This window comes from Lacimicrobium alkaliphilum (genome assembly GCF_002591895.1).
GTDB classification, from domain to species: domain Bacteria; phylum Pseudomonadota; class Gammaproteobacteria; order Enterobacterales; family Alteromonadaceae; genus Lacimicrobium; species Lacimicrobium alkaliphilum.
The window spans coordinates 115,343-173,013 of sequence record NZ_NISX01000006.1; the positions used below are offsets into that span (position 1 = coordinate 115,343).

The following is a 57,671-nucleotide window of genomic DNA, read 5'->3' on the forward strand; positions in this document are numbered from 1 at the left end:
CCTTAACGGCGGGTTTTGAGCATACCAGTGTCGGGGTATTGAATAGCCCCTATGATATCGGCTGGCTTATGGAGTACCAGTACGATGAACGCGGTGAACAAGCCACCAGTCTGGGTCAGAATGACGTGATGCTCGGTAGCCGTATTGTATTTAACGACATTGACGGCACAGAAGTGTTGATCGCCTATGTGCAGGATCTGGATGAAACCAGCAGTCGATCCGGTTTTATTGAAGCCTCCAGCCGGATCAGTAACAACTGGAAATGGCGGGTCGATGGCTGGTTCTTCAGCTCAGATACACAAGATGAGCCCACCTACCTGCTGCGCAGGGATGACTATATCCAGTTTAGTCTGGAGTATTATTTCTAGTAGAGGAAGCCGTCTGCATAAAACTCACCGCAGAGACGCCGAGTACGCGGAAATTTAACATGACGGTTCTCTGCGCCCTCTGCGCCTCAGCGGTGAATATCGCTTTTCCTGTGTTTAGTTACCCGCAAAAGAATTACCACCACAGAGGCACAGAGAACACAGAGATTATAAGGGCTGTTATTCTCCGCGTCTTAGCGCCTCTGCGAGATCAAATAAAGAAAAGCAGGGTGATCTCGCAAAGGCGCAGAGGTGTTAAAGGTCACCCATTTTTTAAACCTCTGTGCCCTCCGTGTCTCTGTGGTGAAAAAGCTTTTGTGCTCTTAGTGGTTAAATCTCAGAATTCAGCCCTATGCGAAAAAGCGCGTATTCAGATACAGATGTACCACTACCCCTGCCGCGTAACCAAGCAGGATCACCGGTGCCCATTTCAGGTGGCTGGCAAAAGTATAGTAGCCTCTTGCCTGACCCATCAAAGCGACGCCGGCAGCAGAACCGATAGACAGTAAGCTGCCTCCTATACCGGCGGTCAGGGTGATCAGTAACCACTGGCCGTGAGACATCTCGGGCATCATGGTCAGTACCGCATACATTACCGGAATATTATCCACCACAGCTGACATGAGCCCCAGTACGACGTTGGCGATGGTCGGATTCCAGCCGTGATAGAGAAAGTCTGACATAATCGACAAATAGCCGATAAAGCCGAGACCGCCCACACACATCACCACACCGTAGAAAAACAATAAGGTGTCCCACTCGGCCCGGGCGACCCGGCCAAACACATCAAAAGGCACCACAGAGCCTAAACGGGCAAGTTTTTCCTGATCCCCTTCCCGTTCTGCCATAGCCCTTTTACGGGCCAGCGAGCCGGGCAGGGTCACGCGCAGGAAATAACCGAAGAATTGCAGATAGCCCAGCCCCATCATCATCCCCAGCACCGGTGGCAGATGCAGGGTGGTTTTTAATACCACGGCGGTGGCGATAGTGAGTAGAAACAGCCCCAGAATACGCAGTGCCCCACGTTTCAGTTCCACTTCTTCGCTGAAATTGGCGGGTTTTCTGTCTTCAATAAACAAAGACATGGCCAGCGCCGGTATCAGGTAGCTGATTAGCGCAGGCAGAAACAGAGCAAAGAACTCGGTAAATTCCACCACATTGGCCTGCCATACCATCAGCGTAGTGATATCGCCAAAGGGACTGAAAGCGCCGCCGGCATTGGCCGCCACCACGATATTTACACAGCTCATGGCGATAAATTTCTTATCACCGTCCGCCACTTTCATCACCACGGCACAGAGTAGCAGGGCGGTGGTGAGGTTATCGGCGATGGGAGAGATACAAAAGGCCAGAATACCGCTGATCCAGAACAGCTGTTTATAACTGAAGCCCTTTTCCACCATCCAGGCCCGCAGGCCGTCAAACAGGCGCCGCTCTTCCAGGGCATTGATATAGGTCATAGCCACCAGCAAAAACAGCATCAGTTCGGCAAATTCCAGCAGGGCGTGACGAAAAGCGTCGGTACTCTGTTCGGGCATACCGGCGGCGGTATATTGCCAGGCGACCAGGGTCCAGATAAGTCCGGCGGCCACCAACACAGGCTTGGATTTGCGCAGATGGATTTTCTCTTCCAGCATCACCAGCACATAGGCCAGTACAAAAATCACGATGCAGGCGAGGCTGGCGGTGGTCAGGGTAATATCCAGTGTGCCGGTAGCGGCAAAAGCGGCAGGGCTGACCAGGATAAGAAACATCGTGGCCAGGAGTATAAGGCTCCTTTGACAGTTCATGAGGTTGTGTCCCGAGTAGTTAAAAAAACTGGTGCGGCGAGCAGGCGCTGCGCCGGTTCGCTGAATTCTTAATATCGACTGTCGTTATATCTGTTACTTTTGCAGGTGGCTGGCTTGTAGCTTGTTATTGATTCTGGTTGGATTTTAAGCTCTGGAATCACCTGTCTGACGGGCGCGGAGTATACAGAATCAAGGGGCTTGGTTCAATCGTGACTTTAGTCTGAAGGGCATTTTACCTACAGATGGGAGGCATTACAGGGTAGGGTTCAGATTGAACCTCGCCTTATATTTACCGCACCGGCTGAGTGGTTGGTCAGCATAGTGATCAGCGTTTGTACTTCACTGGCCGCCACAGCCAGTTGCATGCTTACCTGTTGCTGGTAATCAGGTTCATTGGCCTGAACATCGTATTGACTGAGAATATGGCGTACCTGTGATTCCAGCGCATAATCAAATTGCAGTTGCAGCAGCTCGCGAGACACAAATGGGTGAGACGGTATGTGTTCCAATACGCCCGATACAGCATCGGAATAGGCCCGTTGTAATCCGCCGGTACCAAGTTTAGTGCCACCAAAATAACGCACCACAGCCACCACTACCTCACCCATACCGGAATATTGCAGCACCTTAAGCATCGGCATGCCGGCGGTGCCACTGGGCTCACCATCATCGCTCATCGACATCACAGTGGTATCCGGCGCGCCGGCGATATAAGCCCAGCACACATGACGGGCTTGTGGATGGCGCTCGCGGACAGCACGGATAAAGTGCTCTGCCGCATCCCGGTTGTCAGCATGTCCGGCGTAACAGATAAAGCGGCTGCGTTTAATCTCTGACTCAAATTCAGCCGCTGCGGATGGGATCAGATACTGCGTAGCGGCCAAGATCAGGCCTTCAGATACGTAGCGTGAAAGCGCAGATGTTGTTCGATAAAGCTGGCGATAAAATAGTAGCTGTGATCATAACCGGGGTGATAGCCAAACTCTGCCTTGACGCCGGTTTTCTCGCATATTTCCTCCAGCGGTCTGGTAAGGCGTTGACTCTCCAGAAAGTTATCCGCCAAGCCCTGGTCGACTTTAATCGGTAACTGCCAGTCTCCTCGCTTGTTTGCCAGCAAGTGGCAGGCATCATATTGTTGCCACTGTTGTTTATTCTCACCCAGATAGGCACTGAAGGCTTTTTGACCCCAGGGGCAATTAACCGGGTTAACAATAGGCGCAAAAGCCGACACCGAAGTGAAACGGTCCGGATTGCGCAGCGCCAGCACCAAAGCACCATGCCCGCCCATCGAATGGCCACTGATGGCAGACTTTGAAATGTTAAACTGCTGTTCAATCAAAGCAGGCAGCTCTTCGGCAATATAGTCATACATCTGATAGTGGCGCTGCCAGGGGGATTCTGTGGCATTGACATAAAAACCGGCGCCCAGGCCCAGATCATAAGCGCCGTCTTCGGCATCGGGCACACCTTCTCCCCGTGGACTGGTATCGGGGATCACCAGCATAATTCCCAGTTCGGCGGCAACACGCTGTGCCCCGGCTTTAGCCGAAAAATTCTCATCGGAGCAGGTCAGCCCCGAAAGCCAGTACAGCACCGGCAGGGGCTGATCTTTCTCTGCCTGTGGCGGTAAATACACCGAGAACTGCATTTTGCAGTGCAGCACCTGTGAGTCATGCTGAAAACGCTTTTGCCAACCATCAAAAGATTTAACGGCTGAAATTTCAGTAAGTTGTGTCATAAAATCACCTTATTTACCACAGAGGCACGGAGAACACGGAAATTATAAGGGCTTTTATTCTCCGCGTCTTAGCGCCTCTGCGAGATCAAACAAAGAAAAACAGGGTGATCTCGCAAAGGCGCAGTGGCGCAGAGGTGTTAAAGATCCCCATTTTTAAACCCTCTGTACCTTCTGTGTCTCCGTGGTTAGTTCGTTATGTCTGCCCAATGCTGGATTCCGCTTCGATGCAGCCAGGCTACAGACTTATTCACCACAGAGTCACAGAGAGCACGGAAATTATAAGGGCTTTTATTCTCCGCGTCTTAGCGCCTCTGCGAGATCAAACAAAGAAAAGCAGGGTGATCTCGCAAAGGCGCAGTGGCGCAGAGGTGTTAAAGATCCCCATTTTTAAACCCTCTGTACCTTCTGTGTCTCCGTGGTTAGTTCGTTATGTCTGCCCAATGCTGGATTCCGCTTCGATGCAGCCAGGCTACAGACTTATTCACCACAGAGTCACAGAGAGCACGGAAATTATAAGGGCTTTTATTCTCCGCGTCTTAGCGCCTCTGCGAGATCAAACAAAGAAAAGCAGGGTGATCTCGCAAAGGCGCAGTGGCGCAGAGGTGTTAAAGATCACCCATTTTTAAACCTCTGTGCCCTCCGTGTCTCTGTGGTGAATTATTTTCAATAATGAATCACGCTGCGAATAGATTTACCTTCGTGCATTAAATCAAAGGCCTTGTTGATATCCTCAAGGCCCATGGTGTGGGTAATAAAGGTATCCAGTTCGAATTCGCCGTCCATATAACGCTGCACATAATCGGGCAACTGGCTGCGGCCTTTAACGCCACCAAAAGCGGTACCGCGCCATACCCGGCCGGTGACCAGCTGAAAAGGGCGGGTGGAGATTTCCTGGCCGGCGCCGGCAACGCCGATAATCACCGATTCGCCCCAGCCTTTATGGCAGCACTCCAGTGCCGAGCGCATCACATTAACGTTACCGATACACTCGAAGGAAAAGTCCACGCCGCCGTCGGTTAGCTCAACGATGACTTCCTGAATCGGCTTGTCATAATCTTTGGGATTAACGGTATCGGTGGCGCCGAGCTGGCGGGCAATATCGAATTTATCTTCGTTGATATCGATGGCGATAATCCGCCCCGCTTCAGCCATGCGTGCACCGATCAGCACCGACAGGCCGATACCACCGAGGCCAAATACAGCAACGGTGTCGCCTTTTTGTACGTTGGCGGCATTGGTAACGGCTCCCATGCCGGTGGTCACACCACAGCCGAGCAGACAGACTTTTTCCAGCGGCGCGTCTTTAGGAATTTTCGCCAGTGCAATTTCCGGCACTACCGTATGCTCGGCAAAAGTCGAGGTGCCCATGTAGTGGTAAATGGGCTTACCGTCTTTGCTGAACCGGGTAGTGCCGTCGGGCATCAGACCTTTGCCCTGAGTCGCACGGATTGCCTGGCAAAGATTGGTTTTGCCGGATTTACAGAAAGTACATTCGCCGCATTCAGGGGTGTACAGAGGAATCACATGATCACCCACCTGAAGGTCCTTGACCCCTTCGCCTATGGCTTCTACAACGCCGGCACCCTCATGGCCTAAAATGGCAGGAAAAAGACCTTCAGGATCCTCTCCGCTTAAGGTAAAGGCATCGGTATGACAAACGCCGGTGGCGACAATACGCACCAGTACCTCGCCTTTTTGTGGCGGCATCAGATCCACTTCTTCGATGGTCAGGGGTTTGCCGGCTTCCCGGGCAACGGCAGCACGGGTTTTAATGGTTTGCATAATCAACTCCTGAATAAATAGAGTAGCAGTGCAATCAGTCTAACAACTTCAGGGAGGTTTGGATCATCAGTCAGCCCGAATCCCTGCATTTTGTCTGACGACTGTCTATGAAGTAAACTGTTAGGCTACCTGTGTAACCATTTCTGGTGTAACGATGTCTGAATCTATGACTGGGCAACAACTTGAGCAATGCAAACAAAAGTTATTGCAAATGCGTGCAGAACTGGCCGCGCGTCAGGCGGCCAGTAGCGAGGTGGGTGATACCGGCACTGTAGTACTGGATCAGCAGAGTGTAGGGCGGTTGTCACGCATAGATGCCATGCAGTCCCAGCAGATGGCGCTGGAGAGTCAGCGTCGCCGTGAACTGGTGGCTAAGCAGGTGGAAGCGGCCCTTAAGCGTATTGAAGAGGATGACTACGGCTATTGTCTGGAATGTGACGAAGAAATCGATCCCCGCCGACTATTATTTAATCCGGTCGTCACCTGTTGTATTGATTGTGCGGATAAATAACCTTTTACAGGTTCAGACGGCTTTTTAAACATCCTGCAGATAGATTTGGGCGGCCCCGATCCCCTGCAGATACCCCTGCTCCAGCAGGGCGGTATCTTTGGTGAAGCGCCCGACTTTAAAATCCGCTGGGGGTGAGATAACCCGGATGCGGCAATCCAGCGGCGGTACGGTAATAAACTGTAGCGCCCGGTTATAACGCTGGGCCCGCCTGAGCACTGCCGCATACAGTTTCGGGTAGCCTCTGAAAAAAGGCCGGGTCAATACCGGTAAAGCGCTTTTGCGTTTCTGATAACCCAGGGGTTTGGACAGGATCACGGTAATATCCCGCGCCCCTTGTCGATAGGCAAATTCCACCGGAATCGAGTCTGTCAGCCCACCGTCCGTCATCGGTTCACCGTCGATAACAGGATAATTCCGATAGGCCAGAGGCACGGCGCAGGAGGCAGGAAACACCTGATGCAGGTTGTCTGGTGAGATTTTAAAATAATGCGACTTACCCGAGTGCACGCCCGTAGTCACCACCCACAAAGGGCGTTTTTGCCGCTGATAATATTGCAAATCCAGGGGAATATCAGCAAATGACGCGTGCCATAGCCAGCTGACATCACAAAAATGACCACCGCGCAGATAGCGACGCCAGCTAATGAAATCGTCCCGGGTGGCGTGATCACAGATAATCTGTTTGCTTCTGCCCGGAGCCTGACAAAGGTATCCAATCAGGTTGGTGGAACCCGCCGAAACACCCACGGCAAAATCAAAGGGGCAATGCTTCGCCTGCATCAGAGCATCCAGCACCCCGGCGGTAAAAATGCCGCGCATGGCACCGCCTTCTGCAACGATTGCCGAGGTGAGGGCCGAGACCTGATTCAAGCTATTCTCCTTATTAATTGCAAGCGCAATAAGCGCTACTGCATTTGCCGGGCGAAACTGACAATCGGAATATGGGCAAAGACATTACGGGCCAGGCGGCTGCTCGCGCGATTTACCGGCAACTGGATATTAAAGCCAAAGCTTTGCAGGTATTTCAGCAGCACCCCTTCTGCCATATCCTGGTCAGCGGGCAGGTAGTAAGTCAGGTAGGTATCCTGGCACAGGTTGCCCTGTTCGAATTTGCAGATTTGTGAGTTGGCCATGCCAACAAATCCCATTTTCAGTACCTGCTGGCTTTGCGTGTCATCAAAATGCAGATCATCACCGTGATCCGGTTGCACGGCGTAGCCGAGTTTCTGCATGCTGGTAAAAAATAACGCCAGGCGCTCGGCATCGGTCATCTGTTTCAGCGCACTGAGGCTTTTCTGGATCTCTGCATAGCGATTCAGACGTTGCAGCCAGCGCCTGGCAAATCCGCTTTTTTGCGGCTCCAGTACCTTATTAAAATACTTTACCGTTCCCGCAGAGACGGTTTTGCGTTTTTGTAATCGCTTGAGCTGGGCTTTGACGAACGCGGCAAATTCACTGTCATGGCGAAAATGCCGTTTTTTCTCCACCATTAACTGCACCAGACTGATGTTTTGCATGGCGCTGTACAGGCTGATGTCATTCGGGCTCATAAAACGGTTCTTCTGTGTTGTTCAGATCAGAGTCGTTCCAGCACTGCCTGAGTAAAATCAGTGGTGCTGCCGTTGCCGCCGAGATCCCGGGTAACCCTGTCACCGCTGGCAATCACATCGGTCAACGCATGCAGAATCCGGGCCGCTTGCTCAGGTTTGTTGAGATAATTGAGCATTTGTATCGCCGCCAGGATCACCGACGTGGGGTTGGCAATATTCTGGCCAGCAATATCCGGTGCACTGCCGTGTACTGCTTCGAAGATGGCGCAGTCTTTACCAATATTGGCGCCAGGCGCCATCCCCAGCCCGCCAACCAGCCCGGCACAGAGGTCGGAGATAATATCGCCAAACAGGTTAGTGGTGACAATCACGTCAAACTGATGAGGGTTCATCACCAGTTGCATGCAGGTGTTATCCACAATCATCTCGTTGAATTCGATATCCGGGTAGGCTTTGGCGATCTCACGGGCAGTTTTGAGAAACAAACCTGAGGTGCTTTTAAGGATGTTAGCCTTGTGCACTGCGGTGACTTTTTTACGCCCTTCGCGGCGGGCCGTCTCAAAGGCGAATTCAAGGATATTGCGGGCCCCGGTACGGGTAATGATACTTGTGGCTTTGGCGGTTTCGCCATCATCCGATAACTCCTGCCCTAAACCACTGTACATCCCCTCGGTATTTTCCCTGACGGTGAGGATATCAATATCTTCATATCTGGCCTGAGTGCCGGCGAAGGACTTCACCGGGCGCAGATTAGCGTACAGGGAAAACTTTTTACGCAGGGCTACATTAATTGAGGTAAAACCCTCACCCACAGGGGTAGTAAGAGGGCCTTTAAGGGTTACACCATGTTGAGCGATAGCATCCACTGTGGTGGCCGGTAACAGCTCGCCGTGGCGTTCCATGGCAACCAGTCCGGCGTCCACAAAGCGGTATTCTAATCCTGCATTCACTTTATCCAGTATCTTAAGGGTTGCATCGACAATGCTGGGGCCGATGCCATCGCCGCGGATGACAGTAATCGTTTGCTTCATTGAAGTTCCTTAGTGTTAAAAATTAACAGATGCGGTGGTAGCCACCCTCGACGCCTTGCTTTGATAATACCCATTGCCACAGCTGAATGTCCCGGGCCCGGAAGGCACCAGCACAGGAGAGCAGGTAGTAGCGCCACATGCGGTAGAATTTTTCGCCCAGCTGGTCGGCAAAAGCTGGCCAGGCCTGCTCAAAGTTTTCATGCCAGGCCATCAGGGTCTTGTCGTAATCCGCACCGAAGTTGTGTAAATCTTCGATCACGAAAAGTTTGTCGGCAGCATCGCCAATCTGACCAATGGCGGGTAGCTCACCATTGGGGAAAATATATTTGTCTATCCAGGGGTCTGGGTAGCTGTCCCGCTGATTCTTGCCGATGGTATGCAGCAGGAACAGGCCGTTGTCTTTCAGGCAGCGGTGTGCGACCTGCATGTAGTCGCGATAGTTTTTTCGCCCCACATGCTCAAACATGCCCACACTGACGATGCGGTCAAATTGCTCGCTGATCTGACGGTAGTCCTGTAATCTGAATTCCAGGTCAAGATGCGAATACCGCTTCTTCGCCCATTCAGTCTGTTCTTTGGAGATGGTTACGCCAACACATTTAACCCCGTAGTGCTCAGCGGCATAACTCATAAAACTGCCCCAGCCACAACCGATGTCCAGTACCCGCATGCCGGGTTGCAACTGGAGTTTCTGGCAGATGAGTTCGAGTTTTGCCTCCTGCGCCTGTTCCAGCGTCATGGCATTTTTCCAGTAGCCACAGGTATAGGTCATTCTCGAGTCGAGCATGGTCTGATAAAAATCATTGCCGAGATCGTAATGATGTTCGCCCACCTGCCAGGCCTTTTTATAGGTCTGGCGGTTAAACAGTCTGGTTTTGAGGACGTGAGTCCAGAGTTTGGAGGGTTTGACTTTATCCGGCAGGCGATGGCGTAACATGCGGTAGAAGAATTGATCCAGATGTTCGGCATCCCACTCGCCCTCCATATAACTTTCACCCAGCGCCAGATTGCCATTGGCAAAGATGCGCTCGGGTAATTTAGGCGCTTTTAATTGCATGTCCCAGGGCCGCTTGCCGTTGACCTGTATATCGACTTCACTCAGTAATGACTGAAAATACTGATGAATACGGGACTGATTAAGATAGGAATGTTTTTTGTCTTTTTTACTAATGGGTGATGCCACTGGAATACCTCCACAACCTTGGGTTTAGCTTGGATGGCAGTTAATCATTGCCATCTATAGGGAAAACGTTAGGGTTGAGAGTCGATTTACACTGGCACGGGCCTCTGAATACTTGAATTTATAAAAAATTTAATAGCTTTTAGCGATTAATAATCGCGGCTGGTAGTGGATTATATATAAATGCTTGCTGTATTGCGAGCCAATATCGGGCTATCGGAAAAATTTATGCCAATTTTAAAAGTCGATAACCAGGCTGTAACTTTCTCGCAACAATGGGTTAACACTCCCTGTTGCGTCCGTAGGCCAGAAAAACCCCCAACCCGGCGATAACAACAAATACCGTACACCCGGCAAACAGTTGGCTGCCCTTGATACCAGCATCGATCAGCAGGCCAAACAGCCATGGTGAACTGGCGGTGGAGAGGATCATCAGCGATGTGGCCAAAGCGCGGATAGCGCCGAGGTTGGTGGTGCCGTATATCTCTGCCCACAGAGCATTAAACACCGGCCCGGTAATGCCGATGGATAGCCCCAGTACTGCCATAAACGCCGGTGCCAGCCAGGGGCCGTAGCCTATGGTCAACAGCAGCATGGCCAATAACAACGGCAGGGAGATAAAAGGCACCAGTTTTCTGGCCCGGAATCGGTCTACCAGCACGCCGGACCAGATTGAACCCGCCCAGTGCAGAATGCCATAAATGATAAAGCTGCTGGCCAGCAATGCCGTAGTCCAGCCTTTTTGTTCCAGTACATAGTTTTGCTGAATAAAAATGGCCGTCACCAGAAAAGGCCCGGCCAGCATCGCCGGTAATACCAGCCAGAAGCGCAGATCTTTAAGCACATGGCGGCGACTGTATTGTGGCCCTCTGGCATTGGCTGCTGAGATTTCAGGCGGAGCCAGCGCGGCTTTATTCAGCAGCTTGCGGCTTAAGGGAATATAAATAAGCGGAATGCTTAATCCCAGCCACAGCCAGCTTTGCTGCCAGCCAAGCCAGGCAATGAGGGCCACCACAATCAAAGGCAGTATGGCTTCACCCAGCGGCACACCGCAGGCCGATAAACTGATGGCTTTGCCCCTGTCTTTATCAAAACTGCGCGCCATGGTGGTCTGGCCAACATGAGGCATCAGCCCCTGGCCACACAGGCGCAGCAGGAAGAAACCCAGACCCAGCCACCAGGGCCCGCTGGTCAGCCACATGATGATACAGGCTGCCATCAGGCCAAGGGCCACCAGGGAGCTGAAATTTTTCAGCGGGTACTTATCCACTTTGCCGCCCAGCGCCATCAGCATCAGCCCGGAGCTGAGGGTGGCCAGCGCGTAAATCAGCCCATAATCCCCGGCGCTGATAGCCAGGCTTTGCTGGATGCTGGCACCATAGAAGCTGATAAAAAACGACTGTCCCAGATTGCCCCAGAAAATGGTAATAAAACCAAAGGTCAGCAAAGGCCAGTGTCGTTGTATAAAGCGCCAGTAGGCAGTCATAGTGCTCCTGAATGGAAAAGTATTAAGACTGACAATGTCGTGGTGCAACAGAGTCAGCAAATACTGCTGTCAGCAATTTTATCCCGCAAAGCTTCTTTTTTTGGGCTTTCGTAGCTGACTATTACTAAGCATGGATAATTTTACCTTATTGTCCCAAACTCGTTCTGTTAAATTTTTGTAAAATAAAGATTAATTTATTCTGGTACAGCCTTTGCTTGTTGAAATATCCGTCAGCCTTGCGTATGATGCCGCGCTTTAAAATAAAGACTACAGAACATCAACGTGCTGATTACGCCACCTTAGAACCTATACCCCCTACAATGTTACTGCCCGCTGTCAGCGGCAGATGCACCAGCATTGTCTGATATTCAGGCTATGCTTTAGACGGTCAGAAAATGGTCAGCATGACCAAAAACTCGTTATTAAATATCAGGATTGACTATGTTACTGCACTCAACCAAACAGGATTGGCTGGGCAACATCCGCGGTGATCTGCTTGCCGGCATCGTTGTTGCTCTGGCTTTGATCCCCGAAGCTATTGCCTTTTCTATTATCGCTGGCGTGGATCCCAAGGTGGGATTGTACGCGTCATTTTCCATCGCTGTCATCATCGCAATTGTTGGTGGGCGCCCGGGGATGATATCCGGTGCTACAGGGGCCATGGCATTACTGATGGTGACCCTGGTCAAAGAGCACGGTCTGGAATATCTGTTGGCGGCTACGTTACTGACCGGGTTGCTACAGATTATCGCCGGTTACTTAAAGCTCGGCAGTCTGATGTCATTTGTGTCCCGCTCTGTGGTCACCGGCTTTGTGAATGCCCTGGCCATTCTGATTTTTATGGCTCAGTTGCCTGAGCTGACTAATGTGACCTGGCATGTTTATGCCATGACCGCAGCCGGGCTGGGTATTATCTATCTGTTCCCTTATATACCTGTTATCGGCAAACTGTTGCCTTCACCGCTGATCTGCATTCTGGTGCTGACGGTGGTGGCTGTCATTCTGGGGCTGGATATCCGCACGGTTGGTGATATGGGCGAACTGCCCGATACGCTGCCGGTATTCTTATGGCCCGATGTACCGCTGAATTTTGAGACCCTGGCGATTATCTTCCCTTATGCTGCGGCACTGACCGTGGTCGGCCTGCTGGAATCGCTGATGACGGCCACCATAGTGGACGACCTTACCGATACCGACAGCGATAAGAATCGTGAGTGTAAAGGCCAGGGTATTGCCAATATCGGCACAGGGCTGATTGGTGGTATGGCCGGTTGTGCCATGATTGGTCAATCAATTATCAATGTGAAATCCGGCGGCCGCGGGCGTTTATCTTCGCTGGCTGCCGGCGTATTTTTGCTGTTAATGGTGGTGTTTTTGTCGGACTGGCTGAAGATTATTCCGATGGCGGCGCTGGTGGCGGTAATGATCATGGTGTCTATCGGTACTTTTAGCTGGGACTCCATCCGTAACCTTAAATCCCACCCAATGTCCTATAACATAGGTATGCTGGCCACAGTAGCGGTTACTGTGTATACCCATAACCTCGCCTACGGTGTATTTGTCGGGGTGTTATTTGCTGCGGTATTCTTTGCCAACAAGGTCAGCCACTTTATGTATGTGAGCTCCGAATTGGATGAAGAAACCAATACCCGCACTTACAAGGTGATGGGGCAGGTATTTTTCAATTCGGCGGACAAATTTGCCGAAAGCTTTGATTTTAAGGAAGTGGTTGATAAGGTAGTCATCGATTTGGACAGGGCTCATTTCTGGGACGTATCTGCGGTGGCCGCACTGGATAGGGCGGTAATCAAATTCCGTCGCGAAGGGGCTGAAGTAGAGCTTATCGGCAAGAATGAGGCGACTGAAACCATAGTGGATCGCTTTGGTGTGCATGATAAGCCAGAAGAATTAGAAAAAGTCCTGGGAGGACACTGATGAGTCAATCTGATAAAAATCTGGTGCTGGCGGGTATTGATGGCTCCGCCATCAGCGCCGCGGTGGCCGACTACGCCGCCTGGATCGCCAATACTGTGGGCGTGCCATTAAAACTGCTGCACAACCTTGAACACCGGGAGCCGCCGGCAGCCGCAGACCTGAGTGGCAATATCGGCCTTGGCAGTCGTGAACATTTGCTTGAGGAACTCACGGAACTGGAAGCCAAGCGCAGTAAGATCTTGCTGGAGCAGGGCAAGCATATGCTCGAAGCCGCCAATGAGCGAGCCAAAGCGGCTGGTGTCGAAGAGGCAATTTTATGTCAGCGCAATGGCAGCCTGACCGAAACCCTGGTGGAGATGGAAGAGCATATTCGTGTGCTGGTACTGGGAGTGCGCGGTGAGGATCATCAATCCGATGATGGCCTGGGACACCATATTGAGAGTATTATCCGCGCACTGCACAAACCGATCTTAATCGTCAATCAGGATTTCGCTGAACCACAGCGTATTATGCTGGCTTATGATGGCAGTGAAGCAGCTGAAAAAGCGCTGGATTATCTGCTCACCAGCCCATTATATGAGGGCATGGACTGTCATCTGGTGCATGTCACCAAAGACGATGCCAAGGCTGATGAATTACTTGAGAATGCCAGCGAACGCCTGCAAAAAGCAGGCCTGAACGTGGTGACCGCCAAGCTTCACGGTGATGCCGAGCAGCAATTACTGAGTTATCAGCAGGAGCAGGATATTCAGATGATTGTGATGGGGTCATTCGGCCATGGCCGTTTGCGGGAGATGCTACTGGGCAGCTTTACCCTGAAAATGCTGAATCGCGCCAGTATTCCGTTGCTGCTATTACGATAACGCCGACGATGATGTATTAAACCAAAATACCGGACTTGTTCCGGTATTTTTTGCAGTGTATTCAGCCCGAAGCGGGAAAAACAAAGGCGGCTAATTGGCCGCCTTGCTGTTTCTCAGATGAGTGTCAAAACACTCAGAAGCTGTATTCAACCCCCACAGAAGCGGTCTGTGGTTTATTGGGGCGCGCACCATCGGGCGTGCGGGCAACAATACTTTGCTTGTCGAGCAGGTTTTCTACCTTAACGTACAGCGTAGTCTGGTTGTTCAGCTGATAGCGGCTGACAATATCCATTACAAACAACGACTCGGTTTTACCAAATGCATTACTGGTGTTGTTGCAACCCAGTGCCACACAGGTTTCATCGATGTACTTAGCCACGACATAGTGATACCACTTGTCACCACTGTCCAGTGCAACTCTTAAACTGGCCATATTGGTGGGTACTGCAGCCAACTCGTCTCCGTCGAATACGCCAATTACGACATTGTCTTTAGTGATCTCGGCGTTACTGTAGGTGTAGCTGAAATCAATTGGCATCGTATAGCTGCCCAGATCCAGGGTCTGACTCAGCTGTATTTCGAGGCCCGATACCACTGCATCGCCGGTTGAGAACGTGCCGCTTTCGGCACCATTACTGCATGGGGTTGCCAAAGAGCAGAGTTCAGACTTGTTGGAGAAGTCGCTGTAAAAGGCAATGGCTTCCAGAAACAGATTATTGCGGGAGAAGCGGATACCGGCTTCGTAGTTGACACTGGTTTCCGGCTCTTCTTCTTCTTTTGCACCGCCACCCAGTGGTGAGAAGCCTTTGTGAACGCCGGCCAAAACCTGCCATTCATTGTTCAGATCATAGGTGAAGGACGCACCAGGTAACCATTCACTGCTGTCGTTGCTGCGATAGCTGCCTAAATCGTTACGAGCCACATCATCAAACTGGCGGCGTGCCGATTCAACGTCTTCATAACGCAGTGCCAGATTAACGGTTAATGCATTTGTTACCTGCCACTTATCGGTCATCCAGAATGCCAGGGCGTCTGCCTCTTCCAGGCGATTGTTGCTGCCTGAGGGATCGATAATGGACTGGAATACCAGACTGCCGTTAATCTGATCGTACACATCCTGCGGTTGAAATCTGTCCATGGTGTCCCGGTGGTCACGGGCGCCAATCTGAATGCTGTGATCGTTAAGATCGATGCCGAGGTTGGCTTCCAGGCCATAAGACTCATAGCTACGATTGTTGTTCTTATACTTGATACCGGCCAGATCTACCTCACCATCGAGAATCGCCTGCGCTTCAGTGTCGCCATTATTGGCACTTTCGATCAGGCCGCCGGCCACACCGGCTTTAAACCAGTTACGGGAAAATTCGTTGAAATAGCCCACCAGGTTAAGGGATACAGTATCATTAATATCCAGGTTGTAGTTAAGGCTGTACCCCTTATGGCTGTTATCCATCTGGTCGATATCAGACAGGCCATAACGGCGGTTGGCATCGCGTCTGAAATCCGCATCGGTCAGCCCGGCATAAGTCTCATTGGAGATCTCTTCAGAATACTGCATTTTGGCCAGCAGGCTTTGGTTGTCACCGGTCCATTTCAGCTTGACCACATAATCTTCGATATCAAAGCCGGTATCACGGTTACTGCGATCAATATCTTTAAACCCCGCGCTACTGCGCTGCACGGTCTCAAACAAGTAGCCGAAATTACCCTCAGTACCACCAATATAAGCGTGGATGTCACGACTGCTGTTTTCGCCAAACTGAGTCACTACCTGACCGCTTTGCTGATCAGGTATGGCAGTGGTCACCATATTCACCACACCGCCTGTAGTCTGCGGTCCGAAGCGCAGCAGGGGCGCACCTTTAAGTACTTCAACAGAAGACATACGTAAGGTAGTCGGGAAATAATAAGCTGCCGGGTTGGAGTAGGGCGCCGGAGAGACCATCACCCCGTCTTCGAGCAAGGCAATTTTACTTGAGCGGCCAGAATTGGCGGCGCGAATACCGATATTGGGCCGTAGTCCCTGTCCATCTTCTTCCTGTATATATACGCCGGGTACGGTTTTTAGTACCTGATGAATATCTGTTACAACTTCTACCTGCATTTGCTGCTCATCAATGACCGCGCTTGAACCTGCCAGGCCACGGGCATCAGATTTACTACCGATTATTTTAATCGTTTCCACGCCAGCCAGAGTAACGCCGGACGGCGTTAAGGTGTCCTCGGCCAATGGAGCTGTGCTAAGCAGTACAGAAGTAATGGCGGTCGCCAGTACAGTAGGTTTCATCAGAAATCGTCCTTCATCGAGAGTGTGTTTGAATCTGGAACGAATCTTAATTCAAATGAGAACTACTATCAATTCTAATCAGTGAATTCAGGGGGAGATTATTGATCGTGCTCAAAACAGTCGTAAATAGTGTGATCTATATAAATACAAAAAATGTAGTAATAAACCAGAGCTATATTATGCTTAATCGTGATTGCTGTTTCCTGTGACAAGAGAAAAAATCATGCTAAATCTGGTAACTGTGCGCGTAAGGCTGGCGGTTCTGGCCGCCCTTCCTATTGTATTTCTGATTATTGCGGCTTTGATTGCATTATCAGTTCTGAATAATCTTAATCAGGGTATTGGCAGTCTGTATAACGACCGCGTCGTGCCTTTAAAACAAATTAAAGTGGTTTCGGATAACTACGCCGTTGAAATTGTCGATATTCTGCACAAATTTCGCGCCGGTGTACTTACCCGTTCTGAATTACAGCGGCGCATGCAGGCTGCCGAGCAGACCGCAGATAAGGAGTGGCAGGCTTATCTGGGCACCAAATTAACCGCTGAAGAGCAAAGGCTGGTTAATGAAGCCGAACGTAATCTGAAACCGGTTAAAGCTCAGATTCAGAATTATCGTCAGATGCTCAACAGCGGCAGTCTGATGAGTCAGGAACACCAACAGTTTGTTCAGCAGCTGTACCAGGTATTTGATCCCTTAAGTACCAGTTATCAGAAGCTGATCGAACTGCAGCAATCTGAAGCGGCCAAATTCCGGCAACAGTCGCAGCAGGATTATGAGTCAACCAGAACCCTGTTTATTGTTATGATCGTGATCGTACTAGTGCTAATGACAGCGGTAGCTGTGTGGATCTATCGTTCTATTCAGGGGCCCCTCGGTAGCCTGAGGGATACCATAACCGACATAGGTGAAACGGCCAATCTGACAAAGCGGGCCGAGGTAACGGGGAATGATGAAATTGCCGAAACCGCAGAGGGCTTCAACAAGATGCTCGGACGCATTCATAGCCTGGTAACAGATGTGACCCAGGCGTCGTCGACCTTAGCCTCAGCCGCGGAGGAAATGCACAATATCAGCAGTCAGGTTGCCACAACGGCCACCGAGCAGGAGCATCAGACCACGCAGATTGCTACCGCTGTTACCGAAATGAGTGCAGCGATTCAGGAAGTGGCTCAGAATGCACTGACCACTTCGCAAAAGGCCAACAGTGCCGATGAGCAGGCGCAGGTGGGGCAAAATAAAGTTAAGCAAAATATCCAGTCAATCAATGCGTTGTCTGAAGTGGTTAACAACAGCAGCGGAGTGATTCAGCAACTGCATAGCCAGGCCAATGAAATAAACCAGGTGGTGCAAATGATTCAGAATGTTGCTGAGCAGACTAACCTGTTAGCCCTTAACGCGGCCATTGAGGCCGCCAGAGCCGGTGATTCCGGACGGGGGTTTGCCGTCGTGGCCGATGAAGTCCGTCAGCTGGCTCATAATACACAAAAAGCTACCGAGTCCATTAGTGGCATGATTGGTAAGCTTCAGGTCGCGGCCAAAGAGGCGGTCGAGAGTATGGGGCTAGCGCAGCAAAGGGCCGAGGATAGTGTTGGCCACGCTTCTGAGTCTTCGACTGTGCTGGAGGACATTATGCGTGCGATCTCAGAAATCTCTGACATGAATGTGCAGGTGTCTACCGCTACTGAAGAACAAACCACCGTAGCCGATGAAATCAGTGCCAATATTAATGAATTCAGCAGTAGTATCAGTATGGTGACGGAGAGTTCTCAGCAAAATGCCCAGGCCAGCAGCGAGCTGGCTGAGCTGGCGGAAAAATTACAGCGTCAGGTCTCTGCTTTCAGGGTCTGATAGCAGGGCCAGCGGCGTTATCTGTAAGGTATTCAACTATCACCACATCGAGCCAGCGGCCATTAAGTTGGCCGTGTTTTTCATAAGTGCCCACTTCACGAAAGCCGAGCTTTTTACACAGGGCACGGCTGGCTGTATTGAAGGTAAAGATGCGAGAAATGAGTTTATGAAAGCCCCATACCCTGGCTACTGCCAGCAGTTCGCTCAGTAACTGCGTACCCACACCCCGGCCGCGGGCGTCGTCGGCCAGATAGATGGAGAACTCGGCGATACCGGCATAGCACTCCCGCGGCCGGTATTCATACAATCGCGCAAAGCCCAGTACCTGGTCTTCTGATTCTGCTACCAGCAGTGGGTAGAGATTATCCACTTTCAGCCATCCGGCGATGTCCTTATTGCGCCTTATTCGGGTTTCAAAAGTTCCGGTACCGGATTTAATCCCATCATTATAAATCGCACGGATAGCCGGAATATCATCCTTGTTGGCGTAGCGTATTTTCATCCCTTATGTTTACCTTTATTCAGCATTATGTGGCTCAAACCAATGGCGGGTGCGATTCGCAAACCACACCAACGACAACATTACCGGTACTTCTACCAGCACACCTACTACGGTAGCCAGAGCGGCGCCTGAATGCAGCCCAAATAAGGAAATGGCTACCGCCACCGCCAGCTCAAAAAAGTTGGAGGTACCGATCATGCAGGCCGGTGCGGCCACATTGTGAGGAAGTTTCAGTTGTTTGGCCGCAAAGTAAGCGATGGCGAAGATACCATAAGTCTGGATCAGCAGCGGTATAGCAATCAGCAGTATAATCATGGGTTTGGTGATGATGGTCTCGGCCTGGAAGCCAAACAGCAGAATCACTGTTGCCAGCAAACCTATGATCGACCAGGGTTTAAGGCGATTAACGAAGGCCTCAATTCGGCTGTGATCATTACCTTTGTCGAGACGCTTACGGGTGAGAGCACCGGCCACCAGCGGCAATACCACATACAGGACGACGGATATCAACAGGGTCTCCCAGGGCACATGGATATCACTGATGCCGAGCAAGAAAGCGGTAATCGGCGCAAAGGCGAAGATCATAATCACATCATTCACTGAAACCTGTACCAGGGTGTAATTGGCATCCCCCTTGGTAAGCTGACTCCAGATAAACACCATGGCGGTGCAGGGGGCCACCCCCAGTAGAATCATGCCGGCGATATATTCCCCGGCCGACTGTGGATCGACAAAATCGGCGAACAGACCTTTAAAGAACAGCCAGCCGAGCAGGGCCATAGTAAAAGGCTTGATCAGCCAGTTGATTACCAGCGTCAGTATCAGGCCTTTGGGTTTTTTACCCACATCTTTGATAGAGGAGAAATCTACCTGCACCATAATCGGATAGATCATCAGCCAGATCAGCACCGCCACAACCAGATTCACATGGGCATACTCCAGTGCAGCAATCTGAGCAAATACACCGGGGATAAGGTTCCCCAGTATCACGCCGGCGGCAATACACAGCGCCACCCAAAGAGATAAATAACGTTCAAACAATCCCATTTTGATTTACCTTGTTGATTGTTATAAGTTTTCAGCTATCAGCTATCAGCTATCAGTTTTCAGCAGCTTAGCCAAATCCGGGGATCTCTGCGTTCTCTGCGCCTTTGCGAGATGATTAGCTTTCTTCTTTTTATCTCGCAGAGGCGCAAAGGCGCAGAAGACTATAATTTAAAATTCAGTCAAATCGGCCAGCTTTTGTCATCCTACCCCTTCACCTAATCACAACGATCGCTGATTCACTCTGTTCATCAGCTGTTCTGCACTTTCCACCCGCTCGGAATAACGGTCGGTAAGGTAGGCCGAATTGTCCCTGCTGAGCAGAGTAAACTTCATTAGTTCTTCCATCACATCCACAATGCGGTTGTAGTATCCCGATGGCTTCATGCGTCCGTCTTGTTCAAATTCCAGAAAAGCTTTGGCCACCGAAGACTGGTTTGGAATCGTCAGCATCCGCATCCAGCGGCCCAGTACTCTGAGCTGATTCACTGCATTAAAAGACTGTGAGCCACCACACACCTGCATTACTGCCAGGGTTTTGCCCTGAGTGGGGCGCACAGCACCGGCAGATAAGGGAATCCAGTCAATTTGTGCTTTCATAATGCCGGTCATCGAACCGTGGCGCTCCGGTGAGCACCAGACCTGGCCTTCCGACCAGATGGCCAGTTCACGTAATTCCTGCACTTTAGCATGGGTATCTGGTGCATCGTCGGGCAGCGGCAGGCCGGACGGATCGAATATACGGGTTTCGGCACCCATCACATCCAGTAAGCGAGCACACTCTTCAATCACCAGACGGCTGAAGGAGCGTTCTCTGAGTGATCCATACAACAATAGTATCTTTGGTTTATGGGTCGACAGTCGTTGGGTAAAGTCTTCAGGGGCAGGGCGTTTAAACTGCTCCTGCTCGATATTGGGTAAACTGGTATCCAGTACGGTCATCATTGTGCTCCCAACTCCTTAAGGGCGTTTTGTAGCTGGTTCGGGCTGATATTTTCCAGATCCAGTTTCAGCAACTGCTGCACACGCTGTGCTATTTCTTTAATGGTGCTTCTGAATGCATCCGCTTTGTCTTCTTCGCTGCCAGTGAGTTTTGACGGGTCTGTCAGCCCCCAGTGCATTTTCAGGGATTTTCCAAACCACAGCGGGCAACTTTCTCCAGCGGCAGAGTCACAAACAGTGATCACCAGATCAGCGCCAAAGTCTTCAAATTCATCCCATGACTGAGACTCAAGAGCGTCAGTGGCGATGCCCTGCTCCTCAAGATAAAAAGTTGACAGAGGATGCACTTCACCTGAAGGTTGGCTGCCCGCGCTTTTTGCCACAATGCGGCCATTACCCAGGTGGTTGGTTATGGCCTCAGATAAAATACTGCGGCAGCGATTGTGGGTGCAGATATACAGGATTTTTAATGGTTTCATGCCGGCTCCTTGTGTTCTTCGTTACAGTAATTGTCCGCATCAGAGCACCGGGACTGCGGCCGGTTTTGCATATGTTCAAGACGTTGAAGGAGTTTTTGCATAAATTGTGGGTTTTCAGCAACAGTGAGTGCCAGCACCTGAGAGGCCCAGGAGGGAAGCGCGTTGTTGACCCGGTAGTAAACCCACTTTCCGCGACGTTGGTCAGATAGCAACCCACACTTTCGTAATTCGGCAAGGTGTCGGGATACCTTAGGCTGACTCAACTCCAGAGCATAGGTGAGTTCACAGACACAGAGTTCGTTTTTCTCGGAAATTAATAACAGACTTTTCAGTCTGGTCTCTTCTGCCAGGCATTTGAAAAATGCCAGAGGTTCAATCATCTGTCAGCGCCTTGCTCATACAACACATGCGAATAATCATATATATGAAAAATCATATGTCAATGCAATCTGACTAAATTTAATAGTTGGTATTTGGCAACATATTAACTGTTTGATTTATATGGTTTTTTGCTATTCATCTTAAATACCGTTGTTATGTGGCGACAGTATCCCCCTGGTGGATAGCGCCTCTGCATCTGAATTATCCTCTAATATATTGATAAATAAGGAATTTAAAATTCTGGCATCGTTATTGATATAGCTTCAGTACGCAAGCAGAAAATGACTGACTGCGTAAAATTGAATATCAAAAGGAGAGTATGATGAAAAAGTTAGCCCTAATTGCATTTTTGCTGCCATCTTCACTGGCTTTGGCCAATGCAGGCCAAATCTTCGACACTCTGGACCAGGACGGCAATGGCGCTCTGAGCAAGTCAGAAGCTGCCTCAGAAGCACCGCTCTCAGCGTCTTTCGACAAGTACGATACGAATGGCGATGGTCAGATCTCTAAATCAGAGTTCGAAGCCTATCTGAATCAATAATGACGATGTTGCAACGGGACTATGCCTCAGGTCCTGGCGCTGATAGTGTCTCAAACCGACAAAATATCAGCATTCAAAGGCGGGAACTGACGGAGCTAACCCTCCACTTCCCGCCTTATTCCAGCAGAATCACGTTCCGGGAATTGCGTAAGCTTATTCAGCAGGCCAAGCTGATTAAAAGTCCGCAGACGTTACTTGTTCTGCTATACAGTCAGGGTGGTAAACTGGCCCGTGAATCAGAACTGCTGCTGGCAGAAAGGGCTGAGGCCGTAAAGCGTCAACTGGTAGCACTGGGTGTGCGACCCTCTGTTGTTCAACAGGTTAACGACGGACACCATCAATCTCCGGCAACGGATTGTCGCATTGCCCATGTAACAACAGTTGTGCTGGTGCAGGATTTAAACTGATTGGTGTGATTGATTTACAGATATGCTGACGGTTGTCGGCATATCTGCATCGGGAATCAGGCGGGTAATTAGTCCAGCATCTTATAAAGCTGATCTTTGAGTTGAAGGCGCTTAAGCTTTAATTGTTCCAGGTGATCCTCATCATTGATCAGGTTATGTTGTTCAATTTCAAAAATCTCTCTGTCCAACTGATGGTATTTGTCTGACAAACGTGCAAAATTGTTGTCGCTTGCATGAAGCTGCTGGATACGGTTCTGATGTTGTGGGAATTCGTTTTGCAGGGGGTGTTTTTCTAGTGGCATAGTTATTCCTCCATAGTGATCAATGCACATTAAGCGTAGCCTTCGGGCAGAGAACTTTCCTCTCTCTGACTGCAAATTTTTGACAATCGCAGTTTCCAGAGGTTCACAACGAGGACGGCTTAGTCTGTCAACGATTCACCCGGTACACGAACCAGTAAGGAGTTGGGCTGGATCTGAATATCCAGAGATGTGTCGTGATAGATTTCACCGTCAATCACATACTTTTCGAGCTGCTCACCGGAAATCCTGATTCTCTCAACCTGTCTATGTTTGACCTGACCTTCGGACTTATCCTGAGTGAGCCCGGAGAAGGCCAGTTCAGCCAGACTGACCAAATGAGTGTCGGAGGCATTTGTGCCGGTAAGCCAGGTAACATCCAGCTTACCGTCGTCTACATCAGGTTGCCCTTTGCCCTGGGCTAACAATGTGGTGAAAGGGGCCGCATTGGCTACCACTAAGGACTGAGTGTCAATTTCCTCCGGGGGATGATTGTCGAACTGCACCGTCAAAGTGTAAATACTATTTTGTTCAATGGCTTGCCAGAGCCCATGCAGATAAGCCATTTGCCCAGAGTTGTTTTTTGTATCACGATCCGCTGAGGAAACCATCTTTTCTTCAAAGCCCACACCCGCCAATAACAGCATCAGTTTGCCATTGCAGGTGGCGCTATCCATACTGATGGTGTTGCCTTCGGTAATCGCCCGGCACGCCGTCTCCAATGGTATGATTTTACTGATACCTCCACACAACGCCTGAGACAAAGCATTCGCCGTGCCCATAGGAATAATGCCAAGCGCAATGTCAGTATTGATCAACGCGGATGCCACCTCGGTAACGGTGCCGTCACCGCCGCATGCTACTACCAGATCGGCTTTTTCCTTTACTGCCTGTTTGGTCAGTGTTTCACCATCAATGTCTTTGGTGGTGGTCCTGATAGTTAATTGATAGTGCTGACTGAGTCTGTTGACCAGCTCTTGTTTATAGACATCCCATTTACCCCCACCCGCTACCGGATTAGCAATTATCCAGGCTCTGAGCTGCTGGTGTAGCTTGCCCGCTTTATGCAGCTTCATCAGTTTATTAAACTGATAGTGATTCAGATTAGCAGTCTGACGAATAGACTTGATTTGTTTAAGCACCTCTTTTACCGAACCGGTTTTATTTTGAGATAACAGGTGGGCAGCTACCACCAACACCGAGCGGCCGCGGCCAAGCGCACAGTGAACCAATACCTTGCGACCATTGCGCTGTTGGTTGTCTATCCAGTTCAGTGCCTGTTGCAGTCTCGCCAGAGTGGGGGAGCGATGATCCAGAACAGGAATATTCAGGTAGCGAATTTCCTCCCCGAGCAGCGACCAGTCAAGCCCGTCGAATTCAGCGGTAACATCCAGTACGGCACCGATCTGTTGCTTTTTCAGGTATTCCACATCGGAAGGAAACAGACGACAAGCCAGATACAGTTTTTCTTCTATTTGCTGAATGGCCGGTACTTTGTCTCTTTTCCGGGCCCAGGCGTTGTAAACCTGCGCACCCAGCAAAAAGGGCACAAAGATCCAGCGAATATATGTGGGAATACGACCATCTTCGCGTTTGCGAAAAATGGCCGCAATATCAAAAAAATAGGCAATGCTGACGGTAAACACGGAAAGACTGCCCCAGGCCAGGGGCACTTTAAAATAGATGGACGGTGTAACCACTGCTGCTGTTATCAGCAACAATGCAGCGATCATATAATACCAAGCGAAGTACATAATTCGGAACGCCTCAGTAAAAAGGATAAGCCCTGGGGACGCCTTTATCTATGTTGTGTTGTCACGCCCGGGGGCCTTTTCCTCTGAGCGCACCTGCAATAAGTGAAATAACCCAAAGCACGATAAAAATGAAAAATATAATTTTTGCGATTTCAGCTGCAGCCCCCGCGATACCGGTAAAGCCCAGTACCGCTGCAATAATGGCAACAACCAGAAACATCAGTGTCCAACCTAACATAACCCTCTCCTTGTTTAATCACTTTTTACCAATCTGTAGTGTGAATCTGTTATTTACAGGTCATCGTTACAGCAGTTAGTTTAGCTATAAATATTTGATTGTAAAAGAATATCTTCTGTAATCTGCAGCAATGAGTCATTCAGGCCAGCGCCAGTTTTAATATATATGATAATTCTGCTTGGAACACAGCTTGTCGCTTTTAGCTTCTGTCTGTTAAGCTGCTGCGGTTGTCGCTGTTTAGGGTAATTGTTCAGTTGTCGAAGTTTTCCTGGTCACTAATTCTCGTTATGCTGTTGCACGGGGTATTCACCTGTGCGCTTGCTGCCGGGCATATTCAGGATGGTGAACATACTTTTGACTATACACACCACGACAGCCACACTCATGATAATGCCTCACACACAGAGCCCGAGGTTGATTCTGATGCTGAACATCAGTTTCATGCCCATATAAGCTGTATTACCGGCTACATTGGGTATACGCCGAATGACTGCAGCCCTGATCTGGCGATAGCCTTCAGGTACCTGTTTTTTCGCAATAACCATACTCAACCCCCGGTTCCCCCACCTGATTTTTAATCTTCACCCTTAAAGAAATTGTGCTTATGCACAACCGTTTTAATGTGGAGATAAATCATGAAATCAATCAGTTTCGTGATTGTCGTTCTGTGGTTGGCGTTATGTCATCCCCTTTCGGCAATCGCCAATGAGTTGACCTTGCGCAGTGCGTTGCAAAAAACTCTGCAAGGCAACCCGGAATTACAGCAGTACCCCTATAAACAGAGAATGGCCGAGGCTGAAAAGCTGCAGGCATCGCTCAGGCCCAATCCGGAAATCGGCATTGAACTGGAGAATGTGATCGGCAGCGGGCGCAACGCCGGCGTGGACAATCTTGAGGCGACGCTGTCCTTCAGCCAGCTCATTGAGCTGGGGGGCAAACGCCAACAGCGTATTGAGTTTGCTTCTGCCAAACAGCGGAGGCTGGAGGCCGAATTTACATACGCCAAAGTAGAGGTACTGGCAAAAACGGCCAGCCGTTTTTATCAGGTCTTGCTATTGCAGGAAGTGGCCAGCTGGAATCAGCGACAGCTGCAGCGCCTTAACAACGCGCTGAATGTAGCCAGGAAACGCGTCGACTCTGGCGCTGTTGCCGCCTCTGAGCTTATCCGTATCCGCCTGCAGCAAAGAAAGACAGAAGCAGATATTGAAGAAATTACCGGCAAGCTGGATGAGGCCCGTACACAGTTAAGTGGTATGTGGGCAGCGGAAGCGGATTTTTCTTCGGTTCAGGGGGCCTTTGCTGATCAGCTGAATCTGCCTTCGTCTGCAAAGCTTAACACTGCGGTAAACCAGGCTCCGGAGTTTCTCCGTTTAGCCGATTCTGAACGGTTGCTGGCTGCTAAAGCGCAGGCACTGAGCAGTGCGGCAACGGCAGACGTAACGCTGGGAGTGGGAGTTCGTTATAACAATGAGTTTGACGATGCGGGTCTGGTACTTAAGGCATCAATGCCGATACTGCGCTCTAATCCCAATGCCGGTTTAATGCAATCGAATCGGGCCGAGCACGATATGCTGCTGGCATTGCAGCAGGTTGTTCGGGAGCGATTGCGTGTCCGAGCCCGCGCTGTTCTGGTGCGCCTGAAAACTCATCAAACGTATTTGCACCGCATTCAGCGTTCATTGCTACCCCTGGCCCGGCAACTGGAAGCAGAAACTGAGGCCGGTTATGCCAGGGGAGGATACAGCCTGTTGCAGCTACTGGATGCACAAAATGAACTGGCACAGCTGGAATATGAACAAATCAATCGTCGCTACGCTATTTATCAGGGGATCCTTGAGCTGGAGCACCTGACCGGACAGTCTTTTTTGGAAGCAACACAATGAAGTATTTACCCCTTTTAATTTTCATCATGACAATGTGTTTTGGATTATCTGAACTGCCCCGGGCTTTTGCTTCAGGAGGAGATCAGCATGACCATACAGAACAGCAACAGGGACCAGAGGGAGGCAAGTTACTCACTGCAGGGGATTTCGCCGTTGAGATCAGTATCTTTGAGTCAGGCATCGCACCGGAGATGAGGGTGTACACCTACCAGAATAACAGGATTGTTCAGCCCGATAAGGTGCGCCTGCAGGTTACGTTGCATCGCCTTGGGAATGTCACCGATACACTGACCTTTTCACCGGAAGGAAACTATCTGGTCAGTAATGAAACCGTGGCTGAGCCACATTCATATAAAGTCTCTGTAAAAGCGCAAACCGGCAAGCAGCAGGGGGCCTGGGACTATGAGAGCGTTGAAGGCCGCACCACCCTCACAGACAGGGTGATTAGAAAAGCTGGCATTACTGTCGACAAGGCGGGGCCGCAGACACTTAACTTTACCGAGCGCTTGTTTGGTGTTGTTGCTCCGGTAAATAAGCGTATTGCCCATGTCAGCGCTACCTATGCTGGCATTGTAACGGATGTACGGGTGAATATTGGTGAGGCTGTCAACAAGGGACAGACTCTGGCGGTGGTCAAGAGTGCGGCCAGTGGTACAGAGTACGATCTTGTAAGTCCAATCAGTGGTGAAGTGACTCAACGGCTGGTTAATACCGGTGAAATGGCGGCTGAGCAGATGCTGTTTGAAATTATTGATTTATCCAAAGTCTGGGTGGAGTTGTCTGCGTTTCCACAAAACATCGACAAGCTCAAAGTCGGCCAGCAGGCAGAGATTTTCGATTTGCACCAGCATCAGCGCGTGAAGGGTCAGGTCACCTACATCGCACCGATCATGACGGGCGGGCATATTGCCCGGGCCCGAGTTCTGGTCAGCAATACTCATGGGCACTGGCGCCCCGGAATGCATGTACAGGCAGATGTGAAGGTGGGCCAGAAAGCGGTTCCGTTGGCGGTTAAAACCGATGCTCTGAAGACGTTCCGTAATATGCCGGTGGTTTTTGCCCGCTTCGGTAACACCTTTGAGGTCCGGATGCCTCAGTTGGGTGATACCGATGGCAATTACACCGAAGTGAAAAGCGGACTTGCGCCCGGGACCTTTTATGTATCGGGTAACAGCTATTTGCTTAAGGCTGACATTCTTAAACATGGCGCCAGCCATCAACATTAGGAGGCGAGTATGACTGATGCACTAATACGTTTCGCCATCCACAAGCGTTGGCTGGTGATAGCCGCCACTGCTCTGGTCGCTGCAGTGGGAGTGTATAGCACATTAAAATTACCCATTGATGCGGTGCCTGATATCACTAATGTGCAGGTGCAGATCAATACCGAAGCGCCCGGTTACTCGCCGCTGGAGACGGAGCAGCGTATTACCTATGCGGTCGAAAATGCCATGGCCGGTATACCGAACCTGGATTATACCCGTTCCCTGTCGCGTTATGGCCTGTCTCAGGTCACTGTGATCTTTGATGAAGGCACAGATATCTACTGGGCCCGTCAGCAGATCAGTGAGCGCTTACAAAGCGTTCGTGGAAAGTTGCCGCAAGGAATAGAGCCGGCGTTAGGGCCCATTGCCAGCGGTCTGGGGGAGATTTTCACCTACATTGTCAGAGCCCGGTCCGATGCCGTTGATAAAAATGGTCAGCGCTATACCGCAGAGTCTTTGCGCACAATACAGGACTGGGTGATCCGCCCACAACTGCTTAAAGTGCCGGGCGTGACTGAAATTAATGCCGTTGGCGGCTATGAGCGTGAATACCAGGTGGCGCCAATGCCGGGGCGAATGCTGGCTTATAAAGTCTCTATGGAGGATATTTTTCGTGCACTGAGGCTGAATAATAACAATGTCGGCGCTGGTTATATAGAGCGCAATGGCGAGCAATGGCTGGTGCGTTCCCCCGGGCAACTGAAAAGCCTGGAGGAGATTGGTCAGGTTGTGATCACCAAACGTGATGATGCCCCTGTGCGGATTAGCGATGTGGCCGAGGTTAAATATGGTGAACAGCTGCGCACCGGTGCTGCTACCTCAGAGGGAGAAGAAGTCGTATTAGGTACGGCAATGATGTTGATTGGCGAGAACAGTCGCATTGTATCTGAGGCGGTTGCGAATAAGCTGGTCAGGGTTCAGTTGAGTCTTCCTGAAGGCATTGTGGCAGAGCCTATCTATAACCGAACCACTTTAGTTGATAAAACCATTGCCACCGTGGAGAAGAATCTCTTTGAAGGGGCAGTGCTGGTAATCCTCATATTGTTTCTGTTGCTGGGTAATGTTCGTGCGGCTCTGATTACGGCGTTGGTGATCCCGCTGAGTATGCTGTTTGCCGTCACTGGTATGACGGTAAACCGGGTATCCGGAAATCTGATGAGTCTGGGCGCGATTGATTTTGGCATTATTGTCGATGGTGCCGTGATTGTGGTTGAGAACGCACTGCGTCGACTCGGATTGGCTCAGCAGCGATATGGCAGGCTTTTGTCCACTAAAGAGCGATTGCAGGAGGTATTTGAAAGTACCCGCGAGGTGTTTAACCCGGCCGTGTTCGGTGTGTTGATTATTATGCTGGTATATCTGCCGATTTTTGCCCTCAGCGGTGTGGAAGGTAAGATGTTCCACCCCATGGCATTTACGGTAGTGTCGGCCCTGCTGGGCGCCTTGATTCTGTTAATGACGTTTGTGCCGGCGGCGATTGCCATTTTCGTCAAAGGTAAGGTGACACACCAGGAAAACCGGATCGTGCGCGGTGCACGTCGTGTCTATGAGCCGGTACTCAGGTTGTCGTTAAAACAGCCCCTGCTTATTGCAGTCGTGGGATTCAGCTTGTTTGCCGCCTCTTTGTATCAGGCATCGCGCATGGGCACGGAGTTTCTGCCGCAACTGGATGAGGGGGATATCGCCATGCACGCACTGCGAATTCCGGGAACCGGTCTGCAGCAATCTGTTGATATGCAGTTGCAACTGGAATCGGCGATCGCTGAGTTTGGTGAAGTGAAACGGGTATTCTCCAAGATCGGCACACCGGATGTGGCAACGGATCCTATGCCACCGAGCGTGGCGGATACCTTCCTGATACTGAAGCCTCGTGAGCAATGGCCGGATCCCACTAAAACCAAAGCTCAGCTTATTTCTGAGTTGCGGGAAAGGGTCGAACAGGTTCCCGGCAATAATTATGAATTTACCCAACCCATAGAAATGCGCTTTAACGAGCTTATATCCGGTGTCCGTGCTGACCTGGCTGTGCGCATATATGGCGATGATCTGAGCCAGCTCAAGTCACTCGGTGATACTGCGGTGAGTATAATCAATACTGTTCAGGGGGCCGCCGATGTTCGCGCTGAGCAGATGACCGGGCTTCCAACCTTAACTGTCATCCCTCAGCGGGATCATCTGGCCTTGCTGGGGCTGACCGTCACAGATGTACAGCGTGCGGCTCAGGCCGCGATTGGCGGCATTGAAGCCGGAACCATCTATGAGGGCGACAAACGTTTCCGGTTGATGCTGCGCATGGATGACAACTGGCGTGAGGATATAACCAGCCTCAGGCGCCTGCCTGTGGCGGTGCCAAAGGCGACTAATCCTGAACTGCAGTATGTGCCGCTGGGTGAAATCGCCGAGCTGAAGCTTAGTATGGGGCCCAATCAGATCAACCGTGAAAGTGGCAAACGAAACATCGTAGTGAGTGCCAATGTGGTTGGCAGGGATCTGGGCTCTTTTGTTAAAGACATACGTCAGAAAGTTGAATCTCAATTGCCTCTACCTGCGGGTTACTGGGTAGACTACGGAGGTACATTTGAACAATTGCAGTCGGCATCACAACGGCTGGCCATTGTGGTGCCGCTGGCCCTGCTGTTGATTTTTGGGCTACTGTACAGTGCTTTTAATTCTATGAGTAATGCGCTGATTATCTTCACCGGGGTACCGCTGGCGCTGACCGGTGGCATTCTGGCTCTTACCTTGCGGGGCATGCCTCTGTCGATTTCAGCAGCAGTAGGATTTATTGCCTTGTCGGGTGTTGCCGTGCTCAATGGGGTGGTGATGTTGTCTTTTATTCAGCAGCTCAGGGATAGGGGCCAGTCACTGTTTGATGCCGTGTTTGACGGAGCCCGCCAGCGGTTACGTCCGGTACTGATGACCGCACTGGTGGCGAGTCTGGGTTTTGTGCCGATGGCCTTTAATACTGGTACAGGTGCAGAGGTGCAGCGTCCTCTGGCAACCGTAGTAATTGGTGGCATTGTGTCTTCCACTATATTGACACTGGTGGTGCTGCCGGCTTTGTACCTGTTGTTATATAAGCTGCGAAACTCCGTATCAGAGAAACCTCAGGAGAATTCCCAGCCCGGTTAGTCCTCTTCCGAAGATAGGTGCAATCGAACCTATCTTCGGTTTTTCCTGCATAGGCGCTAATTATCAGCCCTATCCCCGACATCTGTTCCTGATATATGAAACTTTAATGACAGCGCAATGCTGTAACAAAAATGTCACTCACCTTGTTTAACCTAGCCGCCGGTATGAATACATAAACCCATAAAACCCGAATTGGAGAGCTCAATGCAACTAAACACTCTATTTAAAGCCTCGGCTGTTGCCATGGCTGTGGCCCTGGCCGGTTGTGGCGGTGACATCAATATAAACACAAGTACTGAAGCTCCGGCTCCAGCGCCAGCTCCAGCTCCGAGCCCGACACCCACACCTACTCCAGCTGAGCCTCTCCCGGGTGAATTCAGCGCCGCTTTATCGCAGGCTGCTACTGATGCTCTGGATCAAAATGTTATTGTGCAGGTGCTAAGCGGCCGCATTACTGAAGATACGACTCTGGTTTCTACTTCTGACTCTGACCGTGTGATGTATGCACTGGAAGGGCAGGTTTTTGTCGGCGGTGACAATACAGATTCAGCTACTCTGACTATTGAACCCGGAACAGTGGTGTTTGGCAGTACAGGTGGGGATGTACTGGTCGTCAGCCGGGGATCACAGGTTGATGCTGAAGGTAGCGCAGACGCGCCTATCGTTATGACCTCTTTGCAGGATATAACCGGTGAAGAGACTGGCGCTGGCCAGTGGGGCGGTTTTGTAATATTAGGTAACGCGCCTTCTAATAAGTGTCCGAGTGATGGTTCAGACTGCTCGTTGCAGGTTGAAGGGATTGAGGCCGGTGCTGTTTTCGGCGGTACAGATGAAGACGATAACTCTGGTACGTTGCGTTATCTGGTGCTGAAAAATGCCGGCTTCGAAATCGCCCCTGATAACGAGCTTAACGGTATTACTTTTGGCGGTGTAGGCCGTGGTACCACAGTGGAATATATCCAGGTGGATTCTAATGCCGATGATGGTATCGAAATGTTCGGCGGTACTGTCGATTTTAAAAATGTGGTACTGACCGGTATTCAGGATGACAGCGTAGACTGTGATAACGGCTGGCGCGGCCGCATGCAGTTTGTTTATGTTGAGCATGACAAAAATGGCGGTGATGCCAACCGTGGTATTGAGTGTGACAACGATGGCTCTAACCCTGGCAAAGAGCCAATGACCCAGCCGATTATTGCCAATATGACCATTATTGGTAACAATTTTTCCGGTACCAATTCCTCAGAAGGGGTTTATCTGCGCGAAGGCGTGGGCATGAACATTTACAACATGGTTATTACCGGTCCTTCAGAAATGGGGGAGTGTCTGGAAGCTGAAAGCGAGCCGGTGACGCAGGCGAATCTGGGTAACGGTAATATTTCCATGCAAAACTCGGCAATGGCCTGTACCAATGACGAAAACTTCAAGTTTGGCGCTACTGACGTGAATCTGGAAGACTGGTTCCTGGGTCAGGATGGCAATTTCATCAGTAGTTCGGTCATGCTGGACAGTGATGGTGTGCCGATGGCCGGTTCTCCTTTGCTTGGTGCCGGTCAGGATGTGGCTAATACTGTCGATGGCAGCTTCTTTGAATCCGTTGACTTTATCGGTGCAGTAGGTGATGACGACTGGCGTCAGGGCTGGGCCTTTGGTTTTGGCGGCGGTGAAGTAGCCAAAGAAGGTGACTCTGAAGCGCCAGTAGCAGGCTGCCCAATCGGTACTGAAGCGATCTCACCTGTGGATGGCTCCACCACCACTTGTCAGCTCTCTGGCCGTATCACCGCGGACATGACTCTCACCGAAGGTAATATGTATGCCCTTAGTGGCCAGGTGTTTGTTGGTGGCGATAATGTCGACTCAGCAACACTGACGATTGAACCGGGTGTTACGCTTTATGGTCGTGAAGGCGCCGATGTGCTGGTGGTCAGTCGTGGTTCACAAATTATGGCTGAAGGTACTGCTGATAAGCCTATCACTATGACGTCACGTCAGAATGTACTGGGTGAAGATGCTTTTGCCGGGCAATGGGGTGGCTTTGTTATCCTGGGTAACGCACCATCCAATAAGTGCCCTTCAGATGGCTCCGATTGTGCCCTGCAGGTTGAAGGTATTGAAGCCGGTGCGGTATTTGGCGGCACTGACAGTACCGATAACTCCGGAACCTTACGCTATGTGCGGGTGATGAACGCCGGTTTTGAAATAGCGCCGGATAATGAGCTTAACGGTATTACCTTCGGTGGCGTGGGCTCAGGCACGACGGTTGAATACCTGCAGGTACACCAGAATGCCGATGATGGTATCGAGATGTTCGGTGGCAACGTCAACTTTAAATATGTTGCTCTGACCAGTATTCAGGATGATAGTGTCGATTGTGATAACGGCTGGGACGGCAAGATGCAGTACGTGTTAGTTAAGCATGCCGATGATGACTCCGATGCCAACCGTGGTATCGAGTGCGATAACGACGGTTCTAACCCGGGCAAAGAGCCGATGACCAGTCCGACCATCGCCAATATGACCATAATCGGCAACAACTTCGCCGGCACTAACGCTTCAGAAGGTATCTACTTCCGTGAAGGTGCGGCGCCGAAGATGCACAACTTCATCGTCACCGGTCCTGCGGGCATGGGTGAATGTCTGGAGTTTGAATCTGAGCCGGTAACTCAGGCTAACCTCAGTGATGGCACGGTCATGACTCACAGCGTAATGGCCTGTGAAAACGAAGAGAACTTCAAGTTTGGCGGCTCCGATGTGAATCTGGAAGACTGGTTCCTTGCGCAAGACGGTAATCAGGTTGCCGCCGGTCGCAGTGCAGTGCTCAACGGCATTTACACCATCATCGACAGCACTACTGAAGATTTCAGCGGTGACACCTTCTTCGATAATGTTGACTTTATCGGTGCAGTGGAAGAAGGCAACGACTGGACTGCTGGCTGGACTGTAGGTCTGGAGTAATAGCTTGGTAGGTCCTGATACAAGTGCGTTGCTTAATAGCAGCGCACTTGCTGTTTAAGCCTTAGATAAAGATGACATGCACAAGAGGTTACACATATGAAGCGTGCGATTAGGTTTCCCCTCGCCAGCCTGAGTGCGGCCATACTGGCCGTGTTGAGTACTCAGCCGGTTCTGGCACAAAGCGATGATGAAGAACAGTTGATTGAAGAAGTGGTGGCCACGGGTACCCGCCTTAAAGGCAGCGCTACCGCAGTAATGCAGGAGCGTAAGGATCAGGCCTTTGTGGCCGATATTATGGGCGCGGAACAAATCGCCCGTACCGGTGACAGCGATGCGGCTGGCGCACTGCGCCGTATTACCGGTCTGACCCTGGTAGACGGTAAGTTTATCTATGTTCGTGGTTTGGGTGAGCGTTACTCAAGTACTTTGCTAAACGGTGCCTCGGTGCCAAGCCCGGATCCGACCCGTACTGTTATTCCACTGGATTTATTCCCGGCCGATATTATCGAAAGTCTGTCGGTACAGAAATCCTTTTCTCCGTCCATGCCTGCTGCCTTTGGTGGTGGTAGCGTGGATATCCGCCTGAAGAGTATCCCAACTGATACCGTTTTTAATGCCAGTGTCAGTGTTGGTGGTAATACGGATAACTTCGATGATGCCTGGCAGTACGATGGCGGCAGCAGCTGGAAGGGCAAGGATGATGGCACCCGCGCGGCCCCCGCATCGATACAGGCGCTGTGGGACAGCCGTACCTCGTTGAACGACCTCAGTACAGATGTGAATCGCCAGTTGGCGGTGGACCTGAACCGAGATTATGACCCGGAACTGAAATCGGTGGATCCTGATTTTGGATTTAACCTTGCTTTCGGTGACAGTAAAGATATTGATGATTTTCGGATCGGCTTCCTCGGTACTGTAGGCTATGACAATGAATGGCAGGTTAGTGACCTGTTCCTCGGTGAAGATTATCGTCAGAACCAGGATGGTACCGCCACCCTGGTGCGTGGCTGGGATGAGGTAGAGGCGACAGATCATTCGGTTAAATGGTCCGGCATGCTGGCATTAGGTGTGGATTACAACCGCAACCACAGAGTCGACCTGACCACGGTAATCCTCAACGACACCAATGACGAAGTCCGTGAAAAGCTGGGTAACAGTAATAACATCAACTTCGGCTCTGATCAGCGTATCCGCGAATATGATGTGACCTATGAAGAGCGGCGCATGGTGGCCAATCAGATTAAGGGGATGCATACCTTTACCGAGTGGAACTTCCTCGGTTTTGATTGGAAATACTCTGATTCCCGTTCCAGCCGTTATGCCCCGGGTAATGTTCAGACTCGTTTTATCATAACGGATCAAAATGAAGACGGTGTCTTTGACCGGGTCAATGAGAGTATTCTCAATAACGCCACAACGGCCTCCCGTTACAGCTTCCAGGATCTGGATGATAAGGTCGAAAACTATGGCTGGAATCTGACTTTACCGGTGACGCTGGAAAAGTGGGAGATCGTGCTTAAAACCGGCGCTGATTTTGTCGAGAAGACCCGTACCGCCAGTAACCGCCGTTTTGATGTGAATGCGCGGGCCTTTATGGACTCCAGCGTGCTTACCGGCCACCGTTTTGCGGATATTCTCAATGATGACGTGATTCTGAATGCGCCGCTTACGGATAGTATTTTGCGGGATACCACGATTGCCGGCGATGACTATGTATCGGCGCAAAAAGTGGACGCCTATTACTTTGAAGCGGACATGTTCTTCGATAATAAGTGGCGTATCAGTGGTGGCTTTCGCTGGGAAGACTTCCGTCAGGTGGTCGCGCCCTTAGATCCTGCCGATGGTACCATCGATCTGCCCACCAGCCCGACCCCGGAAGACCTGGCCAGTCTGGCATTCCAGGAAGATAACCTGTATCCCGCGCTGGCGCTGACCTATGTTATCGATGATGAAATGCAGTTGCGCCTGGGCTATGGCGAGACCGTGGTGCGCCCGGATTTGCGTGAACTGGCACCGACTACTTATCTGGATCCACTGACGCTGTTCCCGGTCGGGGGGACACCGGGTCTGGAAACCACAGACATTAAAAACTATGACCTGCGCTGGGAATGGTATGTGGACAACGGCGATAACCTGTCTGTGGCGCTGTTCTATAAAGATATGGAAAATCCGATTGAAACCGTGCAGTCTCCCGCTCAGGATGGTCCGCCTCTGGTGCGGATTGCCAACGCTGAAACCGGTGAAGTCTACGGTGTGGAACTGGAGTTCCTCAAAGGTCTGGACTTCCTGGGTGACTTTGGCCGTAATTTCTACACCGCCGGTAACCTGACTCTGAGTGACTCGGAAATTCAGCTGGATACTCAGGCCATCGTCGAGCAAACCGGTGTGTCTACGGCAATCACCAATACTGAGCGTCGCCTGACAGGGCATTCTGAGTATGTGCTGAACCTGCAGTTGGGCTTTGACTCTGACAGCGGTGAGCACTCGGCTTCGGTGGTGTATAACGTGTTCGGTGAGCGGATTATTATTCCGGGCATCGAAGGCCGTGATGACTCCTACGAGCAGCCGTTCCATTCACTGGATGTGGTGTATACCTATTACCCTGACTTTAACTCTACTGTCAGCGTTAAGGTTAAAAACCTGCTGGATGAGAAAAAGGAAATCACTTTTTCTGATAATCTGATTCGCTCTGAGTCCCAGGGAATTGAATTCAGCTTGTCCTATAAAAGAGAGTTCTAAGAGACAGTCTTAACTATCGGGGGCGGTGATCGCCCCCTTTCTTTCCTTCCTTTCTGGCTATCAGTCTACCAGACATCACTCTCAATAAGTTTTGCCCCTTGATCTCAGGTCAGCCTTAATCTGTCCGTCATCGAAACGTAATAAAACTGTCACAGATAACCCCTATGCTGTGCGCGAATTCTAAGATCAGTATCCCGCTGATCGTTTCTGACATTGGGGACAGTATGAGGCTTTTGACACGACTTCCAGCGGCGCTTTGCGCCCTTTATCTGCTTGCCGGTCCGGTATTGGCGCAGGAGGATAAGTATCTTGAACCTGTGGTTGAAGAAGCGGCGAAGATCAATGAATCGGCGGCGCAGTCACAGCAGAAAATCAACAAGATGACCGACCAGATTGACAGCAAACTGCAACAGTTCAAGGTGCTCAATAAAGAGATTGACGGCCTGGAAGTTTACAACCGTCAGTTGCGCAAACAGATAGCCAATCAGGAACAGGAAATGGCCGATCTGAATGCCTCCATTGATGAAGTCAGTGTTATCGAACGTCAGATTACGCCGCTGATGATGCGCATGATTGAGGGGCTTGGTCAGTTTATTGAACTGGATATGCCGTTCTTGCCAGAAGAGCGTGCCAGACGTCTGGCCGATTTACGCAATCTGATGGACAGAGCCGATGTGGCGGCTTCAGAGAAGTTTCGCCGGGTAATGGAAGCTTATCAGGTAGAGATGGATTATGGCCGCACTATTGAGGCATACAGTGGCCTGCATACCGTTGACGGTCAGGAGCGGGATGTGGATTTCCTGCGTATCGGTCGCACCGCATTGGTTTACCAGACCCGTGATGCCTCTAAGCAGGGCGTATGGAACAAACAGACCCGCCAGTGGGAAGAGTTACCGTCAGACTATCGCACTCAGGTGACCAAGGGCCTGCGTATGGCCAAAAAACAACTGGCCCCTGATCTGTTAATGATGCCCGTAGCCCTTACCGACTAAGAGAGAAGATTGATGAAATCCATACTAAAGACATTTACTCTGGTCGCCTCTTTTGTCGCGGCCACTGCCTTCGCCCAGGACAGTGACAAAGCGCTGAATCTGGATCAGTTGCTTAAGCAACTGGAACAGGGGCAGATTGTTCAGAACAAAGATAATCAGCGTCGTGAACAGGAATTCGCGGCCAGGGTATCGGAGCAGGATCGTATGCTCAGCGATGCCGCGCAGCGCCGTGACCAGGCACTGCAAACCAGTGAAGATCTCGAGCGTCAGTTCCAGGACAACGAATTTAAGCTGGCAGATTTGGATCAGGCCCTGACCACCCGTTTAGGCTCGCTAAAAGAACTCTTTGGTGTGTTGCAGCAGGTGGCTGGTGATACCAAAGGCAAGTTCCAGAACTCGGTGATTTCCGCGCAAATTCCCGGCCGTGCAGATTTTCTGGACGAACTGGCACAGTCGATGGGCAAAAGCTCCAAGCTGGCTTCGATTGATGAGATAGAGCGAGTCTGGTTTGAAGTGCAGCGGGAAATGACCGAGTCAGGTAAAGTCACCAAATTTACTACCGACGTTGTGGAAGCCGGTGGTGAGAAGGTCAGTAAAGAAGTGGTACGCGTGGGTTCTTTCGCCCTGGTATCCGATGGCAAATACCTGGATATGAACCCTTCTACCGGCACCGTTGCTGAGCTGGTCCGTCAGCCAGCCGGTCGTTATGGTGAAAGTGCGGAAGAACTGCAGGCATCTGATGGTGAGCTGGTGCAATTTGGGCTGGATCCTACCGGTGGCTCTATCCTCGGCTTGCTGGTACAGGCTCCCAACTTTAAAGAGCGGATTGAGCAGGGCGGTGTTGTTGGTTACATCATTCTGGTAGTGGGAGCTATTGGCTTACTGCTGGCACTGGAACGGCTGATCAGCCTGACGCTGACCCGTACCAAGGTTAACAAACAGCTCAAGACTAAACAGGCTAAAACCAATAACCCATTGGGTCGGGTACTTAAAGTGCGCGAAGACTTCCCTAATGTGGATACTGAAACTCTGGAACTGAAACTCACAGAGGCGATTCTGGGTGAAGTGCCAAAACTGGGCCGTAATCTGACCATAATCAAGATTATCTCTGTGGTGGCACCGCTGATGGGACTGCTGGGTACAGTAACCGGTATGATCAATACCTTCCAGGCCATTACCCTGTTTGGTACTGGCGACCCGAAACTGATGGCCGGTGGTATTTCGACAGCACTGATGACTACGGTACTGGGTCTGGTAGTGGCGATTCCGATGACACTGCTGTATGCCATGCTCAATACCCGCAGCAAGAACATTGTTTATATTCTTCAGGAGCAGGCTTCCGGTGTTATAGCCGAACGCGCCGAGCGGGGTTAAGTTCATGTTCTTTGCCGAGTTTTTTGAAGCTATTCGCGATTTTACCGAAACCGGTGGCCAGGTATTGCTGGTCATCGGGGTGCTGATATTCGTGATGTGGCTGCTGATTCTGGAGCGCGCGCTGTATTACTTTGTCTGGCATAAGCAGCTCAAACAGCAGACCATTTCCAGCTGGAATGCGCGGGACGACAAATCATCCTGGTTTGCTGAGCAGATTCGCCAGGCGCAAATCTCCAGACTGATGCTTAAGCTCAATGTCAGCGTGCCGATTATTCAGTCGCTGGTGGCATTGTGCCCTTTGCTCGGACTGATGGGCACGGTAACCGGCATGATCGAGGTGTTTGATGTGATGGCCATCTCCGGCTCGGGCAATGCGCGCTCTATGGCGTCCGGCGTGTCCAAAGCCACGATTCCTACTATGGCAGGCATGGTCGGCGCGTTGTCCGGTGTATTTGCCTCCACCTGGCTGGCGCGTATCGGTAAGACCGAGAAAACCCATATCGAAGACGCCATGACGATGGAACATTAGTAGGTCGGACTTTAGTCCGACTGTTTAGCGTTAGGCTGGCAAATACGTCGGGATAAATCCCGACCTACAGGAAAATGGCTCCGGGATTCAACAGATTTGTCGGACTGAAGTCCGACCTACAGTAAAAGAGAAATTTATGAAACAGCATTTTCAGAACCTGGTAGATGAAGAAGAAGCGAATATCGACCTGACCCCCATGCTGGACGTGGTGTTTATCATGTTGATCTTCTTTATCGTTACCGCGTCTTTCGTTAAAGAATCAGGTATCGATGTGAACCGGCCGGAAGCGGCCACGGCAGTGAAAAAAGACCGTGCCAATATTCTGGTGGCCATCAGTGATAAGAACGAAATCTGGATCAACAAGCGCCGTATCGATGAACGTGCCGTGCAGGCCAATATCGAGCGCTTATACGCTGAAAACCCGCAGGGCAGTGTTGTTATCCAGGCCGATAAGAAAGCCACCACTGAAACCCTGATTAAGGTAATGGATGCCTCCCGCGCCGCAGGTGTATATGACGTATCCATTGCTGCTCAGGATTAGTCCCGGGCAGTCTTGTAGCAAAAGGGCGAGTTATGTTTATCAGTAAATTATCACAAGGGTCAGCACTGGCATGAGTATTCCAAGATTAGTGATAGCGCTGGTGCTGGCCGCTGCGGTCACATTGGGCCTGTTCTTCCTGATGCAATCGCTGATTCAGATGGGTGGCAGCGCCCTGACTGAGCCTGCTCAGGGCAGCGTACTGGATTTTGTACGGGTCAAAGAAGAAGAGATGGTCGAGAAAAAAGACCGTAAACCGAAGAAGCCACCTAAGCCGGAAGAGCCACCGCCGCAAATGGAGCAGCCGCAGATGGACTCGCCCACCCCCAATGCCGAAGGGGGTGCCGGGATGAACTTTAGCGCCGATGTTGGTGGTGATATGGCCATCAGCGGTGGTCTGGCCCTGGAAGGGGGAGACGGTGAATACCTGCCGATTGTTAAGGTGGCACCGGTTTATCCGCGTCGGGCGTTACAGCGAGGTATCGAGGGCTATGTGATTGTTGAGTTTACCGTCGGTAAGCAAGGTTCGGTAAAAGATCCTTTTGTGGTGGAAGCCAATCCGGAAGGGATCTTCGAGCAGGCTGCTATGGAGGCGGCGCTGAAGTTTAAATACAAACCCAGAGTGGTAAACGGTGAGGCGGCGGAAGTCTCCGGCGTGCAAAACCGTATTACCTTCCAGATAGACGGTTAGGGGAGCATGATGTTAGTCAGAAAGTCATTGAGTCAGCTTATTGCTGTAGCTCTGCTGGGCTGCACTTTGTATAGCCTTCCCGCGTTGCTTCCGGTTTCCCTGGTGCAGGCTCAGGAGTCAGGCGAGGAGCGCAAAACCCGCCGCACACCGGCACTGCGGGCTAAAGTCTACGAGCAACTGGCGCGCGCTCAGGCGCTCGCCGATGAAGATAAAACCGCAGAGGCCATCGAGGCGCTGAATTCGGTAAAAGAGCGCAGCAGTTCCATGAACAGCTACGAGCTGGCAATGATGTACAACTTCTACGGGTTTATTTACTACAACGATGAGAAGTATGACGAGGCTATCGCTGCCTTCGAAAAGGTCGTTGAGCAGCAGCCCATTCCTGAGTCTTTTGAGTTAAGCACGCTGTTCTCGCTGGCTCAGCTACATATGATGCAGGGCAACTATGACAAGACCCTGAGCTTTCTGGAGCGTTGGGAAGCGTTGAATCCAGGTGAGATCCCGGCAAAAAACTATCTGATCAAGGCCCAGGCCATGTATCAGATGAAGGATTTTGAACGGGCATCGAGGTTTATCAACCAGGCGGTGGAAATGGTTGAGGCCGAGGGCAAAATACCTGAAGAGAACTGGTACGTGTTACAGCGCGCCGTATATTACGAACTGAAACAACCTGAAAACGTCCGCGATGTACTGGTAAAAATGGTCAGGCACTACAACCAGGATCAATACTGGGTGCAACTGGCGGGCATGTACGGTGAGCTGGGCGAAGAGAAAAAGCAACTGGCGATCCTCGAGGCGGCTTACCAGCAGGATTATATCACCAGCAGTTCGGATCTTTTTAACCTGGCACAGCTCTATTACTATCACCAGGCACCGGTCAAAGGGGCAAGGTTAATGGAACAGGCGATGGCGGACGGTACATTGGAGCGCAATCTGCGTAACCTGAAGTTTCTCGCCAATTGTTGGTCACTGGCCAAAGAGCACGAAAAAGCGATACCGGTGCTGACATCCGCCGCCGAACTGTCGAGTGACGGAGAGCTGGATGCCCAGCTGGGTCAGTTGTATCTGAATATGGAACAGTGGGATAAGGCCATTGATGCAGCCAGCCGTTCGCTGGAAAAAGGTGAGTTGCGCAATCCCGGCATGTCTCATCTGGTGATGGGGATGGCGTATTTTAATCAGAAGCGATTTAACGATGCCCTGAATCAATTGGCGAAAGCGGAAGAATATGACAACTCCAGACGTATGGCTCAGCAGTGGGGGCGTTATGTGGAATCGGAAAGGGTCAGCTATCAGCGATTGCAGGAAGAGTTTTCTTCCTGACCCGATCTCTGGCAGATATATTGCGGTCAGGTTGTCCACTCGCTGAGTGGAAGATTAATACCCATTGGTAAACCCGATGAGTATTAGTCATTGATATTTCCATATCCACAGTAGCGGACTGTTTTATCGATAATGTTTTGCAGTTCGTTGGTTTCGGTGAAATGTGCCAGAGCCTTATTGATATCAGTTAGCAGTTGCTGCCAGTTGTCCTTTTTACGACTGACGGCATAGTACAGGTGGTTGTACTGCAAGGCTGGCTGGATGACTTCCAGCTTGCTGACATCTGACATGAACCCTGGTGAGGAGGAGTTCGCCTGGCTGATATTGTAAAAGATCACTTTAGGGTCGCCGATGATTAAGTCTACCCGCCCGGCCAGCAACATTCTGGCCAGCTGTAAGTCATGGGTGGTCTGAATAGTCTGAAAATACCCCTGATCCATCAGCTGATCAAACTCCGGCGTATTCTGATACCCCCGTACCACACCGATATGGACGCCTTTGAGGCTTTTCAGTTGACCATTAAACCTGTGTGCTTCGCCTTTACGTTTGATCAGGGCAATACTGCCGCCGGGAAAAGGATCCGACAAGGCCAGGTGTTCGAGCCGGTGGGTGCCCGGATAGATATCAGAGGGTGCGCGTTGTTCGATAAAGTACTCGGGATAGAGTATATCTGAGTCTCCGGACTCCGTTTCCTGTACCGCACGCGCCCATGGACGAAACTGAGAATGTACTGCGTAGCCCTGACTGTGCAGTAATGCCACAGTCAGCTGCTGAACCCACCCCTGCTTACACAGGTTTTCACCAATATAGGGTTGCCAGTTGAGCGTTGATACAACGATAGTTTTGTCTGTGCTGTTATCCATAAAAAGATAGCCGCGATCGGTCCGAATTCCCTGCACCTCATAATTGTTATTCTGATACTCATATTCCACCAACAGATGAGGTGAGGCGGCCAGTGAGGCGCAAAACAGCAGAACGCAGGGCCCGAAAAAACAAATAAACTTCAGCAAAACTCATCATCCGGTTGTTGTGAACGCGTAATAATCTATGCGGGTTGGTATTAGTTGACAGTATAGAACACTCTAGAAAAAGGGCGACTTTTCAGATAGTTATTTACTGTTGCAACGATTAGGTATGGACTCGGATCAGGTGGTATGAGCTGCGCGATTTATTGTTGGCGGATAATTTCGCACACTGTCAGTCATACTCTGTCCGATAAGGAATTAGCTGATGGAAATTGACTTCTGGTTCGACTTTTCCAGCCCCTATTGTTACCCGGTGGCCATGACGATTGAAGAGGCAGCCCGCGACAAAGATTTACAGGTTAACTGGCATGGATTTATGCTCGGTACGATTTTAAAGTCACAGGGCAGTGACACACTCCACGATGAACAGAATCGCGCCAGGCTAGCCTATACCTGGCTGGATATGAAAAGAGTATGTGAACAATATAATCTTGCTTTTGTCAGGCCCTGCCGATTTCCCAGCGTATCCAGGCTGGCAACCCGAATCCTGTGCTGGTATCAGCATCAGGACTGGATACCGGCGTTTGTCAGAGCGGTATTTCACGCCGCTTATGCACAAGATAAAAATATAGCCGATGAAAAGGTCATTGCCGACTGTATTGCTTTGGCCGGGCAGGATCCGCTGACGGTTATTGAGCAGGCAAACTCTATGGAGGCAAAGGCCAGGTTACACCTGCAAAATCAGCAAGCAATACGTACGGGAGTCTTCGATGCACCTTTTTTCCAGGTGCAGCAGGAACCATTCTGTGGTCTGGACAGAATGCCTATGGCGTTAGACTGGCACCGATATCAGTCAGACGTTTTCAGGCAAACCGGTACGGCCTAGAATTCAGGCGCCGCCTGGTGTTTCAGCAGTCTGATCGCCAGTTTAACGAAATCCGAAGAAGTAATAATACCTTGCAGAGCGCCTTTTTCGTCAACAACGGGTAAACAGCCATGTTTATGTGCAAGAAAATACTCGGCCATATCCAGCAACGGATGATCGGCGCTTATTGTGTCACAGTCGACAACGGCCACTTCCTCAATAGGTACCGCTTTTTCCTGCTCGGCTAACTCTGATTCACCGTAGATCCTTGCCAGTTTCATAACCTTAGAAATCAGCGCTTTTTGGGTGACAACGCCACGCAATTTTCCGCTTTGTGAATCCAGTACCGGAATATGCCTGATACCATGTTCGCGACTCATACTGTGGGCGTCCCGCAGCGTGGCTGACTCATCCAGTGTATGCAGGTTAGTGGTCATGATGTCTTTTACCCGCATTGCCTGTCTCCTGTGCAGTTGTTTGATAGTACAACATCAAGCCTAGTTCATCTGAACCGGTTCGGCATTGTGCTGGATCAATCGCTGCCCAAATTAAAACTTGTATTTCTGAGAGCTTTGCTACACTAACAATTAGTTAACATCTGCATTGTGAGTTCACTATGTGCTATCGAATTGCGTTATTATTCACCAGCCTGATGTTTGTCAGTGTATTGGCCCTGGCCAATGCCGACGAGGGAGATGTAAACAGTGACAAGGCCCTTCCCTCTCTGACCTTGTTAACAGAGAATTTTGCCCCTTTTAATTATGTTGATGACGATAAAATCAAAGGTTTTACCGTTGATGTGGTTGAGCATATTCTGGCCTCAACAGGATCGTCCCAGAGCCGCTCTGATATGCAGGTGCTACCCTGGTCAAGCGCATATCAACAAGGGTTGCTGCGCCCGGATACCATGCTTTTTACCCTGATCCATACAGAACATCGCGACCCCTTGTTTCGCTGGATTGGCCCGCTAGTGCCAACCCGGGTAGTGGTGATAGCCAAACGTAATATGGAATTCGAAGCCAAATCTGTTGAGGACCTGGCCGGACTGGTGGTGGGTACAGTAGGGCAGGATGTGGGTGAGCAATTGCTGATCGAAGAAGGCTTTGCGGTAAACAATATTGTCAGCGAGGACTCGCCCAAAAAAATCGTCGAAATGCTTAAGCGTAATCACCTCAATGCCATTGCCTATGATGATATCTCCGCTTTTTGGTATCTTGATAATATCGGTGAGGACTTAGCTAAATACGAGATCATCTACACCCTACAGGAATCTGACCAGTATATTGGACTGAGCCGTTCAACGCCTAAATGGGTAGAGGACAAACTTCAGGAGGCGTTAAATCAGCTTAAATATTCTGAGAAATACCGCCAGATGATCAGCCAATATCCGGTGATTGAACATGCGCTGTACCCGACCAATTAAGCATGTTCAGGGATAGCTGTAGGCGGATACAGCGCAGAAGTATACTCGACCCACTAATCCTGTGTCCGGACTCTGCTGCTTTTACTCTATATGACACTTTGCCTTTGTTCGTCCCGCTTCGCCTGCACGACAGCGATTCTGTCACGCAGTGAAGTTTGTGTTCCAATGAGGAATGTCGGTTCATTGCTCAGGGTTGCCTGTCAGTTTATTTAGAAACTTGTGAGGGGCATTGTCAGAGCGGTTTAACTCTATTGGCCCGATAAATTTCGCCCTGCATAATAGTGTTTTTCTCTGCGTACTTTGCGCCTCAGCGAGATCAAACGGATAAAAGCTTAAGATCTCGCAGAGCCGCTGAGATGCAAAGGACGGTCATAGCACGGATGTAGGGGCGAATTGATTCGACTAACAAAGACGGGTTTAACGCCATATGCCCAATAAATTGGGCCCTACATGATATTGCTTTTCTCCGCGAGCTCTGCGCCTCCGCGGTAAAAAACCTAATGCAGTTTTAACTTCGGTCTTACTGCGCGATTGATTTTTTCTACCATCATCAGCAGCATTCCTTTGACCCACCCATGGATGGCGATCTGGTGCATTCTGTATAAAGACATATATACAAATCGCGCAATGCGCCCTTCGATAAACATACTATCGCCGGTCAGGTTTCCCATCAGATTCCCGACAGTGCTGTAACGACTGAGGTTGACCAGTGAACCATGGTCTTTGTAGACAAATGGTTTCAGGGGTTTATTAGCGCGACTTCTGAGGATATTGGTGGCCACCAGTGACGCCATCTGATGAGCAGACTGCGCTCTTGGGGGGACCCAACTGCCATCCGCTTGTTCAAAACCACAGCAGTCGCCGATAACATAAATATCTTCCGTGCCTTTGGCTTTAAGCTCAGGGGTAACGACAATTTGCTGCATACGATTCAACTCAAAGCATTGCTGATCTTTAATATAGTCAGGCACTTTGACGCCTGCTGCCCACACCATCATCGTGGCTTCAACAAACCCATTCTGGGCGGTTTCAAAGCCCTGTTTATTAGCAGCGTTAACACGGGTATTTTCCAGCACTTCAACGCCCAGAGCCTTGAGCTCATGACGTACCGCATCGGTTATGCGTTTGGGCAGAGCGGGCAGGATACCGGGACCGGCTTCCAGTAAGTGAATTTTAAGCTTACTGGCGCTCATCTGAGACATTCCATAGCGTTTCGCCAGCGTGGCCACATGATAGAGCTCAGCTGCCAGCTCCACTCCGGTTGCGCCGCCACCGACGATGGCAATGTTAAGTGTGGCATCATCATCGCGCTGATTAAAACGAACGAAGTGATTCATCAATGCACGATGAAATTTTAGTGCCTGGTGGGCAGAGTCGAGAGAATAGCAGTACTCGCTGACGCCGGGCGTATTAAAATCATTGGATACACTGCCAATGGCCAGAACCAGAGTATCGTAACTTAACTGGCGTTCAGCGATGAGTAACTCCTGATTATCATCATATATGGCAGCAAGGGTGAGCTGTTTTTTATCTGCATCAAGAGCGACAAATTCACCGTGCTGAAACTGATACCCGTGTCTGGCTGCATGAGCACTGTAAATCACGCCATCAGTACCGGTATCCAGCGAGCCGCTTGCCACTTCATGTAACAGTGGCTTCCAGATATGATTGGTGTTTTTATCTACCAGGGTAATCTGTGCCTTTTTTGATTTGCCCAGTTTATGTCCCAGACGAGTGGCCAGCTCCAGTCCTCCGGCGCCTCCTCCTACAATCAGGATATGTTGCATAGTTTATTGACTCCGAGATTAGAATGCTGCTCCGTTCTACCATTGGTACTAAGCCTTAATTAATTTTTGTGGGTGGCTTTAGGAATAGCCTTATCATACGCCTTAGTGGCGCAGGGAGGGATCTGAAAATTGTAATCTGAAGTTTAAAAAAACTAATGAGGGTATTGCCGGGCCAAACCCGAATTGGCTCCAGGCGATTCTATTACCACGAATCTTGGAGGCATAGAACACAGAGGTTCTAAAGGTTTAAAGGGTAAATACCTCTGCGATCCCCGCGCCCCTGCGAGATCACAGGCTTTTTACTTGTTGATCTCGCTGAGGCGCAAAGGCGCAGAGAACACGGAGATAGCACTATCAACATTGTGCAATCAAAGGCGTTGGGTTTCCGCCAAAAGTATGCGGAAATGACCGCCGGTCATGGAGGGGTGTTGATTAGCTTTCAGTTGTCAGTGACAGCTAAGCCAGACTCCAGTCGTGCAGATACAGTGCTTTTACTCTGATTGCATAATGGCAGCGATTTCCTGCTCCATCACTTTAGCAGCCTGTTGTCTGGCCAGTTCAAGAAAGGGCGAACCCTGCGACCAGACCGCCTCGGCGGCTTCCTGATTGCGTTTAAATTTATTCTCAATGTCTTTAAAGGCAACGATCATCTGTTCTTCGGTCATATATCACTCCTGTTTGCCGGTGAATCTTCAGTGTAGATGATGGTTGTGCTTTTATCGGCTAAAACCCGGGTGCCAGTCTGTCCATACAGGTTGCAGGCCTTTGGCTCTGACCACCTCAGCCATGGTCGCGGGGCTGCGGTTATCATCGATCTCAAATTGTTCCAGAGCCTGGTCTTCACTGGCATAGCCTCCGGGCTGAGTGCGTGAACCGGCGCTGATGCTGGTGATGCCCAGTGGCAGCAGATGATCCCGTAAAAAGGGTGATTCGCGGGTGGAAAGACTGAGTTCCAGTTCACTGTCGAGAATTCGCCAGGCACAGAGCAGTTGCACCAGTTGCTTGTCCGACATCGGCCTGATGTCACTCAGACCTCCGGCGCAGGGCCGCAATCTGGGAAATGACAGAGAGTAACGGGTGCGCCAATAGTTTTTTTGCAGATAACGCAGGTGGCAGGCAGTGAAAAAACTGTCAATACGCCAGTCATCCAGACCGATCAGTGCGCCCAGACCTATCTTGTCGATACCGGCCTTTCCGAGTCTGTCAGGGGTTTGCAGGCGCCAGTTAAAGTCGGTTTTTTTGCCTTTATGGTGATGCCGGGAATAACTGCTTCTGTTGTAGGTTTCCTGATACACCAGTACCGCATCCAGCCCATAGTTACGTAGCTCAGAGTAGTTCTGCTCGCTCAATGGCTGCACTTCCATAGCCAGATAACTGAAGTGGCGTTTGATCAGGGGTAAGGCATCGCAAAAGTAATCCATACCCACTTTGGACTCATGCTCACCGGTTACCAATAGTACCGAATCAAACCCCATGGCTTTAATAGCCAGGCATTCCTGCTCAATCTCATCTGTTGTCAGGGTTTTGCGTCTGAGTTTATTGCTCATCGAGAAGCCACAGTAGCTACAATCGTTAGCGCACAGGTTAGACAGATACAAGGGCACAAAAAACTGCATAGTATGGCCAAATCGTTGTCGGGTGAGCGCATAGGCCCGCTGCGCCATCACTTCCAGATAAGGCTCTGCGGCGGGTGACAGCAGTGCCATAAAATCATCAGTTTGTGGGCGCGGCGCACTCAGTGCACGCTCTACATCGGTCGCGTTGCAACTGTACAGGCCCATGCGAACCTCTTCCCAGTCATACTTTTCAAACTCTGACACAAAGCTCACAGTGCCTCCGTAAAGGCAGTGAGGGGGCTGGAGGCCTGAGCCTGCCCTGGCCCGGCTACGCCTGCCTCAAAGGCCATGCGCCCGGCTTGTACTGCCAGCTTAAAAGCTCTGGCCATAGCAACCGGATCAGTAGAACTGGCGATGGCAGTATTAATCAGCACTGCGTCTACGCCCATTTCCATGGCTTCAGCGGCCTGACTGGGGGCGCCTATACCGGCATCGACGATAACCGGCACCTGAGCCTGTTCTAAAATAATCTGCAAAAAGGTTTTGGTTTGCAGGCCCTGCCTGGACCCAATTGGTGCGCCCAGCGGCATGACCGCAGCGCAGCCAACCTCCTGCAAGCGCAGGCATAGTAGCGGATCGGCGCCGCAGTATGGGAGTACGACAAAGCCCTCTTTTACTAACGTTTCGGCGGCTTTAAGGGTTTCCAGCGGATCCGGTAACAGGTAGCGCTGATCGGGATGGATCTCCAGTTTCAGCCAGTTGGTGTCAAGGGCTTCGCGGGCCAGCCGCGCTGCAAAAATGGCTTCCTCGGCGGTTTTGGCTCCCGAGGTATTTGGTAGCAGGTCTACGCCCAGTTTGCGCAACGGGCTGAGCAAATCATCCCGGCCCTGATGCAGATCCAGTCGCTTCAGAGCAAGAGTAACCAGCTGTGTACTGCTGGCGTCCAGGGCATTGAGCATGGTTTCGGCACGACTGAATTTGCCGGTACCGGTCAGCAGTCTGGAGGTGAACTCCCGTTCGGCAATTTTCAGCATCATTATCCTCCTGCAACCACGGTGAACAGGCTGATGCGATCCTCAGGCTGCAGTTCTGTTTGTTCCCACAGACTTTTATTTACCACCTGTTGGTTCACTGCCACTGCGATCCCATTGTTGTCAGGGTAGTGTTGCCGGATCAGTGCCGCTAAGGTCACCGGTGCGCTGAGCTGTATGCTGTGATCATTGAGTGTCAGTTGCATTATCTGTCTCCACATATTTGGCATTGGGGGGTTCTGGGAAGGGCATAGTGCTGCCAGCTGTGTTTCAGGCCATCAAAAAGATGCAGTGTGCCCCAGGGCACCGAACCTGTGTTTGCCAGGTATTTGATGCCTTCCAGTGCCTGCATCAGGCCCATCATTGCTACCACCGGGCCAATGACACCAGCATGCTGGCAGCCTTGTGGTGGCGCCTGTTCTGGCTCATACAAACATCTGTAGCAGCCGTGGTCGTGGGCTGGATTCAGGGCCAGGAACTGTCCGGAAAACCCCATGGCGGCGCCGATTATAAGGGCAGTGGAATGGGCATAGCAGGCTGCATTGATGGCCTGTCTGCTGGCCATATTGTCGCTGCAATCCAACACCAGGTCGGCTTTGCTGACCTGTTCGTACAGACCTTCTCCCCTGAGGTATTCTGTTATCGGCAGAATGTCGATATGGGGATTTTGCGCCGCAAGTCGCCGCGCTGACAGCTGTGCTTTCAACTGGCCGCTGTGCTGGGAGCTATACAGAGGCTGACGGGGCAGATTACTCGGCGACAGGCGATCACCATCGGCCAGGAGCAGTTTGCCAATACCGGCTCCAGTTAGGTATTGGGCCGCAGCGCAGCCGAGACCACCAAGGCCGACAATAAGGACACAGGCTTGCTTAAGCCTGTGTTGTCCTATTTCTTCGACTTCCGGCAACAGGATCTGTCGGCTGTAATGGATCATCTCCGCATCACTGAGCATAATAACGCTCCATTTTCTCCATTAACCCTTTAGCCACCTGTTGCGGGTTTTCGGCCGCCGTAATCGCGCTGACCATGGCGATGCCATCAACACCGCAAGCCAGCACCTTATCCACTCTTGATTGTGAGATGCCGCCGATGGCCACCGTTGGAATGGATTGCTGTAGTACCTGGTAGGCTTTAAGACGCGCCAGTCCTTGTGGGCTGGAAGGCATGTCTTTAGTGCGGGTGGCGAATATGTGCCCCAGTGCAATGTAGGATGGACACAGCCGTATCGCCCTGAGTAACTCGGCGTATCCATGAGTGGATATGCCAAGCGCCAGTCCTGCCTGTTGAATTGCGTTCAGGTCGGCGTCATAAAGATCCTCCTGACCCAGATGCACGCCAAATGCGCCGTGTTTAATGGCAAGCTGCCAGTGGTCGTTGATAAAGAGCCTGGCCTGATGATGATTGGCTAGTGCGACTGCCTGTTGAATCGCCGCCTCTGCCTCTTCATCCGGGGGCCGCTTGAGGCGCAATTGCAATGTGGTTATTCCCCATTGCAGACATTGCTGCACCCATTCGACGGTGTCTACCACGGGATATAATCCCAGCCTGCGACTAGTAAGGGTAGCGAACCCCCGTACCGCAGGAGTAGGCTCAGGGTTTAGCTGGTACGTGGGGAAGTCAGCCAGCTTCTCCGGCCAGCCCAGATGAGCTACAGGGCCTGGCCCGCGGCCAACCGCAGCGGCTGACTTCAGCCCCTGGTTAATATAAGCACTGGCGATACAGGCGGCATCGGCAAGGGGATAGTCCAGTGCTATTGCTGTGGCTATGGCACTGGCATAAACGCAACCGGTACCATGGCCGTGGGACGTGGCGATCCTGTCACTGGTAAGCTGCCAGCGCTGCTCCTCGCTGAAGTAATAGTCCGTACAGTGCTGCTGTTGCCAGTGCAGATGCCCGCCTTTGATCAATGCCGCAGTCACCCCGCTACTTAATAATGCGTTTGCCGCCTTTTCCATGTTGTTTTTGTTGTCCGGACGGATATCGGTCAGCCAGTTCAGCTCATCGGCATTGGGGGTGATTAAATCAAGCTGTTGCAATAAGGGAACACAGTCCCGGGCATTGATATTGCTCAGTTTTGCGCCGCTGCTTGCCTGCACCACAGGATCCCAGATTACAAAAAGAGCGGGTTGTTGTTGCCTTAGCCAGCCAATAAACTCTGCCAGTAACCGGATTTGCCCGCTATCAGCCAACATGCCAATCTTGACCACCCGGGGCAGCATGTCGCCGGCCAGGCTGTTCAGCTGGCTGCGTAGCATATCAACAGACACCGCCTGAATACGGTCAATGCTGTGGGAGTTTTGTGCAGTAATAGCGCTGATCAGGCTACAGCCATGGCCTCCCAGACCATGGACCGTAAGCAGATCTGCCTGAATACCGGCCCCACCGCCGCTGTCAGAGCCGCCAATACACCAGATTATCGGTTTGCCCATCTCAGGCATCTCCGTTATCAACCGGGCTGTGATAGAGTTCACTTCCCTGTCGGCGAAAGGTTTCTGCCATTTTTTGCATACCGGATTGCACCGTTTCGCTCTGTCCGTCCATATCGATAACCTGCACGTCCACCTCCTTTTGCCGGGCAATGTCACGCACTTCCTGGGATATTTTCATGGAGCAGAACTTAGGGCCGCACATCGAGCAGAAATGGGCCACCTTACCGGATTCCTGGGGCATGGATTCATCGTGATAGTCTCTCGCCGTTTGCGGATCCAGAGCCAGATTGAACTGATCTTCCCAGCGAAATTCGAAGCGGGCCTTAGACATAGCATTATCCCGAATTTGCGCACCCGGATGACCTTTGGCGAGATCGGCAGCATGGGCGGCAATCTTATAGGCGATCAGACCCTGCTTAACATCCTCTTTATTAGGCAGGCCAAGGTGTTCTTTGGGTGTCACATAGCAGAGCATGGCACAGCCAAACCAGCCGATCATGGCGGCGCCGATACCAGAGGTAAAGTGATCATATCCTGGTGCGATATCTGTGGTTAGCGGCCCCAGAGTATAGAAGGGTGCCTCGTGACAATGCTTAAGCTGCTCCTGCATATTGGCTTCGATTAAATGCATGGGCACATGGCCAGGACCCTCGATCATCACCTGCACATCCCGTTGCCATGCAATTTTGGTTAATTCACCCAGGGTACGCAGCTCACTGAACTGTGCCTCGTCGTTGGCATCGGCCACGGAGCCCGGACGCAGGCCATCGCCCAGTGACAGACTGACATCGTAGGCGGCGCAGATCTGACAAATTTCGTCGAAATGTTGATAGAGGAAATTTTCCTGATGGTGTGCCAGACACCATTTAGCCAAGATAGAGCCGCCCCTGGATACGATGCCGGTCAGACGCTTAGCCGTCATCGGCACATAACGCAGCAAAACGCCGGCATGAATGGTGAAGTAGTCCACCCCTTGCTCGGCTTGTTCGATCAGCGTATCGCGAAACAGCTCCCAGGTGAGTTTGGTGGCATCGCCGTTAACCTTTTCCAATGCCTGATAGATAGGCACGGTGCCAATGGGTACCGGACTGTTGCGCAGGATCCATTCGCGTGTTGCATGAATGTGGCGCCCGGTAGACAGATCCATCACCGTATCGGCCCCCCAGCGTGTTGCCCACACCAGTTTTTCTACCTCCTCCTCAATCGAAGAAGTCAGGGACGAATTACCGATATTGGCATTCACCTTCACCAGAAAATTGCGCCCGATAATCATCGGTTCGGCTTCCGGATGGTTGATATTAGCCGGAATAATGGCCCGTCCTTCGGCCACCTCTTTACGCACAAACTCAGCACTGATGGTTTCTGGCAAGCGAGCACCAAAGCCCTGACCGGGGTGTTGCTGGGTGAGCTGTTTATCGCGGATGCGTTCGCGGCCCATATTTTCGCGCAGGGCGATATACTCCATTTCCGGTGTGATGATACCCCGGCGGGCATAATGCAATTGCGTTACCGTCTGACCTTGTTTGGCGCATAGGGGCTGGCGATGTAGTTGTGATGTCTGCGCATCCGATTCAATGTTCTCACTGTGCAGGTCGCGGGTATAGCGTGAATCTGAACCCTGCTGTAATTCGGTATTGTTTCGCTCATGGATCCAGTTATTACGGATGGGCTCAAGACCACGACGAACATCCAGACTGGCCTCGGGGTCGCCATAAGGACCGGACGTGTCATACACCGGCACCGGCTCGTTGGGTTGATAAACCGGTGCCGACTGGCTACCTGTGAGGGTATCGGAAAGCTGAATTTCGCGCATGGCCACGCGCACGTCTTTGCGGCTCCCGGTCAGGTAAATTCTTTCAGAATTGGGGTACGCCATCCCCTGTAATTGGTGCAGGAAGTTCTCAGCGTTGTTACGGTTTTCGCGTCTGGTTGACATAGCATTCTCGCCTTTTCTTTGGGTTTGAGAAGCTTGTCAGGAGTGTCAGCAAGAACAACGGCCATGCAATGCACAGAATTGCGATTGGCAATAGGCCGATGCGCTCTTGTTTCCTACGCAGGTAGTAGAGCGCCATAGGGTTTAAAAAACGAACACCAGAGCTGCCTGAAAAAGCCTCTATCAAGGCGTGGTTGTGCAGGAATAGCGGCACTATTTCAAGCAACCAGAACGAAGAGTGAGGCTTTTTCAGGCGCTCCCTTTAGGGCGAGGCCAAAAAACGTGCATCCGGCGGCAAATTTTCTTGATTTAGACCCACTAAACCTTCAAAAATTTGCCTTGCCTGCGCGTTTTTTGAACTCTCGCTGGTGTCGTTTATTTAAACCCTATGGCGCTCTCGCCTGATCAGGTTCAACGGATCCCGCGTTTGCGGTCTCAGCCCCAGTTGTCTAAATCAACAGGGGCACTCCGACAAGATGTTGTCTATCAGTATAAGCAGTTTAACCGCTGCAATGCAAAGGGCTTTTTGCGCAGGTTGTAGATCGGAATTTATTCCGACAGCTAAAAGCTCTCAGCTCAAAACTCATAGTCTCTGAGACGCCGGGAGCGTGGAGATAAGAAAAATATTACCCTTATATCCTCTGTGGCTCTGCGGTGAAATCTTTTAACCACAAACCACAAACCACAAACCACAAACCACACGAAAGACATGAAAAGAGCTATTCACCACAGAGACACGGAGGGCACAGAGGTTTGAGCTGTTCACCGTGAATATAAAGCTATCTTCAGTCTTCAGTCTTCTGTCCTCTACCCATGGCATATTCCAGAGCAGTTTGCAGTAACAGGTTGGCGCCGGTTTCCACATCCTGCCAATGGGTCCATTCATCGGGGGAGTGACTGATACCGGCAACGCTGGGAACAAAAATCATTCCAGTGGGGGTGATCTTCGCCATGTATTGGGCATCATGCCCCGCACCGCTGGGCATCACTTCATAATTCAGGCCCAGTTTCTCTGCCTGATTGCAAAAGCTCTTAATCACCTTGTCGGACATCGCCTGTGGTTCAAGCCAGCTCATTTGTTCAAACTCAAACATCAGATTGTGTTTGCGAGCTATAGCTGACAATACGCGGCGACATGAGTCCGCCAGGTTGCGCATGGTCTGTGGGTCGGTATCCCGGCCAACCAGAGTAAACTCTGCTTCACCGGGTACAGTGTGTGCGTAACCGGGTTTGAGTTCTACACGGCCTACGGTCAGACGGCTCTTGTCCGATCCATCTTCGTCAATGATGCGGGGAATTTCATGGGCAAAATCTGCCAGCCCCATAAACGCATCGCTGCGCATATCCATCGGTGCGGTTCCGGCGTGGTTGGCTTCGCCAATTAGTCTGACCAGCCATTTGTACACGCCGGAAATGGCTTCTACGACGCCGATGGGTTTCTTGATCCGTTCGAGCACAGGGCCCTGTTCGATGTGCAGCTCCAGAAAGGCGTGAAAGTGTTTCGGATCAACACGGGCATCAAGGGCTTCAAAAGCTTTCAGGCCGGCTCGCTGCATTTCGTCTTTGAGAAAAACATGGGTGGCATCATGAGCATTTTCCAGCCAGTGAGGATTCAGCTCACCTACAATCGCCTGTACCCCCATCATGCCACCAAATCGTCCCTCTTCCTCTGCAAAGGCATAAACTTCCAGCGGGAATTCACATTCCAGGCCGGCATCGCGGATCACCCGCATGCACTCGAGCCCGGCCAGCACGCCCAGCGTACCGTCAAACATGCCACCTGCCGGAACAGAATCAATATGCGAACCCATGGCGACCACCGGCCCTGTTTGTCCGGCCTTCATCTTGCCAATAATATTGCCGGCCTGATCCATATGCGCACTGAACCCTTCGTCCTCAAATTTTTTAATCAGCCAGCGTCGGGCTTCCATGTCAGCTTCGCTGAATCCGAGGCGGAATACGCCTTTGCTTTCAGGGTCATAACCTATATGAGAGAGTTCCAGCAGATCATTCTGAAGTCTCGTTAGTTGCACGGAAATGTCCTGTTGCATAAAGCCTCCTGTTTAAAAACTGTGCGGGAGTTCCTGTGATGGTTGTCGCCCGGGTGATTTTTGTATAGCGTGTTAACAATGTTAGCATGTTATGACAATCCATCCGGATATCTGTTCACACGAGGTAGTTTGGATATTTGAATGGGATCATGCACTTATTACAGAGGGGCGCAGCATGGGCAGGATCCTTAAGCTGGCTTTAGTGTTAGTAAGTATAACCATGTTGCCGGCCTTCGCCGTGCAGCAAATAGAATCCCGCGAGGGATATTTTGTATTGGAACTGCCTGAAGATCGAAAAACCTATGATGGTCTGGAAATCGTTGAACTGAATCAGAGTACTCAGAGCGCGGAATTTAACAACGCCCAGCGCTTTGACATCAGTGGGCAGCAGCAGGCAACACTGTCTGGTTTCGCTGACGGGCATTACCAGGCCCGGATAACAGACAGTTCAGGCAAGAATCCGCCACAGTTAATCGCTGAAATTGAAATCAGACATCGGTCTCTGACTCAGGCGCTGGTGTTATTTGTTGTTGGTCTGGCCGCGTTTCTGTTACTGGCGATTCTGCTACTGCGGTTTAATCGCGAGGGCATCGAGCATGATTGAAGCGCAATTAGACTGGTCGCTGGCACTGGCGATACTGGTAGGTTTCGGTGTGTTATGGGTGGCGTTTGGCTGGTACCTGGGGCGTGATAACCGCAGTATTGACGATTACGCCCTGGCCGGACGTAATGTCGGCTTCGCGTTTGCTACAGCGACCGCCATGGCCACCTGGATCACCAGTAATACCACGTTAGTGGCCCCACAGCTGGCTTATCAGTTTGGCATCTGGGGAATGATCGGCTACAGCATGGCGGCACTGGGCCTGATACTCTTCGCGCCCATGGCCCAGCGGATCAAATCGTTGATGCCCCATGGCTTTACCAGTGGAGACTTTATCCGCACCCGTTATGGTAAAAGTGCCTGGGCGATGTTTATGATTATCTCGGTATTTTATGCCATGGGCTGGCTTGTCAGCCTGGGCATGGCAGGTGGGATTCTCTTATCTTCGTTAAGTGACCTGAGCTATCACACCGGCATGTCTGCCATCCTCATTATCTGCGTGCTTTACACTCTTTTGGGAGGCCTCAAGGCTGTTATTGCTACCGATTTCGTGCAGTCCATTCTGATTCTGACCGGCGTGGTCATCATTGCCTGGGTGTGTATTGATACGGTAGGCATTGGAGAAATTCACCAGCAAGTGAGCGATTTCCAACCA

52 protein-coding genes (2 of these 52 running past the window's edge) are annotated in these 57,671 nt (G+C 51.0%); 22 read left to right on the forward strand and 30 right to left on the reverse strand.

Annotation, left to right across the window (positions count from 1 at the left end; translation table 11 throughout):
* A protein-coding gene (locus CDA54_RS07655; RefSeq protein ID WP_180237145.1) for a hypothetical protein crosses the window boundary here: on the forward strand, positions 1-368 show its end. It extends 817 nt beyond the left edge of the window; only the last 368 of its 1,185 coding nucleotides appear in the window; its start codon lies off the left edge, out of view; its stop codon occupies positions 366-368.
* Positions 369-715: 347 nt separating this feature from the next.
* On the opposite strand, the gene nhaD is transcribed toward CDA54_RS07655, so the two are convergent.
* The 4 genes from nhaD to CDA54_RS07680 form a co-directional block, all read right to left on the reverse strand.
* Positions 716-2,119, reverse strand: a complete 1,404-nt coding sequence (gene nhaD, locus CDA54_RS07660) for a sodium:proton antiporter NhaD (RefSeq protein ID WP_373286089.1) — start codon at positions 2,117-2,119, stop codon at positions 716-718.
* A 302-nt stretch (positions 2,120-2,421) separates the two neighbouring features.
* Positions 2,422-3,039: a YigZ family protein gene (locus tag CDA54_RS07665; RefSeq protein ID WP_099034408.1), complete on the reverse strand. Its 618-nt coding sequence runs from the start codon at positions 3,037-3,039 to the stop codon at positions 2,422-2,424.
* Positions 3,040-3,041: 2 nt separating this feature from the next.
* Positions 3,042-3,893, reverse strand: a complete 852-nt coding sequence (gene fghA, locus CDA54_RS07670; RefSeq protein WP_099034409.1) for an S-formylglutathione hydrolase — start codon at positions 3,891-3,893, stop codon at positions 3,042-3,044.
* 663 nt (positions 3,894-4,556) lie between these two features.
* Positions 4,557-5,675, reverse strand: coding sequence for an S-(hydroxymethyl)glutathione dehydrogenase/class III alcohol dehydrogenase (locus tag CDA54_RS07680; RefSeq protein WP_099034411.1), 1,119 nt, complete (start codon positions 5,673-5,675; stop codon positions 4,557-4,559).
* A 154-nt stretch (positions 5,676-5,829) separates the two neighbouring features.
* On the opposite strand from CDA54_RS07680, the gene CDA54_RS07685 reads away from it, so the two are divergent.
* On the forward strand, positions 5,830-6,186 hold the full coding sequence (locus tag CDA54_RS07685; RefSeq protein WP_229748116.1) for a TraR/DksA family transcriptional regulator: 357 nt from the start codon (positions 5,830-5,832) through the stop codon (positions 6,184-6,186).
* A gap of 24 nt (positions 6,187-6,210) precedes the next feature.
* On the opposite strand, the gene CDA54_RS07690 is transcribed toward CDA54_RS07685, so the two are convergent.
* The 5 genes from CDA54_RS07690 to CDA54_RS07710 form a co-directional block, all read right to left on the reverse strand.
* Entirely contained in the window at positions 6,211-7,056 is an 846-nt protein-coding gene (locus tag CDA54_RS07690; RefSeq protein ID WP_099034412.1) for a patatin-like phospholipase family protein, read from the reverse strand.
* Between the two features lie 35 nt (positions 7,057-7,091).
* Positions 7,092-7,736: a hypothetical protein gene (locus tag CDA54_RS07695; RefSeq protein ID WP_099034413.1), complete on the reverse strand. Its 645-nt coding sequence runs from the start codon at positions 7,734-7,736 to the stop codon at positions 7,092-7,094.
* A 26-nt stretch (positions 7,737-7,762) separates the two neighbouring features.
* Positions 7,763-8,767, reverse strand: a complete 1,005-nt coding sequence (locus CDA54_RS07700) for an isocitrate dehydrogenase (RefSeq protein WP_099034414.1) — start codon at positions 8,765-8,767, stop codon at positions 7,763-7,765.
* 22 nt (positions 8,768-8,789) lie between these two features.
* Positions 8,790-9,950 carry a cyclopropane fatty acyl phospholipid synthase gene (cfa, locus tag CDA54_RS07705; protein WP_099034415.1) on the reverse strand — a complete coding sequence of 387 codons (1,161 nt, stop codon included), beginning with the start codon at positions 9,948-9,950 and terminating at the stop codon, positions 8,790-8,792.
* Positions 9,951-10,227: 277 nt separating this feature from the next.
* Positions 10,228-11,433 carry an MFS transporter gene (locus tag CDA54_RS07710; protein ID WP_099034416.1) on the reverse strand — a complete coding sequence of 402 codons (1,206 nt, stop codon included), beginning with the start codon at positions 11,431-11,433 and terminating at the stop codon, positions 10,228-10,230.
* Positions 11,434-11,874: 441 nt separating this feature from the next.
* Here CDA54_RS07710 and CDA54_RS07715 point away from each other — a divergent pair, with 441 nt between their 5' ends.
* A complete protein-coding gene (locus CDA54_RS07715; RefSeq protein ID WP_099034417.1) occupies positions 11,875-13,368 on the forward strand; it encodes a SulP family inorganic anion transporter in 1,494 nt (497 codons plus the stop codon).
* Positions 13,368-14,231: a universal stress protein gene (locus CDA54_RS07720; protein ID WP_099034418.1), complete on the forward strand. Its 864-nt coding sequence runs from the start codon at positions 13,368-13,370 to the stop codon at positions 14,229-14,231. The genes CDA54_RS07715 and CDA54_RS07720 overlap by 1 nt, the downstream gene beginning before the upstream one ends.
* A 133-nt stretch (positions 14,232-14,364) precedes the next feature.
* On the opposite strand, the gene CDA54_RS07725 is transcribed toward CDA54_RS07720, so the two are convergent.
* Entirely contained in the window at positions 14,365-16,518 is a 2,154-nt protein-coding gene (locus CDA54_RS07725; RefSeq protein WP_099034419.1) for a TonB-dependent receptor family protein, read from the reverse strand.
* Positions 16,519-16,741: 223 nt separating this feature from the next.
* On the opposite strand from CDA54_RS07725, the gene CDA54_RS07730 reads away from it, so the two are divergent.
* Complete coding sequence (locus tag CDA54_RS07730; protein WP_099034420.1) at positions 16,742-18,367, forward strand: methyl-accepting chemotaxis protein; 1,626 nt, start codon at positions 16,742-16,744, stop codon at positions 18,365-18,367.
* Here the strand turns inward: CDA54_RS07730 and CDA54_RS07735 are convergent.
* The 5 genes from CDA54_RS07735 to CDA54_RS07755 form a co-directional block, all read right to left on the reverse strand.
* Positions 18,357-18,869, reverse strand: a complete 513-nt coding sequence (locus CDA54_RS07735; RefSeq protein WP_099034421.1) for an arsinothricin resistance N-acetyltransferase ArsN1 family A — start codon at positions 18,867-18,869, stop codon at positions 18,357-18,359. The two genes, CDA54_RS07730 and CDA54_RS07735, sit on opposite strands and share 11 nt — an antisense overlap.
* A gap of 15 nt (positions 18,870-18,884) precedes the next feature.
* Positions 18,885-19,916 carry an ACR3 family arsenite efflux transporter gene (gene arsB, locus CDA54_RS07740; protein WP_099034422.1) on the reverse strand — a complete coding sequence of 344 codons (1,032 nt, stop codon included), beginning with the start codon at positions 19,914-19,916 and terminating at the stop codon, positions 18,885-18,887.
* Positions 19,917-20,135: 219 nt separating this feature from the next.
* On the reverse strand, positions 20,136-20,855 hold the full coding sequence (arsH, locus tag CDA54_RS07745; protein WP_099034491.1) for an arsenical resistance protein ArsH: 720 nt from the start codon (positions 20,853-20,855) through the stop codon (positions 20,136-20,138).
* Positions 20,855-21,334, reverse strand: coding sequence for an arsenate reductase ArsC (locus CDA54_RS07750; RefSeq protein ID WP_099034423.1), 480 nt, complete (start codon positions 21,332-21,334; stop codon positions 20,855-20,857). The genes arsH and CDA54_RS07750 overlap by 1 nt, the downstream gene beginning before the upstream one ends.
* Positions 21,331-21,714, reverse strand: coding sequence for a metalloregulator ArsR/SmtB family transcription factor (locus CDA54_RS07755; RefSeq protein ID WP_099034424.1), 384 nt, complete (start codon positions 21,712-21,714; stop codon positions 21,331-21,333). The genes CDA54_RS07750 and CDA54_RS07755 overlap by 4 nt, the downstream gene beginning before the upstream one ends.
* 323 nt (positions 21,715-22,037) lie before the next feature.
* Between CDA54_RS07755 and CDA54_RS07760 the strand changes: the two genes are divergently transcribed.
* Together CDA54_RS07760 and CDA54_RS07765 are read left to right on the forward strand one after the other, a co-directional pair.
* The gene (locus CDA54_RS07760; RefSeq protein ID WP_099034425.1) at positions 22,038-22,256 is read left to right on the forward strand and encodes an EF-hand domain-containing protein; all 219 of its coding nucleotides are present in this window, start codon (positions 22,038-22,040) and stop codon (positions 22,254-22,256) included.
* A complete protein-coding gene (locus tag CDA54_RS07765; RefSeq protein WP_099034426.1) occupies positions 22,256-22,663 on the forward strand; it encodes an OmpA family protein in 408 nt (135 codons plus the stop codon). Before CDA54_RS07760 ends, CDA54_RS07765 begins: the two co-directional genes overlap by 1 nt.
* A 68-nt stretch (positions 22,664-22,731) precedes the next feature.
* Here the strand turns inward: CDA54_RS07765 and CDA54_RS07770 are convergent, their stop codons facing one another.
* From CDA54_RS07770 to CDA54_RS19570, 4 genes are all read right to left on the reverse strand, one after another.
* Positions 22,732-22,965: an HP1242/YdcH family protein gene (locus CDA54_RS07770; protein ID WP_180237146.1), complete on the reverse strand. Its 234-nt coding sequence runs from the start codon at positions 22,963-22,965 to the stop codon at positions 22,732-22,734.
* Between the two features lie 119 nt (positions 22,966-23,084).
* The gene (locus CDA54_RS07775; protein WP_099034428.1) at positions 23,085-24,716 is read right to left on the reverse strand and encodes a diacylglycerol kinase family protein; all 1,632 of its coding nucleotides are present in this window, start codon (positions 24,714-24,716) and stop codon (positions 23,085-23,087) included.
* A 61-nt stretch (positions 24,717-24,777) separates the two neighbouring features.
* Complete coding sequence (locus tag CDA54_RS07780; protein ID WP_099034429.1) at positions 24,778-24,954, reverse strand: DUF1328 domain-containing protein; 177 nt, start codon at positions 24,952-24,954, stop codon at positions 24,778-24,780.
* Between the two features lie 395 nt (positions 24,955-25,349).
* Entirely contained in the window at positions 25,350-25,499 is a 150-nt protein-coding gene (locus CDA54_RS19570; RefSeq protein ID WP_180237148.1) for a hypothetical protein, read from the reverse strand.
* A gap of 90 nt (positions 25,500-25,589) precedes the next feature.
* Here CDA54_RS19570 and CDA54_RS07790 point away from each other — a divergent pair, with 90 nt between their 5' ends.
* The 11 genes from CDA54_RS07790 to CDA54_RS07840 all read left to right on the forward strand — a co-directional run bounded on the left by CDA54_RS07790 (position 25,590) and on the right by CDA54_RS07840 (position 42,375).
* Positions 25,590-26,837, forward strand: coding sequence for a TolC family protein (locus CDA54_RS07790; RefSeq protein WP_099034431.1), 1,248 nt, complete (start codon positions 25,590-25,592; stop codon positions 26,835-26,837).
* Entirely contained in the window at positions 26,834-28,063 is a 1,230-nt protein-coding gene (locus CDA54_RS07795; protein ID WP_099034432.1) for an efflux RND transporter periplasmic adaptor subunit, read from the forward strand. Before CDA54_RS07790 ends, CDA54_RS07795 begins: the two co-directional genes overlap by 4 nt.
* Before the next feature lie 9 nt (positions 28,064-28,072).
* Positions 28,073-31,234, forward strand: a complete 3,162-nt coding sequence (locus CDA54_RS07800) for an efflux RND transporter permease subunit (protein ID WP_099034433.1) — start codon at positions 28,073-28,075, stop codon at positions 31,232-31,234.
* A gap of 204 nt (positions 31,235-31,438) precedes the next feature.
* A complete protein-coding gene (locus tag CDA54_RS07805) occupies positions 31,439-34,189 on the forward strand; it encodes a hypothetical protein (RefSeq protein WP_099034434.1) in 2,751 nt (916 codons plus the stop codon).
* Positions 34,190-34,285: 96 nt separating this feature from the next.
* On the forward strand, positions 34,286-36,928 hold the full coding sequence (locus CDA54_RS07810) for a TonB-dependent receptor domain-containing protein (RefSeq protein ID WP_099034435.1): 2,643 nt from the start codon (positions 34,286-34,288) through the stop codon (positions 36,926-36,928).
* 224 nt (positions 36,929-37,152) lie between these two features.
* Positions 37,153-37,920, forward strand: coding sequence for a DUF3450 domain-containing protein (locus CDA54_RS07815; protein WP_099034492.1), 768 nt, complete (start codon positions 37,153-37,155; stop codon positions 37,918-37,920).
* Between the two features lie 12 nt (positions 37,921-37,932).
* Complete coding sequence (locus CDA54_RS07820; protein WP_099034436.1) at positions 37,933-39,294, forward strand: MotA/TolQ/ExbB proton channel family protein; 1,362 nt, start codon at positions 37,933-37,935, stop codon at positions 39,292-39,294.
* A gap of 4 nt (positions 39,295-39,298) precedes the next feature.
* A complete protein-coding gene (locus CDA54_RS07825) occupies positions 39,299-39,823 on the forward strand; it encodes a MotA/TolQ/ExbB proton channel family protein (protein WP_099034437.1) in 525 nt (174 codons plus the stop codon).
* A gap of 136 nt (positions 39,824-39,959) precedes the next feature.
* A complete protein-coding gene (locus CDA54_RS07830) occupies positions 39,960-40,364 on the forward strand; it encodes an ExbD/TolR family protein (RefSeq protein WP_088329765.1) in 405 nt (134 codons plus the stop codon).
* 76 nt (positions 40,365-40,440) lie between these two features.
* Positions 40,441-41,052 carry an energy transducer TonB gene (locus CDA54_RS07835; RefSeq protein ID WP_099034493.1) on the forward strand — a complete coding sequence of 204 codons (612 nt, stop codon included), beginning with the start codon at positions 40,441-40,443 and terminating at the stop codon, positions 41,050-41,052.
* Between the two features lie 9 nt (positions 41,053-41,061).
* Positions 41,062-42,375, forward strand: a complete 1,314-nt coding sequence (locus CDA54_RS07840) for a tetratricopeptide repeat protein (RefSeq protein ID WP_099034438.1) — start codon at positions 41,062-41,064, stop codon at positions 42,373-42,375.
* A gap of 83 nt (positions 42,376-42,458) precedes the next feature.
* Here the strand turns inward: CDA54_RS07840 and CDA54_RS07845 are convergent, their stop codons facing one another.
* On the reverse strand, positions 42,459-43,385 hold the full coding sequence (locus tag CDA54_RS07845; protein ID WP_099034439.1) for a substrate-binding periplasmic protein: 927 nt from the start codon (positions 43,383-43,385) through the stop codon (positions 42,459-42,461).
* Between the two features lie 220 nt (positions 43,386-43,605).
* Here CDA54_RS07845 and CDA54_RS07850 point away from each other — a divergent pair, with 220 nt between their 5' ends.
* Complete coding sequence (locus CDA54_RS07850) at positions 43,606-44,226, forward strand: 2-hydroxychromene-2-carboxylate isomerase (RefSeq protein WP_099034440.1); 621 nt, start codon at positions 43,606-43,608, stop codon at positions 44,224-44,226.
* On the opposite strand, the gene CDA54_RS07855 is transcribed toward CDA54_RS07850, so the two are convergent.
* On the reverse strand, positions 44,223-44,660 hold the full coding sequence (locus CDA54_RS07855) for a CBS domain-containing protein (protein WP_099034441.1): 438 nt from the start codon (positions 44,658-44,660) through the stop codon (positions 44,223-44,225). The two genes, CDA54_RS07850 and CDA54_RS07855, sit on opposite strands and share 4 nt — an antisense overlap.
* 161 nt (positions 44,661-44,821) lie before the next feature.
* Between CDA54_RS07855 and CDA54_RS07860 the strand changes: the two genes are divergently transcribed.
* Entirely contained in the window at positions 44,822-45,628 is an 807-nt protein-coding gene (locus CDA54_RS07860) for a substrate-binding periplasmic protein (protein ID WP_099034442.1), read from the forward strand.
* 497 nt (positions 45,629-46,125) lie between these two features.
* Here CDA54_RS07860 and CDA54_RS07865 read toward each other — a convergent pair whose 3' ends face one another.
* The 9 genes from CDA54_RS07865 to CDA54_RS07900 all read right to left on the reverse strand — a co-directional run bounded on the left by CDA54_RS07865 (position 46,126) and on the right by CDA54_RS07900 (position 56,415).
* Positions 46,126-47,415 (reverse strand): NAD(P)/FAD-dependent oxidoreductase, encoded by a 1,290-nt coding sequence (locus tag CDA54_RS07865; protein WP_099034443.1) that lies wholly within the window; start codon positions 47,413-47,415, stop codon positions 46,126-46,128.
* Positions 47,416-47,906: 491 nt separating this feature from the next.
* On the reverse strand, positions 47,907-48,080 hold the full coding sequence (locus CDA54_RS19575; RefSeq protein ID WP_180237149.1) for a hypothetical protein: 174 nt from the start codon (positions 48,078-48,080) through the stop codon (positions 47,907-47,909).
* 51 nt (positions 48,081-48,131) lie between these two features.
* Positions 48,132-49,244, reverse strand: coding sequence for a 2-iminoacetate synthase ThiH (thiH, locus tag CDA54_RS07870; protein ID WP_099034444.1), 1,113 nt, complete (start codon positions 49,242-49,244; stop codon positions 48,132-48,134).
* Positions 49,241-50,005, reverse strand: a complete 765-nt coding sequence (locus CDA54_RS07875) for a thiazole synthase (protein WP_099034445.1) — start codon at positions 50,003-50,005, stop codon at positions 49,241-49,243. The genes thiH and CDA54_RS07875 overlap by 4 nt, the downstream gene beginning before the upstream one ends.
* Before the next feature lie 2 nt (positions 50,006-50,007).
* On the reverse strand, positions 50,008-50,208 hold the full coding sequence (gene thiS / locus CDA54_RS07880) for a sulfur carrier protein ThiS (protein ID WP_099034446.1): 201 nt from the start codon (positions 50,206-50,208) through the stop codon (positions 50,008-50,010).
* Positions 50,208-50,954, reverse strand: coding sequence for a HesA/MoeB/ThiF family protein (locus CDA54_RS07885; protein ID WP_099034447.1), 747 nt, complete (start codon positions 50,952-50,954; stop codon positions 50,208-50,210). The genes thiS and CDA54_RS07885 overlap by 1 nt, the downstream gene beginning before the upstream one ends.
* Positions 50,944-52,431, reverse strand: coding sequence for a thiamine phosphate synthase (gene thiE, locus CDA54_RS07890; protein ID WP_099034494.1), 1,488 nt, complete (start codon positions 52,429-52,431; stop codon positions 50,944-50,946). The genes CDA54_RS07885 and thiE overlap by 11 nt, the downstream gene beginning before the upstream one ends.
* 1 nt (position 52,432) lies before the next feature.
* A complete protein-coding gene (gene thiC, locus CDA54_RS07895; RefSeq protein ID WP_099034448.1) occupies positions 52,433-54,367 on the reverse strand; it encodes a phosphomethylpyrimidine synthase ThiC in 1,935 nt (644 codons plus the stop codon).
* 782 nt (positions 54,368-55,149) lie between these two features.
* Positions 55,150-56,415 carry a Zn-dependent hydrolase gene (locus CDA54_RS07900; protein WP_099034449.1) on the reverse strand — a complete coding sequence of 422 codons (1,266 nt, stop codon included), beginning with the start codon at positions 56,413-56,415 and terminating at the stop codon, positions 55,150-55,152.
* Positions 56,416-56,590: 175 nt separating this feature from the next.
* Between CDA54_RS07900 and CDA54_RS07905 the strand changes: the two genes are divergently transcribed.
* Entirely contained in the window at positions 56,591-57,019 is a 429-nt protein-coding gene (locus CDA54_RS07905) for a hypothetical protein (RefSeq protein WP_099034450.1), read from the forward strand.
* On the forward strand, positions 57,012-57,671 hold the beginning of the coding sequence (locus tag CDA54_RS07910) for a sodium:solute symporter family transporter (protein WP_099034451.1). It continues 771 nt past the right edge of the window; the window shows 660 of its 1,431 coding nt (coding positions 1-660); its start codon is at positions 57,012-57,014; its stop codon lies beyond the right edge, outside the window. Before CDA54_RS07905 ends, CDA54_RS07910 begins: the two co-directional genes overlap by 8 nt.

What these genes read in the sequence shown, in the direction of transcription:
- nhaD (WP_373286089.1), bottom strand. Translation starts at nt 2,119, where the DNA reads ATGTTTCTTATCCTGGTCAGCCCTGCCGCTTTTGCCGCTACCGGCACA.
- fghA (WP_099034409.1), bottom strand. Translation starts at nt 3,893, where the DNA reads ATGACACAACTTACTGAAATTTCAGCCGTTAAATCTTTTGATGGTTGG.
- CDA54_RS07680 (WP_099034411.1), bottom strand. Translation starts at nt 5,675, where the DNA reads ATGCAAACCATTAAAACCCGTGCTGCCGTTGCCCGGGAAGCCGGCAAA.
- CDA54_RS07685 (WP_229748116.1), top strand. Translation starts at nt 5,830, where the DNA reads ATGTCTGAATCTATGACTGGGCAACAACTTGAGCAATGCAAACAAAAG.
- CDA54_RS07695 (WP_099034413.1), bottom strand. Translation starts at nt 7,736, where the DNA reads ATGAGCCCGAATGACATCAGCCTGTACAGCGCCATGCAAAACATCAGT.
- CDA54_RS07700 (WP_099034414.1), bottom strand. Translation starts at nt 8,767, where the DNA reads ATGAAGCAAACGATTACTGTCATCCGCGGCGATGGCATCGGCCCCAGC.
- CDA54_RS07710 (WP_099034416.1), bottom strand. Translation starts at nt 11,433, where the DNA reads ATGACTGCCTACTGGCGCTTTATACAACGACACTGGCCTTTGCTGACC.
- CDA54_RS07715 (WP_099034417.1), top strand. Translation starts at nt 11,875, where the DNA reads ATGTTACTGCACTCAACCAAACAGGATTGGCTGGGCAACATCCGCGGT.
- CDA54_RS07720 (WP_099034418.1), top strand. Translation starts at nt 13,368, where the DNA reads ATGAGTCAATCTGATAAAAATCTGGTGCTGGCGGGTATTGATGGCTCC.
- CDA54_RS07725 (WP_099034419.1), bottom strand. Translation starts at nt 16,518, where the DNA reads ATGAAACCTACTGTACTGGCGACCGCCATTACTTCTGTACTGCTTAGC.
- CDA54_RS07730 (WP_099034420.1), top strand. Translation starts at nt 16,742, where the DNA reads ATGCTAAATCTGGTAACTGTGCGCGTAAGGCTGGCGGTTCTGGCCGCC.
- CDA54_RS07735 (WP_099034421.1), bottom strand. Translation starts at nt 18,869, where the DNA reads ATGAAAATACGCTACGCCAACAAGGATGATATTCCGGCTATCCGTGCG.
- arsB (WP_099034422.1), bottom strand. Translation starts at nt 19,916, where the DNA reads ATGGGATTGTTTGAACGTTATTTATCTCTTTGGGTGGCGCTGTGTATT.
- arsH (WP_099034491.1), bottom strand. Translation starts at nt 20,855, where the DNA reads ATGACCGTACTGGATACCAGTTTACCCAATATCGAGCAGGAGCAGTTT.
- CDA54_RS07750 (WP_099034423.1), bottom strand. Translation starts at nt 21,334, where the DNA reads ATGAAACCATTAAAAATCCTGTATATCTGCACCCACAATCGCTGCCGC.
- CDA54_RS07755 (WP_099034424.1), bottom strand. Translation starts at nt 21,714, where the DNA reads ATGATTGAACCTCTGGCATTTTTCAAATGCCTGGCAGAAGAGACCAGA.
- CDA54_RS07760 (WP_099034425.1), top strand. Translation starts at nt 22,038, where the DNA reads ATGAAAAAGTTAGCCCTAATTGCATTTTTGCTGCCATCTTCACTGGCT.
- CDA54_RS07765 (WP_099034426.1), top strand. Translation starts at nt 22,256, where the DNA reads ATGACGATGTTGCAACGGGACTATGCCTCAGGTCCTGGCGCTGATAGT.
- CDA54_RS07770 (WP_180237146.1), bottom strand. Translation starts at nt 22,965, where the DNA reads ATGCCACTAGAAAAACACCCCCTGCAAAACGAATTCCCACAACATCAG.
- CDA54_RS07775 (WP_099034428.1), bottom strand. Translation starts at nt 24,716, where the DNA reads ATGTACTTCGCTTGGTATTATATGATCGCTGCATTGTTGCTGATAACA.
- CDA54_RS07780 (WP_099034429.1), bottom strand. Translation starts at nt 24,954, where the DNA reads ATGTTAGGTTGGACACTGATGTTTCTGGTTGTTGCCATTATTGCAGCG.
- CDA54_RS19570 (WP_180237148.1), bottom strand. Translation starts at nt 25,499, where the DNA reads ATGGTTATTGCGAAAAAACAGGTACCTGAAGGCTATCGCCAGATCAGG.
- CDA54_RS07790 (WP_099034431.1), top strand. Translation starts at nt 25,590, where the DNA reads ATGAAATCAATCAGTTTCGTGATTGTCGTTCTGTGGTTGGCGTTATGT.
- CDA54_RS07795 (WP_099034432.1), top strand. Translation starts at nt 26,834, where the DNA reads ATGAAGTATTTACCCCTTTTAATTTTCATCATGACAATGTGTTTTGGA.
- CDA54_RS07800 (WP_099034433.1), top strand. Translation starts at nt 28,073, where the DNA reads ATGACTGATGCACTAATACGTTTCGCCATCCACAAGCGTTGGCTGGTG.
- CDA54_RS07805 (WP_099034434.1), top strand. Translation starts at nt 31,439, where the DNA reads ATGCAACTAAACACTCTATTTAAAGCCTCGGCTGTTGCCATGGCTGTG.
- CDA54_RS07810 (WP_099034435.1), top strand. Translation starts at nt 34,286, where the DNA reads ATGAAGCGTGCGATTAGGTTTCCCCTCGCCAGCCTGAGTGCGGCCATA.
- CDA54_RS07815 (WP_099034492.1), top strand. Translation starts at nt 37,153, where the DNA reads ATGAGGCTTTTGACACGACTTCCAGCGGCGCTTTGCGCCCTTTATCTG.
- CDA54_RS07820 (WP_099034436.1), top strand. Translation starts at nt 37,933, where the DNA reads ATGAAATCCATACTAAAGACATTTACTCTGGTCGCCTCTTTTGTCGCG.
- CDA54_RS07825 (WP_099034437.1), top strand. Translation starts at nt 39,299, where the DNA reads ATGTTCTTTGCCGAGTTTTTTGAAGCTATTCGCGATTTTACCGAAACC.
- CDA54_RS07830 (WP_088329765.1), top strand. Translation starts at nt 39,960, where the DNA reads ATGAAACAGCATTTTCAGAACCTGGTAGATGAAGAAGAAGCGAATATC.
- CDA54_RS07840 (WP_099034438.1), top strand. Translation starts at nt 41,062, where the DNA reads ATGTTAGTCAGAAAGTCATTGAGTCAGCTTATTGCTGTAGCTCTGCTG.
- CDA54_RS07850 (WP_099034440.1), top strand. Translation starts at nt 43,606, where the DNA reads ATGGAAATTGACTTCTGGTTCGACTTTTCCAGCCCCTATTGTTACCCG.
- CDA54_RS07855 (WP_099034441.1), bottom strand. Translation starts at nt 44,660, where the DNA reads ATGCGGGTAAAAGACATCATGACCACTAACCTGCATACACTGGATGAG.
- CDA54_RS07860 (WP_099034442.1), top strand. Translation starts at nt 44,822, where the DNA reads ATGTGCTATCGAATTGCGTTATTATTCACCAGCCTGATGTTTGTCAGT.
- CDA54_RS07865 (WP_099034443.1), bottom strand. Translation starts at nt 47,415, where the DNA reads ATGCAACATATCCTGATTGTAGGAGGAGGCGCCGGAGGACTGGAGCTG.
- CDA54_RS19575 (WP_180237149.1), bottom strand. Translation starts at nt 48,080, where the DNA reads ATGACCGAAGAACAGATGATCGTTGCCTTTAAAGACATTGAGAATAAA.
- CDA54_RS07875 (WP_099034445.1), bottom strand. Translation starts at nt 50,005, where the DNA reads ATGCTGAAAATTGCCGAACGGGAGTTCACCTCCAGACTGCTGACCGGT.
- thiS (WP_099034446.1), bottom strand. Translation starts at nt 50,208, where the DNA reads ATGCAACTGACACTCAATGATCACAGCATACAGCTCAGCGCACCGGTG.
- CDA54_RS07885 (WP_099034447.1), bottom strand. Translation starts at nt 50,954, where the DNA reads ATGCTCAGTGATGCGGAGATGATCCATTACAGCCGACAGATCCTGTTG.
- thiE (WP_099034494.1), bottom strand. Translation starts at nt 52,431, where the DNA reads ATGGGCAAACCGATAATCTGGTGTATTGGCGGCTCTGACAGCGGCGGT.
- thiC (WP_099034448.1), bottom strand. Translation starts at nt 54,367, where the DNA reads ATGTCAACCAGACGCGAAAACCGTAACAACGCTGAGAACTTCCTGCAC.
- CDA54_RS07900 (WP_099034449.1), bottom strand. Translation starts at nt 56,415, where the DNA reads ATGCAACAGGACATTTCCGTGCAACTAACGAGACTTCAGAATGATCTG.
- CDA54_RS07905 (WP_099034450.1), top strand. Translation starts at nt 56,591, where the DNA reads ATGGGCAGGATCCTTAAGCTGGCTTTAGTGTTAGTAAGTATAACCATG.